The sequence below is a fragment of the Geminocystis herdmanii PCC 6308 genome, from assembly GCF_000332235.1.
In the GTDB taxonomy this organism is placed as follows: Bacteria; Cyanobacteriota; Cyanobacteriia; order Cyanobacteriales; family Cyanobacteriaceae; genus Geminocystis; species Geminocystis herdmanii.
This window is the reverse complement of the sequence record NZ_CM001775.1, coordinates 1,359,246-1,416,916: the sequence shown is the minus strand read 5'-3', so window position 1 is coordinate 1,416,916 and position 57,671 is coordinate 1,359,246. Positions and strand designations below refer to the sequence as shown.

Annotated in this window: 51 protein-coding genes and 1 tRNA gene (2 of these 52 cut by a window edge); 29 read left to right on the top strand and 23 right to left on the bottom strand. The window is 34.0% G+C overall.

Annotated elements, in window-relative coordinates:
• Positions 1-241, top strand: partial view of a proline--tRNA ligase gene (gene proS, locus SYN6308_RS07230; protein ID WP_017293769.1) — the 3' end only. The gene continues 1,562 nt to the left of window position 1, outside the view; the window shows 241 of its 1,803 coding nt (coding positions 1,563-1,803); its start codon lies beyond the left edge, outside the window; its stop codon occupies positions 239-241.
• Positions 242-355: 114 nt separating this feature from the next.
• Positions 356-889: a late competence development ComFB family protein gene (locus tag SYN6308_RS07225; protein ID WP_017293768.1), complete on the top strand. Its 534-nt coding sequence runs from the start codon at positions 356-358 to the stop codon at positions 887-889.
• Between the two features lie 34 nt (positions 890-923).
• Here SYN6308_RS07225 and pyk read toward each other — a convergent pair whose 3' ends face one another.
• The 3 genes from pyk to SYN6308_RS07210 all read right to left on the bottom strand — a co-directional run bounded on the left by pyk (position 924) and on the right by SYN6308_RS07210 (position 3,798).
• Positions 924-2,708 carry a pyruvate kinase gene (gene pyk / locus SYN6308_RS07220; RefSeq protein ID WP_026101969.1) on the bottom strand — a complete coding sequence of 595 codons (1,785 nt, stop codon included), beginning with the start codon at positions 2,706-2,708 and terminating at the stop codon, positions 924-926.
• A 112-nt stretch (positions 2,709-2,820) separates the two neighbouring features.
• Positions 2,821-3,012, bottom strand: a complete 192-nt coding sequence (locus tag SYN6308_RS07215) for a DUF6887 family protein (protein ID WP_026101968.1) — start codon at positions 3,010-3,012, stop codon at positions 2,821-2,823.
• Positions 3,013-3,126: 114 nt separating this feature from the next.
• Complete coding sequence (locus SYN6308_RS07210; RefSeq protein ID WP_017293765.1) at positions 3,127-3,798, bottom strand: hypothetical protein; 672 nt, start codon at positions 3,796-3,798, stop codon at positions 3,127-3,129.
• Between the two features lie 260 nt (positions 3,799-4,058).
• Here SYN6308_RS07210 and SYN6308_RS07205 point away from each other — a divergent pair, with 260 nt between their 5' ends.
• From SYN6308_RS07205 to SYN6308_RS07195, 3 genes are all read left to right on the top strand, one after another.
• Positions 4,059-4,943: an ATP adenylyltransferase family protein gene (locus SYN6308_RS07205; protein WP_017293764.1), complete on the top strand. Its 885-nt coding sequence runs from the start codon at positions 4,059-4,061 to the stop codon at positions 4,941-4,943.
• 295 nt (positions 4,944-5,238) lie between these two features.
• Positions 5,239-6,252 (top strand): diguanylate cyclase domain-containing protein, encoded by a 1,014-nt coding sequence (locus SYN6308_RS07200; protein ID WP_017293763.1) that lies wholly within the window; start codon positions 5,239-5,241, stop codon positions 6,250-6,252.
• Positions 6,253-6,355: 103 nt separating this feature from the next.
• Positions 6,356-7,438: an MraY family glycosyltransferase gene (locus SYN6308_RS07195; RefSeq protein ID WP_017293762.1), complete on the top strand. Its 1,083-nt coding sequence runs from the start codon at positions 6,356-6,358 to the stop codon at positions 7,436-7,438.
• 140 nt (positions 7,439-7,578) lie between these two features.
• Here the strand turns inward: SYN6308_RS07195 and SYN6308_RS07185 are convergent, their stop codons facing one another.
• Complete coding sequence (locus SYN6308_RS07185; RefSeq protein WP_017293760.1) at positions 7,579-9,027, bottom strand: efflux RND transporter periplasmic adaptor subunit; 1,449 nt, start codon at positions 9,025-9,027, stop codon at positions 7,579-7,581.
• 201 nt (positions 9,028-9,228) lie between these two features.
• On the opposite strand from SYN6308_RS07185, the gene sppA reads away from it, so the two are divergent.
• Positions 9,229-11,019, top strand: a complete 1,791-nt coding sequence (gene sppA / locus SYN6308_RS07180) for a signal peptide peptidase SppA (protein ID WP_017293759.1) — start codon at positions 9,229-9,231, stop codon at positions 11,017-11,019.
• A 176-nt stretch (positions 11,020-11,195) separates the two neighbouring features.
• Here sppA and SYN6308_RS23315 read toward each other — a convergent pair whose 3' ends face one another.
• Together SYN6308_RS23315 and SYN6308_RS22015 are read right to left on the bottom strand one after the other, a co-directional pair.
• Complete coding sequence (locus SYN6308_RS23315) at positions 11,196-14,831, bottom strand: PAS domain S-box protein (RefSeq protein ID WP_017293757.1); 3,636 nt, start codon at positions 14,829-14,831, stop codon at positions 11,196-11,198.
• Between the two features lie 41 nt (positions 14,832-14,872).
• The gene (locus tag SYN6308_RS22015) at positions 14,873-15,463 is read right to left on the bottom strand and encodes a hypothetical protein (protein WP_017293756.1); all 591 of its coding nucleotides are present in this window, start codon (positions 15,461-15,463) and stop codon (positions 14,873-14,875) included.
• 261 nt (positions 15,464-15,724) lie between these two features.
• Here SYN6308_RS22015 and SYN6308_RS07160 point away from each other — a divergent pair.
• Positions 15,725-15,796 (top strand) — tRNA-Arg (locus tag SYN6308_RS07160).
• 18 nt (positions 15,797-15,814) lie between these two features.
• On the opposite strand, the gene SYN6308_RS07155 is transcribed toward SYN6308_RS07160, so the two are convergent.
• From SYN6308_RS07155 to SYN6308_RS07135, 5 genes are all read right to left on the bottom strand, one after another.
• A complete protein-coding gene (locus SYN6308_RS07155) occupies positions 15,815-16,195 on the bottom strand; it encodes a hypothetical protein (protein ID WP_017293755.1) in 381 nt (126 codons plus the stop codon).
• 126 nt (positions 16,196-16,321) lie between these two features.
• Positions 16,322-17,839 carry a TonB family protein gene (locus SYN6308_RS07150; RefSeq protein WP_017293754.1) on the bottom strand — a complete coding sequence of 506 codons (1,518 nt, stop codon included), beginning with the start codon at positions 17,837-17,839 and terminating at the stop codon, positions 16,322-16,324.
• 155 nt (positions 17,840-17,994) lie between these two features.
• Positions 17,995-18,609, bottom strand: a complete 615-nt coding sequence (locus SYN6308_RS07145) for a GAF domain-containing protein (RefSeq protein ID WP_017293753.1) — start codon at positions 18,607-18,609, stop codon at positions 17,995-17,997.
• Between the two features lie 362 nt (positions 18,610-18,971).
• Positions 18,972-19,991, bottom strand: coding sequence for a 23S rRNA (adenine(2503)-C(2))-methyltransferase RlmN (rlmN, locus tag SYN6308_RS07140; protein ID WP_017293752.1), 1,020 nt, complete (start codon positions 19,989-19,991; stop codon positions 18,972-18,974).
• A 57-nt stretch (positions 19,992-20,048) separates the two neighbouring features.
• The gene (locus SYN6308_RS07135; protein WP_017293751.1) at positions 20,049-21,509 is read right to left on the bottom strand and encodes an RNA-guided endonuclease InsQ/TnpB family protein; all 1,461 of its coding nucleotides are present in this window, start codon (positions 21,507-21,509) and stop codon (positions 20,049-20,051) included.
• A gap of 322 nt (positions 21,510-21,831) precedes the next feature.
• On the opposite strand from SYN6308_RS07135, the gene cbiQ reads away from it, so the two are divergent.
• On the top strand, positions 21,832-22,614 hold the full coding sequence (cbiQ, locus tag SYN6308_RS07130) for a cobalt ECF transporter T component CbiQ (protein WP_017293750.1): 783 nt from the start codon (positions 21,832-21,834) through the stop codon (positions 22,612-22,614).
• A gap of 50 nt (positions 22,615-22,664) precedes the next feature.
• The gene (locus SYN6308_RS07125; RefSeq protein ID WP_017293749.1) at positions 22,665-23,825 is read left to right on the top strand and encodes an NAD(P)/FAD-dependent oxidoreductase; all 1,161 of its coding nucleotides are present in this window, start codon (positions 22,665-22,667) and stop codon (positions 23,823-23,825) included.
• Positions 23,826-23,835: 10 nt separating this feature from the next.
• Here the strand turns inward: SYN6308_RS07125 and SYN6308_RS07120 are convergent, their stop codons facing one another.
• Positions 23,836-25,203 (bottom strand): MFS transporter, encoded by a 1,368-nt coding sequence (locus SYN6308_RS07120; RefSeq protein ID WP_017293748.1) that lies wholly within the window; start codon positions 25,201-25,203, stop codon positions 23,836-23,838.
• Positions 25,204-25,371: 168 nt separating this feature from the next.
• Here SYN6308_RS07120 and SYN6308_RS07115 point away from each other — a divergent pair, with 168 nt between their 5' ends.
• Positions 25,372-25,704, top strand: a complete 333-nt coding sequence (locus SYN6308_RS07115) for an ArsR/SmtB family transcription factor (RefSeq protein WP_017293747.1) — start codon at positions 25,372-25,374, stop codon at positions 25,702-25,704.
• A gap of 53 nt (positions 25,705-25,757) precedes the next feature.
• Here the strand turns inward: SYN6308_RS07115 and SYN6308_RS07110 are convergent, their stop codons facing one another.
• The 5 genes from SYN6308_RS07110 to SYN6308_RS07085 all read right to left on the bottom strand — a co-directional run bounded on the left by SYN6308_RS07110 (position 25,758) and on the right by SYN6308_RS07085 (position 31,096).
• Positions 25,758-26,096, bottom strand: a complete 339-nt coding sequence (locus tag SYN6308_RS07110; protein ID WP_017293746.1) for a rhodanese-like domain-containing protein — start codon at positions 26,094-26,096, stop codon at positions 25,758-25,760.
• Between the two features lie 60 nt (positions 26,097-26,156).
• The gene (locus SYN6308_RS07105) at positions 26,157-27,497 is read right to left on the bottom strand and encodes a cytochrome c biogenesis protein (protein ID WP_017293745.1); all 1,341 of its coding nucleotides are present in this window, start codon (positions 27,495-27,497) and stop codon (positions 26,157-26,159) included.
• Between the two features lie 113 nt (positions 27,498-27,610).
• Entirely contained in the window at positions 27,611-27,910 is a 300-nt protein-coding gene (locus tag SYN6308_RS07100) for a 2Fe-2S iron-sulfur cluster-binding protein (protein ID WP_017293744.1), read from the bottom strand.
• A 181-nt stretch (positions 27,911-28,091) separates the two neighbouring features.
• Complete coding sequence (locus tag SYN6308_RS07095) at positions 28,092-29,150, bottom strand: chemotaxis protein CheW (RefSeq protein WP_017293743.1); 1,059 nt, start codon at positions 29,148-29,150, stop codon at positions 28,092-28,094.
• Between the two features lie 482 nt (positions 29,151-29,632).
• Positions 29,633-31,096: a HAMP domain-containing methyl-accepting chemotaxis protein gene (locus SYN6308_RS07085; RefSeq protein ID WP_017293741.1), complete on the bottom strand. Its 1,464-nt coding sequence runs from the start codon at positions 31,094-31,096 to the stop codon at positions 29,633-29,635.
• 429 nt (positions 31,097-31,525) lie between these two features.
• On the opposite strand from SYN6308_RS07085, the gene sixA reads away from it, so the two are divergent.
• Entirely contained in the window at positions 31,526-32,020 is a 495-nt protein-coding gene (gene sixA, locus SYN6308_RS07080; RefSeq protein ID WP_017293740.1) for a phosphohistidine phosphatase SixA, read from the top strand.
• Positions 32,021-32,141: 121 nt separating this feature from the next.
• Here the strand turns inward: sixA and SYN6308_RS07075 are convergent, their stop codons facing one another.
• Positions 32,142-33,281, bottom strand: a complete 1,140-nt coding sequence (locus SYN6308_RS07075; RefSeq protein ID WP_026101966.1) for an LptF/LptG family permease — start codon at positions 33,279-33,281, stop codon at positions 32,142-32,144.
• 446 nt (positions 33,282-33,727) lie between these two features.
• Here SYN6308_RS07075 and SYN6308_RS07070 point away from each other — a divergent pair, with 446 nt between their 5' ends.
• From SYN6308_RS07070 to obgE, 3 genes are all read left to right on the top strand, one after another.
• On the top strand, positions 33,728-35,335 hold the full coding sequence (locus SYN6308_RS07070) for an ArnT family glycosyltransferase (RefSeq protein WP_017293738.1): 1,608 nt from the start codon (positions 33,728-33,730) through the stop codon (positions 35,333-35,335).
• A 134-nt stretch (positions 35,336-35,469) separates the two neighbouring features.
• Positions 35,470-36,633, top strand: a complete 1,164-nt coding sequence (locus SYN6308_RS07065) for a histidine kinase (protein WP_017293737.1) — start codon at positions 35,470-35,472, stop codon at positions 36,631-36,633.
• A gap of 84 nt (positions 36,634-36,717) precedes the next feature.
• On the top strand, positions 36,718-37,758 hold the full coding sequence (gene obgE, locus SYN6308_RS07060; RefSeq protein ID WP_017293736.1) for a GTPase ObgE: 1,041 nt from the start codon (positions 36,718-36,720) through the stop codon (positions 37,756-37,758).
• Between the two features lie 4 nt (positions 37,759-37,762).
• Here obgE and SYN6308_RS07055 read toward each other — a convergent pair whose 3' ends face one another.
• Positions 37,763-38,164, bottom strand: coding sequence for a response regulator (locus SYN6308_RS07055; protein ID WP_017293735.1), 402 nt, complete (start codon positions 38,162-38,164; stop codon positions 37,763-37,765).
• A 242-nt stretch (positions 38,165-38,406) separates the two neighbouring features.
• Here SYN6308_RS07055 and SYN6308_RS07050 point away from each other — a divergent pair, with 242 nt between their 5' ends.
• A complete protein-coding gene (locus tag SYN6308_RS07050; protein ID WP_017293734.1) occupies positions 38,407-39,357 on the top strand; it encodes an ABC transporter ATP-binding protein in 951 nt (316 codons plus the stop codon).
• Positions 39,358-39,448: 91 nt separating this feature from the next.
• Here the strand turns inward: SYN6308_RS07050 and SYN6308_RS07045 are convergent, their stop codons facing one another.
• The 4 genes from SYN6308_RS07045 to SYN6308_RS07030 form a co-directional block, all read right to left on the bottom strand.
• A complete protein-coding gene (locus tag SYN6308_RS07045; RefSeq protein ID WP_017293733.1) occupies positions 39,449-40,789 on the bottom strand; it encodes an AMP-binding protein in 1,341 nt (446 codons plus the stop codon).
• A gap of 4 nt (positions 40,790-40,793) precedes the next feature.
• On the bottom strand, positions 40,794-41,546 hold the full coding sequence (locus SYN6308_RS07040) for a salt stress protein, Slr1339 family (RefSeq protein WP_017293732.1): 753 nt from the start codon (positions 41,544-41,546) through the stop codon (positions 40,794-40,796).
• Between the two features lie 90 nt (positions 41,547-41,636).
• On the bottom strand, positions 41,637-42,116 hold the full coding sequence (gene ndhN / locus SYN6308_RS07035; RefSeq protein WP_017293731.1) for an NAD(P)H-quinone oxidoreductase subunit N: 480 nt from the start codon (positions 42,114-42,116) through the stop codon (positions 41,637-41,639).
• 221 nt (positions 42,117-42,337) lie between these two features.
• Positions 42,338-43,348: a helix-turn-helix transcriptional regulator gene (locus SYN6308_RS07030; RefSeq protein WP_017293730.1), complete on the bottom strand. Its 1,011-nt coding sequence runs from the start codon at positions 43,346-43,348 to the stop codon at positions 42,338-42,340.
• A gap of 298 nt (positions 43,349-43,646) precedes the next feature.
• Here SYN6308_RS07030 and SYN6308_RS07025 point away from each other — a divergent pair, with 298 nt between their 5' ends.
• From SYN6308_RS07025 to SYN6308_RS06955, 14 genes are all read left to right on the top strand, one after another.
• Positions 43,647-44,528, top strand: coding sequence for a formylglycine-generating enzyme family protein (locus SYN6308_RS07025; protein ID WP_144051407.1), 882 nt, complete (start codon positions 43,647-43,649; stop codon positions 44,526-44,528).
• 36 nt (positions 44,529-44,564) lie between these two features.
• On the top strand, positions 44,565-45,137 hold the full coding sequence (locus SYN6308_RS07020; protein WP_017293728.1) for a hypothetical protein: 573 nt from the start codon (positions 44,565-44,567) through the stop codon (positions 45,135-45,137).
• 40 nt (positions 45,138-45,177) lie between these two features.
• Positions 45,178-45,678 carry a hypothetical protein gene (locus SYN6308_RS07015; protein WP_017293727.1) on the top strand — a complete coding sequence of 167 codons (501 nt, stop codon included), beginning with the start codon at positions 45,178-45,180 and terminating at the stop codon, positions 45,676-45,678.
• Positions 45,679-45,707: 29 nt separating this feature from the next.
• Positions 45,708-46,247 (top strand): DUF2808 domain-containing protein, encoded by a 540-nt coding sequence (locus SYN6308_RS07010; RefSeq protein WP_017293726.1) that lies wholly within the window; start codon positions 45,708-45,710, stop codon positions 46,245-46,247.
• A 16-nt stretch (positions 46,248-46,263) separates the two neighbouring features.
• Positions 46,264-46,758: a hypothetical protein gene (locus SYN6308_RS22010; RefSeq protein WP_158412749.1), complete on the top strand. Its 495-nt coding sequence runs from the start codon at positions 46,264-46,266 to the stop codon at positions 46,756-46,758.
• A gap of 16 nt (positions 46,759-46,774) precedes the next feature.
• On the top strand, positions 46,775-49,333 hold the full coding sequence (locus SYN6308_RS07000) for an arylsulfatase (protein ID WP_017293724.1): 2,559 nt from the start codon (positions 46,775-46,777) through the stop codon (positions 49,331-49,333).
• A gap of 143 nt (positions 49,334-49,476) precedes the next feature.
• On the top strand, positions 49,477-50,109 hold the full coding sequence (locus SYN6308_RS23310; protein WP_017293723.1) for a hypothetical protein: 633 nt from the start codon (positions 49,477-49,479) through the stop codon (positions 50,107-50,109).
• Positions 50,110-50,296: 187 nt separating this feature from the next.
• Complete coding sequence (locus tag SYN6308_RS06985; protein ID WP_017293722.1) at positions 50,297-50,827, top strand: type IV pilin-like G/H family protein; 531 nt, start codon at positions 50,297-50,299, stop codon at positions 50,825-50,827.
• Positions 50,828-50,858: 31 nt separating this feature from the next.
• Positions 50,859-52,205: a DUF1254 domain-containing protein gene (locus SYN6308_RS06980; protein ID WP_017293721.1), complete on the top strand. Its 1,347-nt coding sequence runs from the start codon at positions 50,859-50,861 to the stop codon at positions 52,203-52,205.
• A gap of 24 nt (positions 52,206-52,229) precedes the next feature.
• On the top strand, positions 52,230-52,721 hold the full coding sequence (locus tag SYN6308_RS06975; RefSeq protein WP_017293720.1) for a hypothetical protein: 492 nt from the start codon (positions 52,230-52,232) through the stop codon (positions 52,719-52,721).
• 130 nt (positions 52,722-52,851) lie between these two features.
• Complete coding sequence (locus SYN6308_RS22000; protein ID WP_017293719.1) at positions 52,852-54,552, top strand: hypothetical protein; 1,701 nt, start codon at positions 52,852-52,854, stop codon at positions 54,550-54,552.
• A gap of 141 nt (positions 54,553-54,693) precedes the next feature.
• Positions 54,694-55,851 (top strand): sugar ABC transporter substrate-binding protein, encoded by a 1,158-nt coding sequence (locus tag SYN6308_RS06965; RefSeq protein WP_237741264.1) that lies wholly within the window; start codon positions 54,694-54,696, stop codon positions 55,849-55,851.
• 15 nt (positions 55,852-55,866) lie between these two features.
• Complete coding sequence (locus tag SYN6308_RS06960) at positions 55,867-57,186, top strand: mechanosensitive ion channel family protein (protein WP_017293717.1); 1,320 nt, start codon at positions 55,867-55,869, stop codon at positions 57,184-57,186.
• 226 nt (positions 57,187-57,412) lie between these two features.
• Positions 57,413-57,671, top strand: partial view of an alpha/beta hydrolase gene (locus SYN6308_RS06955; RefSeq protein ID WP_017293716.1) — the 5' end (the start) only. The gene runs 1,382 nt beyond the window's last position; 259 of the gene's 1,641 nt are visible here — the first part of the coding sequence; it begins with the start codon at positions 57,413-57,415; the stop codon falls past the right edge of the window.

Here is a 57,671-nt window from a genome sequence, read left to right as displayed (position 1 = left end):
AAAAATGTATCAAGCATTGAATCAAGCAGGAATTGAAACCATTTTAGACGATCGAGACGAACGCGCTGGGGTAAAATTTAAAGACGCTGATTTAATCGGTATTCCCTATCGTATTGTGACGGGAAGATCATTAAAACAAGGTAAAGTAGAATTAGTCACTCGATCGAGCAAACAATCTGAAGAAGTTTCGATCGAAGAAATAGTGACAACTTTAGTAGAATTAACGAAGATAAGTAATTGAGTAAAAGCTAATAAGTAATGGGGAGTTGAGTTTTAATTCTCAATTCTCAATTCTCAATTCTCAATTCTTAATTCTCAATTCTCAATTGTTGTTTATTGCCAAAATAAAATTGCTATGTCAACAGAAAAAAATACCTATAAAAATGTCATGGAATTACTCGTAGATGAAGAAATCGAGTATCAACTCATTAATAATAAAGCCTTAAATAATATGGCTGGTTCGGTGAATTTAGTGGAAATAGCAACTTTCGCCCTTAATCGTCTGCCTAGTTTATATGCTTCATCCAAAGAAGGTATTGATAAACAAAAAGCCAGAGGTGTGGTACAATTAAGACAACAAATTAGACAAGCAGTAGTACAAGGTATCGCCGCAATTACAAGAGACCCTTTAAGAAAGTCCACACCTTTACCACAAAAGAGTAATACGATCGCCGATGCTAAAAGAACTTTAACTAATCTTAACGACTCTTTACCAAAGGAGGAATTAAGTACGATCGTCAATTTTATGGAGTCTTTCTTAGAAAAAGTTAAAAATCGAGAAATTACTGAACATGAAGTAGTTAAGTTACATTATCTCCTTGATTTTTATTGGGAAGAAGATGGAGAAGGGTTAACTGCTTCTAATCAAGAAATTTCTTGGTATGGGTAAAGCAAATATACCATTAATTTTACTCACTCACTTCTTAACTGTCCACATCTCCTTGAGGGCTATCTGTGCCTAAATAGACTAAACCTTGCTCAATTTTGAGGGTGACAAAACTAGCATCTCGAATCAAACGAGTGGCTTCTTTTACCCCTACGATGACGGGAATCCCTAAACGCATACCGATTTGGGCGGCGTGCGATCGAACTCCCGTTTCTTCGGTAACGATGGCACTGGCTAAACGCATGGCATCTACATATTGATTATCAGTGGCTTGAGTAACTAAGATATCCCCTTGACTAAAATTACTTAGTTGACTGACATCTTGAACTACTTTAGCTCTACTTGTAATTACACCTTGCCCGATACCAACCCCTTCACTCAGCAAACCTTTAACTATTTCGACTTTAATTAAATCCGTTGAACCAGCAACCCCTTGCAATGTACCTGCTGTCATCACAACTAAATTACCATCTTGGAGTAAGCCTTTTTCCCTTGCCACATTAATAGCCGCTTGGAATACTTGACGCAATCCGGGTAAATCTAATAATAGTAAAGGTTTAACCCCCCAAACTAACTGTAATTGACGAGAAACGCTCACATGGGGCGTAATGGCGAAGATAGGGGTTCGAGGGCGAAATTTCGACACGTTACGAGCCGTTGCTCCAGTTTTTGTTAACGTCATGATGGCGGATGCCCCCAATTTCTTGGCAATTTGACTAACCGCTCCAGCGATGGCAGTAGAGATACTTTCGTTATCAAAATTATCGCTATAGGGTGCAACAATTTTTTCTCTTTCTTCTTCAATTCTTCGAGCGATTTTTGCCATAGTCGCCACTGCTTGAACGGGGTATTTACCCACCGCCGTTTCATTGGATAGCATTACCGCATCTGTACCGTCTAAAATGGCATTGGCAACGTCAGAAACCTCTGCACGAGTAGGACTTTGACTATTTACCATACTATCTAACATCTGGGTAGCGGTAATGATAGGAATACCAAGACGATTAGCTGTACGAATAAGACGTTTTTGTAAAATAGGCACATCTTCTGCTGGTAATTCTACCCCTAAATCTCCCCTTGCTACCATCACCCCGTCACATAAGGAGAGGATTTCTTCCATTTGTTCGATGGCTTCGTGTTTCTCAATTTTGGCGATGACAGGGGTTGATTTTCCCGCACTGCTGATTAAGTCTTTGATTTCTAATACATCTTGTGGATTACGAACAAAACTTAATGCCACCCAATCCACTCTTTGATCTAAACCGAACATTAAATCTTTTTTGTCTTTGTCTGTCAAGGCTTTGACTGATAAGTAAACGTTGGGAAAATTTACTCCTTTATTACTAGAAAGTACTCCTCCTACCACCACTTGACAGTGTAAGTCTTTTTTGTCTAAATCAATCTCTTTGACTACCATTTCTACCCTACCATCATCTAGTAAGATTCTGGCGTTAATAGGCACTTCTTCGGCTAAATTTTCGTAGCTAATACAGCCTATTTCTTGATTACATTCTACTTCCCTACTGGTGAGAATATATCGATCGCCTTCTTGGAGTTCGATCGAGCCACAGGGAAATTTTCCTAGTCTAATTTTTGGTCCTTGTAAATCTTGTAAAATACCAATGGGTTGATTTAACTCATTTTCTACCTGACGAATTAATCGAATGCTACGCTGATGAACATCATGATCACCGTGAGAAAAGTTGAGGCGAAAAGTATTAGCGCCTGCAAGAATCATTTGACGTAAGGTTTCGGGATTAGCGCAACCGGGTCCTACGGTGGCTACAATTTTTGTACGGTGGGGAAATTTATCTGACATCACCAAATATTACTGATAAAACGTAACCCCACATTATATCATAACGGTTGACCATTGACAATGGAAAATAAGCAATCTTTCTGTTCTCAATCAGTAAACTTAGATACCTCCTAGTTTATAATTTCCCTTCTATTTTTTGTTGAATTAAGTTTTTAATTTGTTGTTTACCTTCTTCTGTATTCTCAAATTGATATTTAATACCACTACGGCGACTCATCAAAACTCTTAATGCTTCTTCATCGTCTTTATGACTTAATACATAGGTTCTCAATTCAGCTTTTGTCATTGTTTCAAAATTAACTTTCATTTGGTAAAAACTCCCAATTTCCATCTGAATATATGATAATTTCAATATTTTCTCCAGCCAAAATCTAAATACGAGTTTTTTCGGATTAGGGGTTCGATCGAATAATAATCGAACTTACCATACTTGAGGCTTAAATTGCGAACTATTGGTAATAGTCATATTCTCTCCACTTTGGGCTAAAACAAATAAACCGTTACTATAAGCATAATTTGTTACCTCATCACTGACAACCATCGCCGCCACAGCACCATAAGCCTTCATATTTTGATAACGGGGCATAAATTTTTTAAATTTACTTAAACGCTCCTTATGCTCATCCACATCCCTCTGAGTTAATTTACTTTTTACTTCCACTAAAACTACTTCAGTATCATTAACCACCAATAAATCGATTTCTAAACCACCATCCACCCTCTTAACTGATACATCTGATTGTATCTCATGAATATCAATCCCCCTTTGTCTAAATAACTCTACGGCAGAAGGACGCACTTGCCACTCTACAAACTCCCCTAAACGATTACCTAATTTACCAATTTGTTGATTAACCTGCTTAATCTGTTGATCGGTTTTTCGAGATTGCTCTTTCAAAATACGTTCTGTTTCTAAAGATTGCTCTTTCAAAATACGTTCTGTTTCTAAAGATTGCTCTTTTAAAATACGCTCTGTTTCCTGAAAACGTCGATCGGTTTCCAAAGATTGTTCTTTTAAAATACGTTCTGTTTCTTTTTGAGCGTTAACTAATTCTCCTAGTAATTGCCAAACATCATCTGCTGTGGTTGTCATAATCTATCTTTTTATTCTCTATTTTACTAATCAATTATAGTTCACTTCGGGATAAAATTATGGGTGAAGAGAGGCTAAAGGGTTGCTTTTTGGTGTTTGTGTGAATGTGTTATTATGTCGATAAGTTCTCATTGGTTTATTTATCATTAATGTTAACAGAATACATCTCGATCGCAATGAAACAAGCAATCGATGAATTATTAGCTGTATCTATCCTTTCATTTTATTTATAAAAAAATATTTTAATAACATTATTTTCTATGGATAAAAAAAGTCTTTGTCTAGTCGAAAAACTAAAATTAGTGACAGAAAAAGCTCTTGAGAAAAAAGCCTTACACCCGATATTGACAACATATCAAATATTAAAACAAGATCATATTCCTTTTCTGATTAGAATAGTCGAAAATTTAGAGAGAAAAGATAACGAAAAAAAGAAACAAAAAAAATCTCAAACCTCTTTTAATCCTTTTTTGCCCTACGATCGAGATTTATTCGTTGATAATATTAGCGATAGCCATGTAGCTATTTTAAATAAATTTAATGTTTTTGACCATCATTTATTAATTGTTACCCGTGAATTTGAAGAACAAGAAAGTGCTTTAAATTTAGCTGATTTTTCCGCTTTATGGACAGTTTTATCAGAAATTAATGGTTTAGGGTTTTATAATAGCGGTAAATTATCGGGAGCTTCTCAACCTCATAAACATTTACAATTAGTACCTTATCCTTTAGCTCAAGAAATTGAGACTATCCCGATTAATGATTTAGTTTTAAGTTATAGAAATACTCAAGAAATTATTACTTTAAAAGAGTTCCCATTTTTACACTCGATCGTTTTTTTTGATAGTCAACAATCATCGCAAGTATTATCACAAATCACCCTAAAATATTATCATCAATTATTAGCTCAATTAAATATTAACATTGAGGAAAATAAACCATCACAAAACTATAATTTACTAATCACAAAAGATTGGATGATGATCATACCTCGTACCCAAGAAAAATATCAATCTATCTCGATTAATTCCTTGGGATTTGCAGGAGCTTTTTTAGTTAAAAATTCAGAGCAATTAAATTTAATAAAAGAATCAAATTTGTTGAAAATATTGGCAAAAGTTGGAGTTAAAATTGTGGATAATTGATAACATTATTTTAAATTAATTAAAATTTTCTGAGAAAAAATATACTATACAATAAGCCTAAACACAAAATCGACATATCTAATAATTTCTGTAGAGGCGTAAAAGTTTACGCTTCTACGATGATTTTAGCTTCTTAAAATTTAATTTTTCCCAGAAGTCTAAAAAAGACGATTTTATTTTATGATTGATATAGAATAATTCTCCATCTATTATACAAGATGAACTAATCTTAATGTTAGTTAAAGTTTTTGAGAACTTTTAAAAAAATTACTATATAAAATGTCGATCGAACACCATGAACAAAAAAATTATTATTTTCGATGATTTAGAAGAACAAAGTCAATTTTTTTTAAGGCTACTTCATGAAGCTAATTATAAAGTAAATATTACCGATCAAGAATCTGAACTTTTAGATTTAATTAATGGTGAACATCCAGATATAATTTTGCTTAGTGCAACTTTTAAAGATAAAGATGTTTATTTAGTTTGTAAAAAAATTAAACTCTTAGAAATAGGGGAAAATATCCCCGTTATTTTTATCAATAGAGATCAACGTTATTTTGACGCTGAAACTATGTTTAATGCTGGAGGTTCAGATTATATCAATTATCCCTTTAGTTCGGCAGAAATACTCCATAAAATATCGATACAAATACAATTAAAAAGTCTGCGGAAAGAATTAACGGAGAAAACAAATCAACTTCACAAATTAATACCCCATTATCAAAAACTCAAATTAGCCCTAGAAAAAGCTAAATTAGAATTAGCAAAAATTAATCAAGAAGATCGATCGAGCATCCTACCACAAAAAGAAGAATTTGAAAAAACTTTATCACAGGAATGGCTCAGAGGTGCAAGACAACGATCGAGTTTTGGAGATTTAGCAGGAACAAATATTTCTTTAATTATGGGAGAAATTAACGATTTTATCAATTATCAAGAAAATCATGAAAAAGATTTAATCGACAACTGTTTAGAAATCATTGGTAATATGATTAAATCCACTGTCAAAAGACCGGGAGATTTTGTGGGAGTATTTAATCAGGGAAAATTTGCTATTCTATTACCAAATACAGATCAAGATGGTGCGCAAAAAGTTGCCGAAATAATCAACAAAAACATTAAAGATTTGCAAATACCCCATCATTACTCTGATTTTAGTGAATATATCAGTTTCAGTTTTGGTATTGCCACAGGTATTCCTAGTCAGGCTTTACCGCCAAATATTTTAATTGAAGTAGCTGAAAATGCTTTAAATAGGGCATTATGGGAAAAAGAGGACGATCGTATTGTCATTGATAACTTTTAAAGGTTAATTATTTAAAAAAGACATAACCAAATCAGGTTAATATAACTGGGGTAAGCTATGATTTATATGGTATTAATACTAATCCCCTTCCCTTGACTAACCTATGAATGGTGCATTATCCAAAACTAACGAAATCTATCATCTTATTGCCTTTCTTGTCTCCATGAATGTTGTCTTATGGAGTACTCCTGTAGTAAAAACGATCGGGCTTAAAAGTGGTCATGTGGACAAACCTGATCCTCGTAAAGTACATCGGAAACCGATCGTGCGTATAGGGGGAGTAGCAATATTTGCAGGTACAACGGCAGGATTATTAATTGTATGGTGGTTAGGGGGATTTGGTATATTATCCCCAGAAAAAGATGCTGAAATTTGGGGGGTTACCATTGGTGCTGTATTTTTCTTTTTTATTGGTTTAGCCGATGATTTATTTAATCTTTCCCCTTCCTCTCGTCTTCTGATGCAGTCGATCGTCGCTGGTTTTGCATGGTATAAAGGAGTCAGAATCGAATTTTTTACCCTTCCCTTTGGACATTTAATTAACCTTGATATGTGGTGGTTAAGTCTTCCTATTACCGTAATTTGGTTAGTAGGTATGGTAAACGCCATTAACTGGATTGACGGTTTAGACGGATTAGCCGCTGGAGTCTGTGGCATTGGTGCAGTGGTGATGCTTATTGTGAGTTTATTCATGAATCAACCTGCCGCCGCCTTATTAGCGGCAGCCTTAGCAGGAGGCGCATTAGGATTTTTAAGATATAACTTCAACCCTGCCGAGATATTTATGGGAGACGGGGGGGCATATTTTATGGGATTTATGTTAGCAGGAGTGGGAGTCATTGGTTTAGCGAAAACCGCCGCCGTGACGGCAGTAGTTTTACCTTACATTATTTTAGCTGTACCTATTTTAGATATGTCTTGGGTAATTTTTTCGAGGGTAGCGCAAGGTAAATCTCCCTTTTTAGCGGATAATCGTCATTTACATCATCGTCTTTTAAAAGCTGGAGTTTCTCAACGTTTGACTGTATTATTTATCTATGCTTTAACCCTGTGGGTGGGGAGTTTTGCCCTTGTATTTTCTGGTTTCCCTAGTGGGGGAGTTTATGCTTTTGCCGCAACGATGTTGTTAATTTATACGGGGTGGCAAGTATGGCGCCATCGTCGAGTTGATTCTAATGAGAAATAAATGGAGAATGGAGAATGGAGAATGGAGAATGGAGAATGGAGAATTGAGAATGGAGAATTGAGAATTGAGTTGGAGAAGTCTAATAGTCAAAAATTTAATTTCTGGAGATGTCTTCTGTAAACAGATGATTTCATCACACCCTATTGATCATTTTCGATCGAAATTTTACTGCCGTCTTGAAGATAATTTACTCCTTTTAAAGCAATAACATCTCCGACATTTAATCCCGAAACGATGATTATATCTTGATTATTAATAATTTCCCCTAGAGAAACTTGTTGCATTTTGACGGTGTTGTCTGGTTTGACTATATAAACAACCCCAGTGCTATCTCTTTGAGGTAAAACTGCTGACATGGGTACGGTTAAGCTAGATTTTGTGTTAGTAATGATGGATGTCTGTACAAACATTCCCGACTTTAAATTATTATTATCGGGTAAATCTACTTTGACTATGCCTTGGCGAGATTGCTCATCGATAATGGGGTTAATCTCTCTCACAATGCCCGTTAACTGAAGATTGGGGTTGGCAGAGGAAGAAATTAAGACTTTTTGCCCTGATGCAATCTCTTTTAGTTGATTTTCTGGCACTTTTACCTGTAATTCTAGTCGCCCTTCTTCAATAATAGTAAATAATTTTCGATCGTTAAAAGAAGAAGTGACATCTCCTACTCTCGCATTTCTTTCAGCAATTTTACCGTTAACAGGAGATTGAATAATGGTATCCTTTAACCTTGCTTCTACTAATTTTACCCTTGTTTGAGCTTCCACTAAACTAGCTTCAGCTTGGGCAATAACTTCTTCACGCTCTCCTTTTTGTAATTCTGCTAATCTTTGTTTAGCTTCTCTGAATCTAGCCTGATTTTTAGTGACATTAAATTTTTTGGTGGATTCATCATTAATCAACTCGTCTAGTCTATCCCTAGGAATTGCGCCTTCTGCTTCTAACTGTTTATTTCTGGCTAGTTTCGTTCGTGCTAATTGCAAATCTGATTCTGCTTGTAATAAGTCAGCTTGAGCAAAGTTAACATTTTCATTCGCTCTTTGTAACTCCTCTTTTCTTGTACCTGCTTTGACTTCTGCTAGTCTAGCCTGAGCTTGTACTACTCCGGCTTGAGCTTGTTTCAACTCTGCTTGTAGGATAGTATCATCGAGACGAATCAAAATTTGTCCTTGAGTCACCATGTCTCCTTCATCAACTAATATTTCCTTAATCTGTAGATTACTACTTTGAGACATGACAGGAATTAATTCGTAGGGGGAAACTGTGCCTGTAACTTCTATTTTTCTGTCAATTTGCTTAATTTGTGCTGTTGTAGTCGAGATAGTTTGATTAGTGTTTATGGTTTCTGTTACTAGGGGGGAAGATACTGGAGTGGTTTCTGGGGTAGGATTTCCGTTAACAATTTTTAGCCCTATCATTGTACCGATAATGCCGATAAGGATACCTAAGATTAAACCGTTACCTTTTTTATTTTCTTCGGGAATATCGTCTTCAAAGGAGAGGTTAGGGGAGTCTAAGTTAGCGACAATATTGGATTTACCATTATTATCATGGTTTTCGGCTCGATCGATCGATTGTTGACTCATCTTCTTTTCCTCTGTTTGACGATATGTAAAGTTTTGTTAACTAGATTTCTTATTTTATCAAATAATCAGGGGAATTGAAAAAGGTTGTTAGCTAAATTAATTCAAAATTGAGGTTGAGAGATTGCTTCATGCCTCGCAATGACACAAAAAAATGTAGAATTAAGAATCTAATAATTTATTATTCATTATTTATTATCGATTATGAAAAATTTTTTACAACAAACCTTCGCTAGTTTTGTGGGTAGTTTAGCAGGATTATTTTTCTTTTTTGCTTTAAGCGGAGGGGGATTATTAATCTTTTTTTTAGCCTTATTATTATCTAATAATACCCCAAAAATTGAGAATCAATCAGCTTTAGTTTTTAACCTTAATACTCAAATTAGTGATGCTCAATCTGAAAGTAGTTTATCTTCTTTGCTTAGTAGTGATACTGTGCCAACTTTAACTTTAAGGGAGATAACTTCTGCTATTAATAAAGCCTCTGAGGACGATCGAATTACTGCCTTATATTTAGATGGTAGTAGGGGAAATCTTACCACAGGATACGCTAGTTTAGCAGAGATTAGAACCGCCCTTGAAAATTTTAAAGCTAGGGGTAAAAAAATCATTGCTTATAACGTTTCTCAGGGTGAAAAAGATTACTTTTTAACATCTATTGCTGATGAAATTAATCTGAATCCCATTGGTGCAATGGAAATGAATGGTTTTGCAAGTTCGCAGTTATTTTTTGCCTCTGGTTTAGAAAAATATGGTATTGGTTTACAAGTAACTAGAGTGGGTAAATTTAAGTCTGCGGTTGAACCTTTTACTCGAAATGATTTTAGTCCAGAAAGTGAGATTCAAACCTCAGAATTGTTAGATGATTTATGGGATTCATACTTAGAAAATATTATTAAAAATCGTCCTTTAAAAACAGGAGAAATTAATAATATTGCCGATAATAAAGGTATTTTACAAGCCCAAGAAGCGAAAGATTTAAAGTTAGTTGATCAGTTAATTTATCAGGATGAAATTATCGATCGACTCAAAACTATTACTAATAGTACAAATGAAGATTCTTTTCGTCAAATTAGTATCCGAGATTATTTAAGTGCCAATGATTCCTCTAATACTGCTCAAACTAATAAGATTGCCATTCTTTATGTGGAAGGTTCGATCGTCGATGGACAGGGTAGAATATCAGAAGTTGGTAGCACTCGTTTTGTCGATGAAATTAGGAAAATACGAGCAAATAAAGAAGTTAAGGCAGTGGTAGTCAGAATCAATAGCCCGGGGGGAAGTGCCGTTGCATCGGAATTGATTTTAAGAGAATTACAGTTAACCGCCAAAGAGAAACCCCTTGTAATTTCTATGGGAGATGTTGCCGCTTCTGGGGGATATTGGATAGCCACGGCAGGAGAAAGAATTTTTGCTAGTAATCAAACTATTACAGGTTCGATCGGGGTGTTCGGTTTATTATTTAATGTAGAAGATATTACTAAGAATAATGGTGTTAGTAATGATGTGGTAAAAACTAATAATTTTGCTGATTTAAGCAACACATTTAGACCAAAAACTGAAGCAGAATTAGCTATTATTCAACAAAGCGTGGATAATATTTATGAGTTATTTTTAGAAAGGGTATCTGAGGCAAGAAATATGCCCATTCCTAAAGTTGCAGAAATAGCACAAGGACGAGTTTGGTCTGGAAAATCCGCTTTAAAAATCGGTTTAATTGACGAGATTGGAGGATTAGATTCCTCCCTTGAATATCTTAACGAAAAACTGCAATTAAATAATAATTATGAGGTGGTATCCTATCCTGAAAGTAGAACATGGGAAGTAGAATTATTAAACAGATTAAGTGATAGCAAAATAGGGAAAAATTTAACAGATAAAGAAACTTTAGTGCATCTTATTTGGGAACTAAATACAGAATTAAGTCTCAAAGAAATTTTAGAAAATCCTCATCAAATCTATAGTATTTTACCCTATAAACTTAATATAAAATAATCATCATAACGATTAATTTCTAAGAAGCTGTTTGACAAGTCGTAATTTTGATAATCGATCCCCCCTTGCCCCCCTTAAAAAAGGGGGAAATATGACAGAAAGTCCCCCTTATTAAGGGGGATTTAGGGGGATCAAAAACCATGATTTTTGGAGATGTCTAATGTGTTGTTTAATCCCTAATTCTCAAAGTATTGACTGATGATACGAGAAAATTCTTCAGAATTGATAGGTTTATGTAAGTAATCAGTCATTCCTAATTCTAAACATTTTTCTTTTTCACCTTTTACTGTACAAGCCGTTAAGGCGATAATGGGGATATTTTTATTGATTTCCCTAATTTTTTCGGTGGCTTCATAACCACTCATAACGGGCATTTGTATATCCATTAAAATAATGTCTGGATTAAATTGTTGATATTTTTCGATGGCTTCCTGACCATTTTTTGCTTGAATAATGGTAATTTGAGGTAACAGTTTATTAATCATTACCGTTGCTAAAGTGATGTTAACTCGATTATCTTCTACTATCAAAATTTTATAGGCAGAATAATCATTAATAATTTTGTTTTCGGAAGGAGGAGAAATCACATTCTCTATAGATTGGGGAGGCTCGATCGAACCTTTTGTAGTCATAGGTAATTCTAAAACAAAGAAAAAATAACTACCTTTTCCTTGAATACTCTCTAACTGCAACTGACTACCCATCAAATTTACCAATTTATTCGAGATAGTTAAACCTAAACCAGTGCCACCATATTTACGAGTTGTCGATTCATCTTCCTGAGAGAAAGCCGAAAAAATAGTTTTTTGTTTTTCGGGAGAAATGCCAATACCTGTATCCCTCACAGAAAATTCGAGGGTATAAATAGTATCTTTTTGATGAAGAATTTTAATTGATAACTCAATTTTTCCTGTGTTAGTAAATTTACCAGAGTTACTTAAAAGATTAATTAATACTTGCTTTAACCTTAAATCATCTAGCCATGCAAAACGGGGTAAATTCGGAGGAATATTGAGAAGTAATTTAATAGATTTATCTTGAATTTTAAAACGAATAACATCGATGACTTGATTACAAATTTCCCATAAATCATGTTTTTCGATGACTAACTCTAGTTTTCCTGCTTCAATTTTAGAAAAATCTAGTATATCGTTGATTAAATCCTGAAGAATATTACCTGATTGATGAACTAATTTTAAATATTGTCTCTGGGTATCATCTACATTTGTTTGTAATAAAAGATCGGAAAAACCAATAACACCATTGAGAGGGGTGCGAATTTCATGACTCATATTCGCTAAAAATTCTGATTTGGCTCGATTTGCTGATTCGGCTTGACGTTTTGCGAGGAGGAGATTTTCTTCAAGGTTTTTTCTTTCCATGGCGCTAGAAATACTATCAGCAAAACTAGATAATAAACCTATTTCTCCTTCTGTCCAAATTCTTTCTTGATGACAGTCATCAAAACCTATTTCTCCTTGAACTAAATTATTACAAAAAATGGGGATATAAATAAATGATTTGATATTTTCTTCTAATAATACTTGTTTAAACGGTACATCATCGGCAATGTTTTTTGTCAGACGTTGAAAAGGTTTACCTTCCATCATGATTTTTGCGGCTTCGGGAAAAACTGACACGGGAATATTTTGTAATTTAGGATTCTTTATTTGTGGTTTTCTGCCGTCTCGATACCATTCATATTCATTACTAAAGAGAATTTCTGGTTTTTCATATTTAATACTTAAATAGTAGGCTTGATCTATTTCTATGGCTTCCCCGATGGTGGCTAAAGCATAGGCAATGGCTCGATCGACATCTTTGTTAGATAATAATTCTTTAGTAGCTTGAGAAATAGCGCGTAACATTTTCTCTTTTCTGACTAATTCTTCGTTAATTTTTTGTAATTGTGTCTCAGTATTTTTTTGGTTGGTGATGTCAAATATTAACCCTTCTATATATTTTAAATTACCCTCTCGATCGAAAATCCCCTTACCTTTTTCATATACCCAAATTGTTTCATGATTAACGGTAATCATGGGATATTGAATTTCAAAATTTCTTTTTTCCTGTAAACATTCATTCACATTCTCTCGAATAGTCTCTTGATAATCTTTTCGTATAATTCGTTGTAAACTAATATTATTATCGATGAAATCTTGAGTTTTATATCCCGTTAACCTTTCAATTTCATCACTAATAAATATAGTGGTATATTCCTCATCATTAAGACACTGATAAGCCACCCCGGGTAAATTCTCAATCATATTTTTGAGTTGAGCTTCACTTTGGGCTAAGGCAATTTTTGTTAGTTGATTTTCAGTAATATCCGTGGCGATACCATCAATTCTAATCCTTTCACCTTCTTGATTAAATACATATCTAGCTTTACTAGAAATCCATTTGACTTTACCTTGAGGAGTAATAATGCGGTATTCTGTTTCAGAAAAGCCTTTTTCCTCCATACTTTTCCAGATAACACTTATAATATCTTGATCTTCAGGGTGAATAACTCGATACCAATTAGAGTAATCTTTCATCCATTCTTCATGGGAAATACCGTAAATTTTCTCAACACTAGGACTAATATAGATAACTTTAAACTCTGGTACACTAATTGACCAAAGTACTTCTGTTAAAGATGCGATTACATTTTGTAATTGATTTTTGGTTTCTTTTAGTTCAATCTCTCTTTGTTTTCTTTCTGTGATGTCTTTGATGGTAGCGAAAAAAATGATTATATTTCCTTGTTCATCTTCAATCCTTGAACTACTAACAATTACAGGAAATCGATCGCCATTTTTTCTCTGAAAAATTAATTCAAAATCATTATGTTGTAATTCACTAGATAATGCTTGTTGAAAAGCAAGATTGATATTATCGTATTCTTCTGGAGGCCAATAAATATAAGGTGGAAATTGGTTTAACAATTCTTGTTTAGTAAACCCTGTCATTTCACAGAAGGCTTGATTAACTTCTATTTGTCTGCCATCGACATTCACGATCGAAAAACCATCTCCCAGATTTTGGATAATCCCACTGGAAAAATTTTGTTCTTTTTTAATAACTTCTTCTCTTTCTTTGTGTATCGTAATATCCTGAAACATACCAATTATTCGCACTAACTCCCCATTTTCCATGAGAGGATAACCAGACACTCTCACCCAACGAAGATTATTTTTAGCGGTAATAAAGCGACAGGTGACATCAAAAGATTTTTTTTCTTTTTGGGTACTATTTAAAGCATTAATAATCAGATGTTGATCTTCGGGATGATAAAATTCAATGCCGTTAATTTTATTATGGTCAAAATCTTTATCAACTTCATGAATACTATAAACTTCGTCACTCCAAAAAGTTTTCCCTGTGGCTAAGTCTAATTCCCATCCGCCCATATTGGCTATTTTTTGGGCATTGTTAAGTAAGGAAGTTATTTTTAATAATTCTGCGTCGATTTTTTTTCTTTCCGTAATATCCCTTGCCACTGCATAAATTAGGTTATTGTAATAGTTCGATCGCCATTCAATATAACGATAAGTACCATCACGACAAAGATAACGATTTTCAAAATATAGTATTTTCTGATGATTGGCTAATTGAGCCATAACTTGTAACGTTTTCTCTACATCGTCAGGATGAACTAAATCAAGAAAATAATGACCTTCTAGTTCTGTTACAGAATAACCTAAAATAGTTTCCCATGCTTTACTAACTTTCAGAAAATGTCCTTTCAAATCAGCAATACAAAGTAAATCCAACGCCAAGTTAAAGAAACTTTCCAAATCAGTGTCATTTTGATTGTTGTTGTCCATGAAATCGTTATTGATTTATCATTATTGATTTTATAATAATTCTAGTTAACCCAAGGAATATCATCTAACCCCTCCTGTAATAATTCTTCATAATTATGTACAGTAGTTTTAGAAGAGGTAATGATTTCAGTATCGGATAAAATAATATTTCGATCGATCTCTTGTTGTTGTTGCTTCTTAGTTTCTCTTTTAGAATTAATAGTAGTTTTATCTAAATATTGAAAATCCGTAGTTTTCCCATTATCAGGCACAAAGTTATCTAAGAAAAAAGTGAGAGTATCCTGTTTAATACAACCTTTTAATACTGCTAAAGCGCCAAATTTCACCCCTAATTTTTTCTGTTCTTCAATAATTGCCTTTATCTGATTTTCGCCCAATAAACCAGCCTCAGATAAATAATATCCTAACTTTCTTTTTTTAGTTTCTTGAATTATTATCTTTATTTTTTCTCCAAAAAAGTCCGCAGTTTGTTGTTGAATCCAATTATGAAGAACTAAAATTTCTCCTAATTTCAGATCAGTATAAATAGTTTGCTCCATTAAAGCTACCTGAATTTGTCCGGGTAGTATTAAACCTGCTTCCTCTAAAATTTCCCCGAATAACTTATCTTTTAAGGATTTTTTTGGTATCATCGCATTTATTTTCAACCTCTTTGACTTAAATTGAGATATTGCTTTAAAGTCAAAATCCTTGATAAACAAAGTTCATAAAATGAAGTATATTTTTTTTATATATTAATTATTTTTTGTTGTAACCCTTCATCATTATATTTTATTGTTAATACGAGTTCTGACTTTAATATATTATTACCCAAAAAAATGAAAAACAATCAGAAAAATAAGATAAGCTAAAGTTAGTAACAAAACTTAATAAGTTTATTGACTAAATGAGTTGGGGCTGTAGTTCAATGGATAGAACAAACACCTCCTAAGTGTTAAATAACGGTTCGACTCCGTTCAGTCCTGTATTTTTACCCGTGGAAGTTAAGATTCTGACTTTGATTCTAGGTCAAATTGGTATCTTTCTTTGGCTTTTCGATCGCAATATGCCACTAAATTTTCTAAGGCTTCGGAAGAATCAGCCTCAATAATTTTACCTCCAATTTGATCAAATTCTTCGCTGGTGGACGATCGCCAAATTTGTTGTATTTTAACTTTAAGATCATTCCCCATCACTTCATTTTCCCTTGCCTGACTCAAAATAATTTCAAATTTTGGTTGTGGAGGAAAATCTTTATTGATAATCATTTGAATCCCCTTAGGAGTCAAATCAAGGGTAAAACCTAAAAATTTACTATCAGAATCTAAAATGCGACAAACAGCGAGAATACGGCGATAATTTCTTTGTTCATTAATTTCATCCATGATTAAATTATCCTTTATATACTGTAGTTTTAGACAAATTCAGGAAATGACAAAAAGCAACTTTTTCTAATGCTTCATTTTCATGGTAACTCGATCGAGTCTTATTGAACTGAATTTGATTTATTCTTACTCTTGGGTAACTGGAGAAGGAGATGTTTCTATTTCCAAAGTTTTCTGAGATGATGGTGCTTTATTTTCAATTAAAGGTTTCAACTCAGGTAATGTTGGTTGAGGCACAACAGGAGTTATTTCGGGAGGTTTTTCCGGAGTTACTACTGCACTGGGTGCTGGTTTTTCTTGTACTGGTTTAACGTCAATATTTGTTTCGGGTTTAGGAGGATTAGATTCTGTTTTGGGAATAGAGAATGTAGCCGGAGGTTTAGAAGTATTCGGTTGATTAGGTTCGATCGAATTTCGAGGAATGACAGTATTGGATTCTGTTTTGGGGGGGGTGAAGGTAGCAGGAGGATTCGGTTCGATCGAATTTTGAGGAGTATTACCTACATTAGAAATAGACAAAGACGGACAGATTTGAGCATTATAATTATAGTTAACATAGACATGATAGGGTTTATTTGTACCAGTGTCGTTAGCAAAACCATGACTTCTAATTTGTCTCAAGGCTTGATCATTAAATAAAGGATACCCCGAACTTTTGATTAATTGAGTATTAACAACACTTCCAGCCGAATCCACCGTAACACCATAGGCGGCAGTGCCTTCTAATTTGCCTACACAAGCATCTTTAGGATAGATACCGCTTAAAGTTAATTGTTGAGGAGTGACGTTTTGTACTTGTGTTGCCCAAGCAACATAGTTTTTTCGAGCATCTTCATCGCTAGTATTTTGAGTTTCCTTCTGAAGTTTAGCCACTAAACTAGCATTAGGTTGAAAAGCTAAAGGTGGATCATTTTCTCCCCGTATTTGAGGAGTATAATTAACTTTGCCATTAATCACATCCCTAGGATTAGCCGTTATTTCAATTTCTGAGTTAGCAAATATTTGTTGCCTAATGATAGATTCTTCAGGAGTAATGGCTCTTTCATTGGTAGGATCAGCCGTAATATCAATGATATTACCATCTTTTGGAGTATCAAAATTAATAGCAGGAGGTAGTGTCGCTATGGCATTCTGATTCAGAGGAGGGGGAGGAGGTAATTCTGTGGGAGAAGGAATAGAAGGAGTCGGGAGATAAAAATTATCAGAATAGCTAACTGGAGGAAGACTCACCGCTGGTGGTAAAGAAGGAGGGGCGGGTAAATCCATAAAGACACTATTATCAAAACTAGGCATGGGAAAATTTGCCATCGGGGGAGGAGTAGGTATATCTAAAGCCGATAACGGTATAGAAGGTAAAGACGTATCCCCTTGAGGAAGTGTGTTTAAACTATCCCAATTAAAAGAAGTCTGCGGTGTTAAGTTAGGTAAACGAGTTTGTTCAATGGCATTTAATTGCACAATGGGAGTGTTATCTAACCCATTATTAGCCTTAGAACTATTATAATCTTGCCATTGAGGAAATACTACGGTAAAAAATACCCCATGAAATGCGATCGAGGTTAATAAGGGCCAATTAATTTCTTTGACTACTTTACTAGCGTTAGCTTGTAAGGAGAATGTTTGAGAACTCGTAGTTGTCACCATAATCAATCTAAATTCTTTTTCTACCGTATTCTATCAATTTTAAATCTTAACTTGCATTGCACCCAAAATGATCATAGGGGGAATTGGGGATTTGGGGGGTTGGGGAGTTGGGAGTTGGGGAGTTGGGGAATTGGGGAGTTGCTAATTGCTAATTGCTAATTGCTAATTGCGAGATACATTCGGGCATAATCTAGCACGATCGAGATAGCGGGAGAATACATGGTCATAAAATCTGCCATATCCTGAGTAAAATGATTTGGTTTAGGATGAGTTAAAGTCAAAATCCCTAAAATACGACTGCCTCTCAAAAAAGGAATACACAAAGCCGAACCCACTTTATAGGGTTGAGGATAAAAATGCAACCAGCGATTATCTTCTTCAGTATTTTTAACTAAAGCCATACGACGATATTTCGCTACCCATCCTGCCAACCCTTTATCTAAAATTTCTCCGATTAAGTAATCTTTTTCCTCTTTTACAGTAGGACCTCTTGCTAAAATACTTTCTGTAATCACTCCCTTTTCATCGAGAATAAATAAACTAGCGTCTTTTGCTCTGAGTAATTCCCTACTTACTTCGGTAATCTCAAGAATAACGGAGCGTAACATTAATTTACCAGTAGCCACATTACCCATCATCAAAATCGATCGAAATAATTTTTCTTGGGCTTCCATCGCCACTTTATATTTAGTTAAGTCAGCAATATGACTTCTTAAAGAAGAAACCTCAACTTTTAACGCTTCTGGGGATTGTTCAGAGGGAAAACTCATATTATTATTCAACTCTACAGGGTTTATCCGTTATTTTATCAATTTTTCCATAGGTAGAATTAAATTTTTGAACGTATCTAATAGACATCACCTGAGTTCGATATAAAAATAGGTGAGGGCTGACTTGGAAGACTCCGAAGACAGGAAGACAGGAAGATTGTATTTCTGATGAATGAATAAAATTCTCTCAAAAGTACATCAAATATTGAGAATTTTTCTCCCTGTCCACTTGTCCACTTGTCCACCTGTCTAGTTTTCATCATTTTCTTTATGTCGAACTGAGGTATATTTTAGGTAGAGACATAAAATTTTACGTCTCTACAATAGTTTGAGCCATTAAAAATTTAATTTTTCCCAGAAGTCTAATTAATGGTTGCTCGTAATTGCCCACAGGCGGCATCAGCTTCTAAACCACGAGAATAACGCACACTGACGGCGATATTTTCTTGTTTTAATTGATTGAAAAAGTCGTTAATTCTTTCTTTAGAAGGGCGTTGATAGTCCACTTCAGAGATAGGATTATAGGGGATAAGATTCACATGAGTTTGAAATCCTCGTAAATGTTGGGCTAATTCTTTGGCATGGTGAGGTAAATCGTTAACTTCTGCTAATAAAATATATTCAAAGGTTACTCTTCTTCCTGTGATTTTGACATATTCTCGACATTCTTTTAATAGTTGTGAGAGGGGGTAATGATTGGCGCTAGGGATGAGTTTTTCTCTTACTTCTTGATTTGAGGCGTGAATACTGACTGCAAAGGTTATTTGTAGCTGATGTTGGGCTAATTCGAGAATTTTTTGCGGTAATCCTACGGTGGATATTGTAATCGATCGTTGCCCAATACCTATATCTTCATTGATGGATTTTACCGCTTTTATGACTTCGGGGAGGTTTAATAAAGGTTCACCCATACCCATAAATACCACATTAGACACCCTTTCATCAAAATCTTTTTGTACTGTCAAAATTTGATCAATAATTTCATGGGCTTTAAGGTTACGAGTAAATCCGCCTTTGCCTGTGGCACAAAAATCACAACCCATGATGCAACCCACTTGAGAAGATACACACACCGTTAATCTTTTACTGCTGGGGATGCCTACGGTTTCGATAATTAAACCATCGGCTAACTTTAACAGATATTTACGAGTTTCATCGGGTGCTGTACTATAATGATGGATGCTCGATCGACCTATAACATTATTTTCTTGAGTTTCTCGCCATTTTTTGGGAAAAACTGTCATTTCCTCCCAAGAATTAGCTCCTTTTTCGTATAACCACTGATAAAGCTGTTTTCCTCGATAAGCTGGTTGTCCTTGTTGTGTAATCCAGTCGGTTAACTCTGGTAAAGATTTTCCTAATAAAACTTCTTGGGTTGACATAATTAATAACGAACGTTACGCAAAATAAACTGATTTAGTATGTTGAAGAACCTCACCTTACTTCGTAAAAGATGGGGATTCTAACAGCCAATTACTTGGACCGCACATCCACTCAAACAACGAAAGTTGTAGAGGGTTGGTAGGCTCAGAAACTAACGCCCCTGATATATCCCGATTTCTCGCATCTGTTGATTCAGATGTACCCGTAACTTCCTGAGTGACCCCCAGTAGAGCATTTAAACTAATGCCAAGTTTTTCTATACCCCTTTTAGCTAACGTAATACTAGCATTAGTATCGGCATCGGCGAGAGTACCACAATTTAGACATAAGAAACTTTCCTTATGTCTATTTTTTTTGTCCTTAAAACCACAATGGGAACAGGTTTGAGAGCTATACTGAGGATTAACTTCTAGGAAAATTCGTCCAAACTTTTCAGCTACCTGACGAATTTTATTCTTAAGTTCACCCCAAGAGCAATCTCTAATTAAGCGGTTTAGAGCTTTTTTGGCTGATTGACCATTTTTCAGGAAATGTCCGTTTTCATCCTGTTTCGGCTTACATTTACGGATCATCCCTTGAATGTTTAAGTCTTCCATTACTATTACGTCTGCGATACAATTTAACTTGTGAGCAACTTTCCACTGGTAATCCTCCCGTTGATTTACTATTTTTTGATCTAATCGTGCTAATGATCTAAAGGCTTGACGTTGATTATTTGAACCACGTCTTTTGCGACTAGCTCTACGTTGTCTAAGGGTTTTTCTTTTCGCTAATCGTTTTTCAAATTCAGGATTAGGGATATTTTCTCCATTAGACAACGCCAATAATTTATGAGGTCTTGCCCCACAATCAACCCCTACAACCGCTTTAACCTGAGTCAATTCAATAGGTTGTGTTTGAGGTATAGTCTTATCTTCTAACTGAATCGCCACATAGAAACCATCGGCTTTTTGTCTGATAGTAACACTTCTCATTTCAAACCCTTCTTTCAACGGACGTGATAGGTGCATCCTCATCCAACCGATAGAAGGCAGATAGATTTTGTCTCCTTCTACTTTCACCTGATTTGGCGGATAGCTGAAACTCTTAAACTGATGGCGTTTTTTGAACTTAGGATAACCTTTACCACCATCAAAGAAATTTTGAAACGCCTTATCTAATCGTCTAAGATTTTGTTGTAATACCGTAGAGTGAATAGTTTTGTACCAAGGATGAGACTTCTTTAGACTAGGTAATTCTGAAGATTGCTGTTCATAAGCATTTCGCTTTTTCCCATTATTTTTAAAGGGTTCACCTAAGTTAGAGTTTTTGAACACAGAGCAAGTCAATGGAGTGCACGAAGCTCTCGATTTCAAGTCACAGTATTCGCCTAGTCGTAGAACTTTGACCTCCTCATAGGCTTCTATCCTATGCCTCAAGCAATAGTTATAATTGCTTCTAAGCATCGAAATCCAGTTAAGCATTATTTTCTCTTGGGATTCCGATGGCTTAAGTTTGTACTTATGAGTTACGATCATTATTATCTTTTTTCTGATTAATTCAGAATTTTATATTATTTTTCATTATAGTGGCAACTTTTGTGAATCGCCACTATTTTTTTTTTAAGGATGCCCTATCGGGCGTTTCTTTTCGTTGGTCGCAATTCATCCCTACCTTAAAGAAGGATAGGGTATTCTTGCTCCCATTCTGATAAAAGGTTTGAAGGGTGCTAGGCTAAATAAAAATTGTTAAATTCAAAGAATTTTATGTTGATAATTCCATTTATTAGGGGTATAATGAATTACACGGTAGATTATATATTAATACCCTTTTTATTGTCTAACACTTAATACATCATGAATGCACCATCAAATTGATTCTTTAGCCTATGGGAATAAATTACGATCGATCCCCCCAGAACATAAACTAATATTTGCCCTATCATTATTTATTTTAGGGTATTTGTCTCCTATATCTATTCAAATTTTGATAAGTGTTTGGTTAATATTATGGATAGTGGTTTATGGGGGGATTCCTTTTGTTGTCTATAGTCAACTATTGGCGATTCCCTTCGGTTTTTGGTTTATCAGTTTACCCGCATTAATTCTCGGTGTTAGGGCTTCTTTGCCTAATTTTACCGAAGATATGATTTGGGGAGTGCCTTTAGGTAACTTTTTTATTTATCTAAGTTGGCAGGGTATTACACAAGGATTAACAATTTTAGCTCGATCGTGGTGTTTAACCTCATGTATGTATTTCATTCTGTTAACTATACCCTTTGGAGAAGTTATCGCTGTTTTACAACGGTGTAAATGTCCTTCCTTGTTAACGGATTTATTATTGTTGATGTATCGTTTTATTTTTGTATTAACTGTTACTGCTTCCGAATTAATCACCGCTCAAAAATCCCGTTTTGGTTATCTTAATTGGCGTAGGGGAATTTATAGTTTGAGTTTGGCGATCGCACAATTACTAACGAAAACATTAGAGAATTATCGACAAATATCATTAGGGTTAAAATCGAGGGGATTTAATGGAGAATTACGCACATGGCATTCTCGACGTTATCAGAAAAATTGGCGATATATCATGGAAGCTGTTGGCGGTTATAGTTTTTTATTATTACTATTAATTTTTGGGTAATTCTGATATAGTGATAATTGATCATAATTTCATGGACAGTATAGGTTAATATGAGTCAAATTAAATTAGTATCTGACATTATTATTCTGGGCGGTGGCTTAACTGGTTCAGCTTTAGCCTATGAATTAGTGAAGCAAAATTTTAAGGTTTTGTTATTAGAAAAAGATGCTATTTTTAATAATGCAACGGTTTATAGTTATGGTGGAATTGCCTATTGGTGTGGCACGGATAATTTAACAAATCAATTATGTGATGAAGGTATTAATATTCATCGTCAATTGAGTGAAGAATTAGACGCAGATACTGAGTTTAGGGAAATTGATTTATTATTTACGATCGATAAAAATCAAAATCCTAGAGAAACTTTTAATAATTATCAAAGTTTTAATATTAAACCAAAATTTTTAGATTCCGCTGAAACTGTCGCCTTAGAACCCTTAATTAATCAAAGCTCGATCGAAGGTTCATTACTATTTCCTCAAGGTCATGTTAACCCAGAAAAACTAATTTTAGCCTATAAAAAAGCCTTCTTAAAACTAGGAGGAAAAATCGAAAATGAGTTAGTAATATCTATTGATAAAAAAGCTGATAAAATTCAAGGAGTAACTACTAAAAATAATTGTTATTTAGCTGATCAAGTAATTGTTTGTGCTGGAGGATTTTCCCGTCAAATTTTACAGAATTTAGGGATAAATTTCCCGATTTATTTCAGTCATGCTCAGTTAATTAAAACTCCTCCTTCGGAGATTAAATTGAGAACTTTAGTAATGCCTTGCACCACAAAACGCCTTGACACAGAAAAACAACTGGATATTGACAATTGGGAGCATCCGAATAATACACTACAAGGAGATGTGCTAGAAGCAGGGGCAATACAATTTTTAGACGGTAGTTTTTGTTTAGGTCAAATCAGTCAAATTATTACAAATATTGATGTTAAAATCGATGCTAGAGCTAGTGAGGCAAGAATTCGTAGCTCGATCGAGCAAGTTTTACCTGTACTGTCACAACTACAAGGTACATGGCATAATTGTCAGGTAGCATTCACTCAAGGAAAAGCTTTTCAGGTGCGAAAACTGGAGCAAATCGAAGGATTATCGATATTTTCGGGGTTTACCAGTCCATTTGTGTTTGTACCGCCTTTAGCGAGACATTTTGCTTATTATTTGGCTCATAATGAGGATAATGTTGTTAAGTTAATTGAAGTCTAATCTCCATTTCTTATTTAATCGCATATAAATCTCGTGCGTAACCGAAAGCAAAACGCCATGAATTAGAGATATTTTTATTAGAAAAACCCATAAAAACTATTAACGCCAAAATTGCCATTATCACTGTCACACCAAACAGAAAACGATAACCAAAGTCTAGCAATAAACTGCCTAAAACAGGTCCTCCTAATGCTACTCCCACATCAAAACCACTCACACAGATAGCAAATACCTTTCCTCTTTCTGTGGGGTGACATCGATCGGATATTAATGCTAGAATAATCGGTACTAACATCCCCGCCCCCATGCCTTCGGATAAGGCGGATAATAATAACATACCGCCACTATGGGCAAAAGTTAATAAAATCATGGACAATATATAACAAAAGATGCTAATAGTTATAAAAATTCCTCTACCATATTTATCAGATGAACTACCTGAAATAAATCTGACGATAAAAGATGCGATCGCAGCGACAGTATAAAATAAACCGACATTAAATTGAATACCTGTTTCTCTTAAATAAAGAGGTAAAAATGTTACTAATGCACCGAATAAAGTGCCGATGAGTAATAAGATAATCGTGGGAACTAGAAAGGAAGCATTAAAAATAATTTCTTTAAAAGTTCGATCATTGACTCCATCAAGTTTATGATATTTTAGATTAGTAATGTCGTTTTGTTTTTTCTTCAAAGAGTCAAATTCCCGAATTTGTATCGCTGAAATTAATGCTAAAATGCCACACAATGCGGATACAGAAAACAAAACTTGATAGCTAGTTGCTTCCTGTAAGAAACCACCGACAGCAGGTCCAAAAGCCATACCCACAGGCACTGCAAGGCTCATATAACCAATCAATTCTCCCCTTTGCTTGGGGGGAGACAAATCCACCACTAAAGCGCTGTAACCCGTGGTAAAAGCGGCAATACTGACACCATGAAAGGCACGAATAACCATCAATTGCGGAATGGAATCGAAGAATAAATAACCCATGGGTGCAAGAGTTGCCACTAAAGTACCTATAATAATTACTATTTTACGACTAGGATAATCAACTAATTTACCGATAAATTGACGTAAAAATCGGCTCAAAAAATTAGTTATCTGAGAATTTATCTTGATACCTTGGATTAACTTGGTTAATCCTTCATCAGCTAATTTTCCTAACCACACCCTCGATAACAATAAGCCAATGGCAAAACATCCCATAACATAGCCTACTTGTTTCGCCGTTGCGCCAATATCTTGAATATAGGCAGGTAAAACTGGTAATAAACAGGTTATGCTTGTCCAGAAACATAAGGCACAAAAAAACAAGATGACTAAATTGATTAACTTACTTTTTTCTATACTTTGAAAGGTTTTTAGAAAATTCACGATGTGATGGAAATTTTTAATTGTTACAAAACTTTATATTCTATTGTAGATATTTTCTTCGGCTTTTAGCTTCTTATGGTGTCTCAATGTTAATGTAATTAGGATAGGTAATGATAGAAAAATGGCTAAAGCCATTAACTACGAACCTTTTTTGTTTATCGTCTATTTATGTTATGTATGGTTTTCACAGAAATTAATAGTCAAGAAAGTTTTGTTAAGGGATTTCAGGCTTTATCTGATAGTTTGAGAATGGAGGTATTGGAGTTATTAAGTAATCGTGAGTTATGTGTATGTGAACTTACCGAAATTTTAGATATTCCTCAGTCGAAGTTATCTTTTCACCTCAAAACTTTACGGGAGGCGAATTTAGTTAATACTCGTCAGCAAGGTAAATGGACTTACTATAGTTTGAATTTAGCTAATATGGTGGCATTAGAACAATATTTATCTCAGTTTAGACGATCGATCGTCACTCTGCCTCCTCGTATTTGTCAAGAGTGAAGTATTTGTAAAGACGTAAAATTTTACGTCTCTATCGAAAAGATGGTTGATGTCTAATAGCGAGGAATAGAAGAATCAACATAAATGGCATAGGCATCGATACCACCAGAAACATTTTTTACTTGACTAAATCCCTGACTGACTAACCATTGACACATATTAGCCGATCGAATACCATGATGACATAAAACAATAGTTTCTAAATCAGGGTTAAACATCGTTTTAATTTGTTTCCCCCACTGCTCATATTGACTCAAAGGCAATAACTTAAAAGAAGGTAAAAAAGCAATGTTTGCTTCTGTTTCTTCCCTCACATCAATTAATTGTATATCGTGGTTTTCTTCTGCTAAAATAACCGCTAATTCTTCTACATTAATACTGGAAATATTCATAATTTTAATAACTTAATAATGTGGATAATTAACTCTCCATTCTTCATTTTCAATTCTTACTCATATTTTTTCTAATATTTGATACATTTCTTTCTCAAAAGCTACCAACGCTCGATTAGTTTTACCGCCGATAAAATATCGATCGTTCTCTTGTAATGCCCAGACTTGAGAAAATGAGACATAACTCATCACCACACCGATCATTAAAAGGGCAAAACCAAGATATACTAATGGTACACCCGGATCAGCTTTAATTTGTAAACCAGTAGAGCCAATTAATTCTAAAATTTTCAGAGTCACGCCATTAACCTCTACAGGCATATTTGGACGTACGGCACTGATTAATTTACCATCTATATCATAGAGAAACATTGTGCCTTGTAAATCTTTAGTAATTAAAGAGATTCCCTCACTTAAATCAGGTTTTGTCGGAATCCATGTACCCCAAATACGTCCTTTTCTTTCGTTAGTTAATTCTGCCATAGGTAACTGAAAAATAGGACTATTATTGAGTTGAATTTTTACCCCTGAAATACTCCAATTTGTTTGATAAAAAGTGATGCCATTATATCTTAACGGTTGATTGACAAAAATTGTTTTTCGATCGAGTTCTTCTCCTTTTTTATCAACTACTGATAAGTCAGAATAAAATTGATCTACTGAGCCATCAGGAGTGTATTTTATCCAAAAATCATTCACTTTAACATCAAAAGATTGAGCATGATTTAAGTTAGTAAATTTACCCGCTTCTAAAAAATTTTGAATGGTAAAAGTTTGACCACTTTGGATCATTTCTTGGGCAAAAAATCCCGTAAAAGCACCCCAAATTGCTCCTAATAAGATCACAATCATGCCTACATGGACAATGATCGGACCTATTCTTCCACTAATCCCTTTTTGGGCATATAATGAGTTATCATTTTGATAAACTTTATAGCCTCTTTCTCCTAAAATACTATTAATTTTTCCTAAAGATTCGGCGGTAATTTCTGCACTTAAAACCAGTTTATTAAACTGTCTTGGTTGATCATAAAACTTCCATATTTGAGTAGCTTTTAATGCAGGTAATTGTCTTCTAAAAGTACAGGCAATTAAACTACTTCCAAAAAGAACTAAAATGCTTAAATACCACCATGTGGTATAAACATGATTAAGTCCGATCGAAAGTAGTACTTGCCATGTTAAAAAACCAAATAAAGCAGGATTTTCTGGATAGTTTTCTTGATAATAATTAATGGGTTGATTTTGTTCAATAACCGTGCCACTGATACTAAAAAGAGCAATGATTAATAATAAGATAATCGCTAAACGTAAATCGGCAATCGTACTTACTAACTTACGAAAAAATAGATTTATATAATTAATAAAAGATAAATTTTGACTAGAATTAGATACACTCATGTATTAAAAATTAAGAATTAAAAAGTATGAGTAATGTTTTAAATAACATCTTTAACTTATGTCATCATATCATTTCTCTATACCTAATTCCTAAATCCTCATTTCTGATGACATTATGCAGGTTTAGTCTTAACAGTTATATCTCCATTGACTAAAGTTTGACAAGCTAAACGATAGTTTTCGGGTTTACGACGCAATTTCTTTTCCTCAAAATTGGTTTTCGGTGATAAATTCTCTAAGCCTGAAACAATTTCAACAACACAAGTAGCGCATTGCCCATAGCCTCCACAATTCATCAGTTTTCCCCGTAGTTTATAAATATCAACTCCATTTTGTAAGGCTTTTTCCCTTAAATTTGCACCATCGGCGGCTACTGCGTCTTTATTCTCGTTGATAAAAGTGATTGTGGGCATGATTGGTTACTCCTCTAATAATGTTAAGTTATTTATCTCAATATTAAGAAATTGTAACAACTCTTATGCCCAAAATTAAATTAGTATGATTTTTTTCTGGCAAAGAGGCAGAGAAAAAAACCAATAAGTTAATCCCCATCTAAGTTTACTGATGGAGGTAGGAAATAGTTAAGACTTATAATTAAACAGTTTCATCTACGGCTAAACTACTACTGAGTAAAATTTTCGGTAGATCAAGAATGGTCATCATTTTATCATTATAAGGAGCAGTGCCTTGTAAATAATCATTATTGAGGTCGTGTAATGCAGTAGGCACAGAAGTTATATCTTGAGGGTTTAAAAACATGACATCTACCACATCTTCAACTTTAATACCTGCTACTATATCATCCACTTGAACCACGATCGCCTGAGATTTACTGCCCATATCTTTTTGAGATAAATTCAGTAAATTACGAATATCCACGAGAGTTAAAATTTCACCCCGTAAATTCATATTACCGATGATATGATGAGGACAACAAGGAATTGGTGTTAATTGAGTAATTTCCGTAAATTCCCTCACGATGCTTAAATCCATGGCGAAAAATTCGTCATCTAAAGCAACAATGGCAAGGGGTTTATAACCGTCTCTTTCTTCGGTTTCTGTGGTTTGCCGTAAACTTTCTGCCCGTTGTCGATAAATTTTTCTTTCTTCTGAGGTAGCATTAGGACAAAATACCCGTTTTTTTTCTAAGGATAAATGATCTTCGGAAGGATTATCTAAGGCAAGTTCTGTGGTATCTTCATCAATATTTTGTTTCTCGATATAGTGAATTAAATTATCAGAATCGAGGGTAACAATTATATGTTCTTCTTTGCGCGCAATCCCAGCGATAAATTTACGCCTTTGATTAATTATAGAGTCACGTCCGATCGAAATCTCTGAGCTAATAGAATCTTCTTCAATATTTTGAACGTCTTGTACCTCATTAACGATAATACCAACTCGCAAATCTCCAGATTTAAGCACAATCACACTATCAGAAATGCGATATTCGTCTCCTTGATAACCAAAACGAATGTTAATATCCATCACGGGTAAAATGTCTCCCCTAACATTAACCACTCCAATAATATCTCTAGGGGCTTCGGGAATGGGAGTTAATTCGGGTAAAAAGAAAATTTCCTCCACGGCAAAGGTATCAATTCCATAAACCGAATCATTGAGGGTAAAGGTTAGATAAGGATGCTCTTTCATAATAAGTAAAAAGTAAGGTCGAATGGAGAAGGTCGAATGGAGAAGGTCGAATGGAGAAGGTCGAATGGAGAAGGTCGAATGGAGAAGGTCGAATGGAGAATGGAGAATTAATATCAAATTCTTTGTTTACTTGTTAGATGGTTTTCAAGAAAAAATATACCAATCTTCTCAATAATTCCCCCTTTTTTTAGCAGTTTTTTTCAAAGTCGAGGTAAAATTGCATTTTAAGAGTTCAATTCATTGAACGAAAACTGTTAGCTGTGGAATTTATTACACAGCGAGTTATGAGTTGAAACCATTATCCCAACGTGTAATGAATTACACGTCTAATAGTGATCGTTAAATAAATTTAACTCAATTTTCCCCAAAATATCACTGTTTTTCATAATAATTAATTATCTAATCAGGAAAAATAGCGAGATTTCTTATTACTCATTACTTAGAAAAGGATTGCTTCGTGCCTTGCAATGACAGAAATATGATTAAACAAGCTCTTTTAATTCTTGGGTGACTTCGTTTAGTTTTTGTGTACCGATACGGGTTTGAGTAATCCCTGCGGAGGTTTCTCTTGCACCTTGGTTAATGGCATTCATGGCGGTTAAAACTTGTTCAAAAGCGGAGGATTGTTGGCGAATATTGAGGGCGATTTGTTGGTTATTCATCACTACGTTATTAACGGATTCTTTCACCCCAGCGAAAGCAAGGGCAGTATTTTGGGCGATTTGCATACCAGAGTCCACTGTTTTTGTACCTTCATCCGTTACCATAACGGTTGTGTTGATGGAGTTTTGAATTTGGGATACTAAACCGTTAATTTTTTCGGCGGATTGTTTACTTTGATCTGCTAATTTACGAATTTCGGCGGCCACTACAGCAAAGCCTTTTCCATGTTCTCCTGCTCTCACGGCTTCCACGGCAGCGTTAAGGGCTAACATATTAGTACGATTGGCAATGTCACTAACTAATTGAGAAATACTACCGATTTGGTTGGTTTGTTCGCTTAATTGCATAATTTGCTCGGCGATCGCACCCACTTTTACTTTAAGCTCACTCATTTCCGAGAGGGTTTGTTGTACTGCTTGATCTCCATTTTCCGCTAACTGTAAGGCTTCCCTAGCGGCATTAGCGGCGGATTCCGCTTGTTCGGAGGATTGACGAGAAGAAGCCCCTAATTCGTCCATAGTCGTTGTAGTTTCGTTCACAGAGGCGGCTTGTTGGCTAGTAGTACGATCTTGTTGTTCGATCGTAGCGGCAACTTCGGTGCTTGAGGTAGCAATTTGAGAGGTGGCATCGTTGAGACGACGGGTAATATTGAAGTAAATGATAAACCCAAAAAGAATAGATGCAATAATAATCATTCCACTGGTAAGTAAAACAGCATTTTGTAAAGCGGCGATACTATCTGTTTGTTGTTCTCCATAGCGCTCAAAAATAACTTTTTCTTCTTTTTCAAACTCATCTAAAGTGTCAAAAATATTCGTAACTAATTCATTGCCTCCTGCACTATTCCAATAGGCTAATCCTGCTTCTAATCCTTGGCTTTGGATAGTCTCAATAATTCTGTCATTAATCTCTGTATATTTATTATAATCAGATTGGATTGATTCGATTCTTCTTAGTTGTTCTTGTTCATTTTGAAGCAATGCTATCACTGCTTTGAGACTATCATTGGTAAGTGTTTTGATTTGTTGATAATCCCTGATATTTTCCTGCCTTCCTAATAAAACACCTCGTACTGTCCTAGAAGTTCCTTGAAGTCCTTGCACTGTTTGAGTTAACTCTTGGAATACCAAAGCAACTTGATCAACTCGCTCAATGGCTTGTTTTGTGTTGTTAAGATTATTAATCACCAAAATTGGCGCTAAAATTGAGAAGAAAACAGGCACTGCATAACCAATGCCAATCCAATATCTAATTTTTAAACCTTTACTAATGCCAGTACTCATGTATTTTTCTCCTTATAAATAATTGAGTTTTAGTTTTTCTGTACTATACTAAAATTTTGATTTAGTAAATACTGAAGTCAAGAAAATCCTTGTTAAGAATGATCTATATTTAGTTTGAAATCTTGCTTTAAGTTTTATCTTTTCTTCTACTTTAATATAATCTTACTTTTAAAATAAAGAACATTTTTTTTTACATTTTTTAGTAATTCTTTTAAGGTGTCTTTTTGTAAAGAAAATATATTTTTTGTAAATATTTTGCTGAGGATATTTGATGGTCTTGCGTAATTATTTGTACTCATGTATTTTTCAATTTTTGGGAGATGGTTTTTTTATCACCAAAGATTCTAAGATTAGAAGTATAATTAAGGATTGTAAATCAATGACTGATTGATCACACTTTTAACATTTTCAATTTATCAAATTTTTAATATGATTATTTATTTTATTCGTCATGGTATCGCCGAATCAAGATCGATCGAAAAGGATGATTCCCATAGAATTTTAACCTCAAAAGGGATTACTAAAACGCAAAAAGTTGCCCAAAAATTATCTTATTTAGATATTAAATTTGATGTGATTATTACGAGTCCTTATGTTAGGGCAAAAGAAACCGCTATTCTTCTTCAACAAGCAAAATTAGCCCCCGAAATTATCGAACATTCTGCTCTTACTCCCGAAGGAAATATTTTAGAATGGATTAATTGGTTACAAAATTCTGATTATAACGATCGTAGTTCGATCGCATTAGTGGGACATCAACCAGATTTTAGTAATTGGGTAGAATTGTTAATTTTTGGTGAAATAAAAGGTAAATTAGTTGTGAAAAAAAGTGGTATTATTGCCATAAAAATATTTGATTTATCTAATCCTATTGGTAATAGTGAATTATTTTTATTAGCAGGTCCAAAATGGATTACAAATTAGGTGATGCTTCATAGTTTTTTGATGAGGAAAAGTAAAAAGTAATAAGGAATAAGTAATAAAAAAAATATGTACAACGGGCATTTTGCCCGTATCTAATTATTTGATTTTGCGATTAGATAGTTTAAGCAAAATTAGGTTTAAATAACAAATAAAGTCCGACACCAAAACCTAGAAGATTCGGTATCCATGCCGCCATAAAAGGGGAAAGCACCCCAATTAAGCCTAAACTACCAATCATGAAACTGGTAAAATAATAACCAAATACGATCGCAACACATAGTCCAAAACCTGTAGCTTTACTCGCACCATTCGGACGACTTCCCAAGGAGCTTCCTACTAATGCGAAAATAATACATACAAAAGGAAAGGAAATTTTTTGAGCAGTACGCACTTGAAACATTAAGACAGATTTTTCATCTCCTAATAGTCTTAATAATTTGATATATTCTTGAGATTGTAGAATATTCATCTCAAAAGGATCTCTACTTTTAGAAGCTAATTCTAAAGGAGTTTTGGATAAAGCAATTTGAGTTTTTTCAAAAAAATATTCTTTCCCCATTAAGGGTTTTTCTTTGACATTATAAATTACTCCATTAAACAAATCCCACACTTGAGATTTATTATTCCATTGTCCTTTTTCTGATATTATGACTTTGTTTAAACTTTTTTTCTCAGTATCTAAAATCGTTACAGATTTCATAGTTTCCCCATCAAAGGCTTGAGCATAAAATAAAGTTTTCAGTTGTTTTGTTTCTTTACCATTATCTCCTTTAATTTGCACATATTCAGGGTAAAAAATATCTTGTCTTAATAAAAATTTTCTTTGTTCATTTAGTTGGTTAACTAAAATAGTGGTAACTTTATAGTTAGAATTAGGAACAATTAATTCATTAAAAATAAAAGTTAAACCCGTAATAAATACGCTAAATATTAAAGCGGGAAGAATCAAACGAAAAAGACTAATACCCGTACTTCTAAGGGCTATTAATTCATTATCACTACTTAAACGACTATAGGTAATTAAAGTGGTTAATAAAACTGATATGGGTAAAGCATAGGATATATATTCGGGAATTTTAAGGCAAAATATTTCGATCGCTGAAATTAATGATAAGTTTGAATTGACTATTTTATAGCTTAAATCTGATAAAGTGGCGATCGCAACCCCTAAAGCGGAAAAAAGTGCTACTCCAAAGAAAAAAGGTATCAGTAATTCTCTTACCAAATAAACATCCATGATTGAGAGTTTAAAAGTGCGCATTCAATTTAAAATGATAAATTGGATTTAAAATAATTGTTATTTATAAGATTTGTAAAATAAAACAAAAAAAAGATAATAAAAAAGTAGTTCAAAAATTTTGTAATAAAATTATTTATGATTTATTTAACAATGGTTTAGGTTTACTATAGCATTCCTAAATGATTTGTGGAAAATTCCTCCTTTAATTTCCCCTAAGTTTGGGGGGGAGGGGCGAAAATTTTATAACTGATTTAGAATTTTTCTTAAGAATTATCTTATCATATAAATTTAATGATATTCAATCTTAAATTCCTCTGATCAATTTGATCAATTATAACTTTTTACCTAATTTAATCATATATTTTTTATAATTTAAAAAAGCTATATATCAAAATTGAAGTTATTTTTTATCAATTTTTTTAGCTATATATTAACATTATTTCGAGACAATTTTATCCCTAGAATTAATGAGTAAAATCAAAAACTCCTCTATTTTATCCTATCCGATAAGTCTCATTCTGCTAATCGGTTTCATCATTCGAGTCATTATTGCAGTCTATTTACAACCCGGATATGATGAGGCTTATTATTTTCTCTATACCCAGAATTTAGATTGGAGTTATTTTGATCATCCTTTGTTAGTATCATTAACTACTGGTTTCGGAATTTGGTTAACGGGAGAAGTTAATCAATTTACTATTCGCATTGGTACATTAATTCTTACTACGGGTAGTTTATATTGTCTTTATTTAACAGGGAAAAAATTATTTAACCATGACAGTGGATTATTGACTTTAGTTATTGCGTCTATTATTCCAATTTTTACGGTAGCTTTTGGGGTGTTAACATTACCAGATGTGCCTTTAATTTTTTTCCTCACTTTAACTTTACTTATTGCTTCGGATGAGTTTTTTTCTAATGAAGATAAATTAACTTATCAACCTAGTTATCGTCTTATTTTTATCGGTTTATGTCTAGGATTTGCTTGTTTAAGTAAATATCATGGTTTTATTTTTGCCTTAGGTTTAGTCGGATTTTGTTTATTTAACCCACTTTATAGAAAGGTTTTTTATTCCCCTTGGCTAATTATAACTTTTATTATCTTTATTTTTAGTTTATTTCCCCTTTTATATTGGAATTGGCAACATAATTGGGTATCTTTTGGTTTTCAATTATCGACTCGTTTTAATTCGGCTTCCTCAACTTCTTTAACAATCAATCCTCTAAATATTATTGTGGTTGCTTTAGTTAGTATCGGTTATTTATTCCCTAGTTTTGGTTTTCCTTTGTGGTGGGTAGGAGGTGTAACTTTTTGGCAGGAAATTCGGGGAAAATCTAACCCCCGTTATCAATTAATTTTATGGGTTTCTTTGCCTTTAATTATTGGTTTCACTGTGTTAGGTGCAGTAACACAAATTTTGCCCACTTGGGCGATGCCCGGATTTTGGTTTTTAACCTTAATCTTAGGTCATTATAGCTCCCTATGGATTAAATATAATCTGAAGCTGATTCATCGTTGGTTATTTTTATCTTTTCTGGTGGTTAATACTCTTATCTTTATTTTGCTTTCTCATGTGAGTTTGGGATTATTCCAAAAACCGAATCAACATACTTTTTTTTCGGGTTTGATTTCTCCTCAACATGATCCTTCTACGGAGTTAATTGATATTGTACAATTACGATCGAACTTTCAAGCATCTCCCGAATTTTCTCAGGCTTTACAGGATGCTGACTTTATTTTTACCAATCAATACTATTTAGGCGGTTACATTGGTATGGCGATCGAACCCTTGAGTAATATTCCCATAACTTGTTTTAGTGGCGATAACAGAGGTTTTGATTATTGGTATCCCCTCGAAAAGTTAAAAGGAAAACGGGGATTATATATCACCACCCAACGATTTGCGGAGGAGGAAATCACTCAACAATATAGCCAGTATTTTCAACAATGGAGAAAAATAACTCAAATACCTTTAGTGCGATCGGGAGAGATAACGGAGGTATTCTATGTCTATGAGGGGAAAAATTTAATCACTTTGCCTTCACCAATTCATTTTGTGAAAAGTGCTAGTTAAGAGGTAATATTAGATAAATAAGTGCTTAATCTTTTTTTTATATTTTTGAATTGAATCAAAAATTCGATCGTCAAAAAGAAAAGAAAAGCTATTTCCTTCATCAGACAGTGATTGTCAGACTTTGAGGTGTTGTCATGTCTCCATTGCCCAATGAATCAGAATTACTTTTTAATACAACAAACACCGAGAAAAACAATAATCTTCAGTTATTATTATTTGTTGATAATCGCCATAGTTCACAAAAAAACATTGAACAAATTAAGAATTATTTACATAGTTTAACAGCAGATTACTATTTTCAGTTAGAAGTATTAGAAATTAGTAAACATCCCCATTTAGTTGAACATTTTAAATTAGTTGCGACTCCAGCATTAGTCAAAGTTAATCCTTTACCTCAACACACTTTAGCAGGAAGTAATTTAACGGCACAATTACAAAAATGTTGGTACAAATGGCAGGAATCTTTAGAAAATAAGAATTTTTATGAGTTTTCTAGTAATGATTCAACTTTTCAAACTTGTTTACCATCGGTAGATTTAATTCATTTACAAGATGAGCTTTTTCAACTTAAACAAGAAGTTGATAAATTGAAACAACAAATACAATTTAAAGATCAAATGTTAACGATGTTAGCCCACGATTTAAGAAGCCCTCTAACTGCTGCTTCCATTGCTTTAGAGACGATCGAATTAGCACAAAATAAAGATAATTTTATCGACAATAAATCTTTATATAGCAGACTTTTTAAACAAGCAAAAAATCAATTTTTTATCATGAATAAAATGATAGGAGATTTACTTCACACATCAAAAAACATTGATGGACAACTAAATATTATACCAAAAAAAGTAGATTTAATAAATATTTCTCAAGAAATTATTGAAAATTTATCGACTAAATTAAAAGAAAAAAATCAACGTATTGTCAAAGAGATACCTCAAGACTTACCTTTTATTTATGCTGATGAAAATTTAATTAGGCAAGTATTAATTAATTTACTAGAAAATGCCATTAAATATAGTCCCTATTCAGCCCCAATTATCCTCTCCATTATTCATAAAACTAGCCAAAAAATACAAGTTAGTATTATTGACAAAGGCTCAGGTATTCCAGATACAAAAAAAGAGCGTATTTTTGAAGATCATTTTCGTTTAAAAAGAGATGAACAACAAGACGGCTACGGCATTGGTTTAACCCTTTGTCGTCGAGTGATTAACGCCCACTACGGACAAATTTGGGTGGATGATAACGGCAATCAAGGCAGTTGTTTTCGTTTTACCCTCCCCGTTTATAATTAGTCAATCGCTCCTATCTTTCGTTCTAGGTTACAATAAAAGGATATGTTAAGAAGGTATAGTCGATCGAGAGATTGAGAATAATTTATGAAGTTTATAGATCACGTTGAAATTGAAGTGGCAGCAGGAAAAGGAGGAGATGGACTTGTAGCCTTTCGTAGAGAAAAATATGTCCCCGCCGGAGGCCCATCCGGAGGCAATGGAGGGCGAGGAGGTTCGGTATGGTTTCAACCTACAGAAAGATTACAAACTCTCTTAGATTTTAAATACGCTCGTTGTTTCAAAGCCGATGACGGCAAAAGAGGAGGACCAAATAATCGTACGGGGCATTCTGGAGAAGACCTCATTTTAGAAATCCCTTGCGGTACAATGGTTTATGATACCGACACTGATGAGTTAATTGCCGATTTAGTCACCCCTGATGATACTTTTTTGATTGCCAAAGGCGGTAAAGGTGGCTTAGGAAATCAACATTTTTTGAGTAATAGTAACCGTGCGCCCGAATATGCCTTACCCGGTTTAGAAGGAGAAATCAAGAATTTACGGTTAGAGTTGAAATTGTTAGCAGAAGTGGGAATTATTGGATTACCCAACGCCGGAAAGTCCACCCTTATATCTGCCTTGTCTTCCGCTAAACCAAAAATCGCCGATTACCCTTTTACTACTTTGATTCCCAATTTAGGAGTAGTGCGTAAACCAACAGGAGATGGTACGGTTTTTGCGGATATACCCGGATTGATTGAAGGTGCTTCCGAAGGAATTGGTTTAGGGCATGATTTCTTGAGACATATCGAGCGTACCCGTTTATTAGTACATTTGATTGATGTTAACTCGGAAAATCCTGTTCACGATTACGAGATAATTCAAGGAGAACTGTCAGCCTATGGTAAAGGTTTGCACGATCGACCTCAAATTATCGGTTTAAATAAAATAGATACCATAGACGAGGAAACTCAACAGGAAATTTTAACTCAATTTCAAGGGTTAACGGATAACCGAATTTTCCTGATTTCAGGGGTAACAGGTTTAGGGTGCGATCGACTTTTACAAGAAGTATGGAATAATTTAGATAGAATGAAAATTAGCGAAATCGAGGAAAATGCCTCATTACTCATGACAAATTCCTAATTATTTATATACCTAAAATATGGTAAATAGTTCTTTTAATTTCCTCTCCTTTTTTAGCTTTTAAATCAGGAGAAACTACTCCAGAAGGTTTATTAATTACTCCATTAGCACCTAACATTTTTGCTTGATTAATTTTAGGAGAATTAAGCTCCGCACCGGTTACAACTATTACTTTAGCATTGCTTTTAGCCTTGAGATTTTGTAAAAAAGTAACCCCATCCATGTTAGGCATTTCTAAGTCTAAAATGATTAAATCTGGCTTAATATTCGTTAATTTAGATAAAGCCTCTTGACCATCAGAAGCATATTCTGCGATCGTCAAATTAGCATCTTCACTGATAATATTACCCAGAATAACCCTCATAATGGGAGAGTCATCCACAATCATAATTTGTTTTTTAGCCATAATAACTAGATTTCTTTTTTGATGATCTTACTATAATTCTATAGGATTTGTCAGAAAATAAAACACTAATTTTTTTTAAAAAGGGAAATTAGAGAGCATAAAATGATCAAAAACAATTAATGAATATCGAATAGCTAAAACTCTGTTTAAATCTACTTAATATCTAAAACTTTTATCTGATATTTGTACAGTGTAAAAAATCATAGTTATAATCAAACTTGACGAGGTTAAAGTTAGAAAACATGATCAATTTAGAGTCAGCAATTGTCACGGTAGGATTAACAAAACAATTTGAAAGACATATCGCCGTCAATGATGTGGATTTACAAATCAAAAAAGGTGATGTTTATGGTTTAATAGGTCCTAATGGAGCAGGAAAAACTACATTAATTAAAATGATAGCCGCCGCTGAAAATCCCACCAAAGGCGAAATCTATCTGAATGGCGATCAATTACTTCTTGATGAAAATAGCAGACATATTAAACAAAACATTGGCTATTTACCCGATGATTTTCCCTTATATGACGACTTAACCGTTATCGATTACTTAGAATATTTTGCTCGACTATACAACCTCAAGCAACCCCAACGCCGTCAAAGAATCCAAGAAGTATTAGACTTAGTTAACCTTGAATCTAAACGTAACTCCCTAATTGCCAACCTTTCAAGGGGCATGAAACAACGATTAAGTTTAGCAAGAACAGTAATTCATCTACCAAATATTTTAGTATTAGATGAACCAGTATCAGGATTAGATCCGATCGCACGGTTAGAATTTAGAGAAAGTATCAAAACCTTACAAAAAATAGGCATGACAATTCTCATCTCATCCCATGTTTTATCAGACTTAGCCGAATTATGTAACTCTGTAGGAATCATGGAATTAGGATGCTTAGTTGAAAGTACAACCCTACAAGATTTATATAATCGTCTGAGTCATCCTCAAATTATGATTGGCATACTAGAAGGATACAACAAGCTAGAAACAGAATTGAAAAATTGGGATACCGTGAAAGCATGGGAAAAACTACCCCACGGAGAAATAAGAGTAGAATTTGCGGGAGACACTCAAGACAGCGCCAACTTATTAAAAAGTCTCATTGATGCAGGTATTGTAATCCATGACTTTCATTGTCAACAAGCCGACTTAGAAACAATTTTTCTTAGTTTAGGACACAAACAAGTATCCTAGTATAGAATTGAGAATTGAGAATTAAGAATTAAGAATTGAAAATTGAAAATTAATTTTTTATTTGTTCGTAGTAAGGGTTTTAACCCTTATTTTACGTCTCTACAATAGTTTGAGTTATGGAAAATTTAATTTTTCCTTGAGAATTACGAGGAATAATATCTAATTTATGCCAAATTTTAGGGATTTTATAATTAGCAATTAAACAGGCTAATTTGAGTTTTATATCTTCTTCACAAATATTATTATTTAAAGGTACATAAAAAGCCGTAATAACTTCTCCCCAATAGTTATCTTTTGTCGCTGTGATATGAATATCTTTCACTAATCCAGTGCTTAAAATTGCCGTTTCAATTTCTAACGGAAAAACATTTTCTCCTCCCGTAATAATTTTTTGGCTATTACGCCCTAAAATATAGAGAAAATTATCTTCATCTAAATACCCGACATCATCAGTAATAAAAATATCTACATTATTAAAATGGGGATAATATCCCTTAAAAAGACAGGGCGATTTTATTTTAATTAAATCTTTAGTTTCTTTCTCCATAACTATTTCTGCATGGGGTAATATTTGCCCATTACTGTTATTTTTAACTACTAACTTATCGGGGGTTAAAATACTTATACCCGAAGCAGTTTCTGTCATGCCGTAGGTTAAAGCAAGAGGTAATTTATATTTATTTGCTAAATCAATTTGTTGAGGATAAATAGATGCACCGCCTACTAAAATTATTTTAAATAGTTTTAAATATTCTGGCTTATTGTCTAAAAAAAATTGTAATTGAGTAGGCACTAAAGAGATAAAATAATCATGATAATTTTCGATAATATCTAGGGAATTTTTGAGGGAAGAAAAACTATTAATAATTAAATTTCCTTTACTAATAAAAGAACGTATTATTTGCATTAAACCACTAACATGATAAAGGGGAAGACAGCAGTAAGAATTAATCGGTAAGGAATCAAAATATTGATAAAAACCTATAGCAGAAGCGGTTAGGGTTTTCCATGTATGAATAGCAAATTTTATCTTCCCAGATGTGCCTCCGGTGGGAATCATTATGCCCTCGAATTTGGGTAGAATTTCGGGTTTTGTGGTGAAAGGATAATTAATCTCTCCAAAAATAATATCAGGAGTAACTATTTTTTCTACTTGTTGCCATTCTTGTTGTTGCCAATGGGGGTTAATTAAGAAGATGCAACTTTGACTAATAATTCCTGCAAAAAAGGCACTAATAAAATTAATTTCCTTGGTTTCTGCGATAAAAATTATGAGGTTTTTTTCTGTATTTTGACAATTTTGACAGGAGTTTATTATCTTTAAATAATGATTAATTTTAGCTTCATTAATTAGCGATATTTTTTGAGGATAATATATCCATAGTTGACTTAATAATTTAAGATGTGATAATATATCTAAAGAATCAATCATTGATTTATTGTAATGCTCTTAAATAGTCGATCGCTGCGTCTAATTTAGAAGGATAAGATAGGGCAAATTGTTCAAACCAAAACCCTTCATCGGAATAAGGATCTAAATTTTTTAACCATTGTTCAGCTTTACGAATTAGTTGTTTTTCTTGCCGTTGTTTTTCTAATTCTTGTCGTCTAATTTCTTCTAAATTATCGGTTTTATTATGTTGTTTAATTTCTGCTTGTTTTTTAGCAAAATTTTCCGCTATACTATCTAAACCTTGTTCAGCTAAATTTGATTTTGATGGAGGTTTTGATGATGACTTTTTCTGCTGAAATTGACTTTCAATGTCAGTTAATATATTAGAAGAAGTGGCTTTTTTTTGATTAACAGTTACTTTTTGTTGCTGAAATTTTGACTCAATTTCTATGATTAAATCTTCTGAATTACTTTTTTTTGAGGTTGATTGATTTTTCGATGTTTGAAATTTTGCCTCAATTTCTGTTAATAAATCCTGTGAATTAGACTCTTTTTTCCCCGAACTCTGCTTTGCTGATTGAAATTTTGATTCGATTTCTGTCAATAAGTCGGGTGATTTTTGTTGATTTTTTTGAGATAATTTTTCACCTTGTAAATCAGACAAAAAAGAATCTATATTATTATTATTCGCTGAATTATTCACTTGATTATCAGGATGATTTACTCTCTTTATTTTAGGGTTTAAATTTTGATATTTTTTTTCAATATCAGTAATTAATTTATCAAGATTATCCATAGGCTTATGAGGCAATGAACAATTAAAAATTAGTTTAAATTAGATAGTAGAGGGATAGAATTTTACGCCTCTACGAGAAATATATTAAGATTAGGCAACGGCAGTTAAAACAGATTCTAAAGATTGCCAACGAAAATAGCGCTCTCCTCCTAACTCTAAAACTATTTTAATTTTAGGCTCTTGTTTTGTTAAACTAATTAAATACTCTTTTTCTTGATTAGAAAGAACAAATCCTTCAATAATCCACAAAACTAAACCTTTAGAAGAAGAAGGCAAATTTTCTAGTTGAGAAAGGGCGATGGGAGGCACAAAATAAGTTAACCCGACAGCGCCTTCTTGCCCGATATTTTTCTTGCCTAAATGGGCAGGGCGCACTCCATGAATCCCCATTAAATAAGCACTTAAATCTCCTAATCCCCTAGCGGAAAGATTAAAAGTATGATACCCTGATGTTCTTAATCTTCTTTGATAGCGCCCCTCAAAACCACCCTCAAGAGGTGCATATACAGCTAAAATATTAGATTTTTCTAAATCTTTGATAAAACCTTTCCCTGTGGTTAATAATGCCATGAATTTTATTGATGATTACTAATAATATTTATGCTAATTTGTTTGATTATAATAGGATTTGTGCTAATTCGATCGAATTCGATCGAGCTTAATCATAGTAAAGGAGTTGGAGATTAATCCATAACGTCTGTACAACAAAATGTGTGACTAACTAGAGTACATTTAATGAATTGAACTTAAAATTGTTGAAATCGTTGGATGCACAACTTGATAAAGTTAATTTATTTGTCAAGTTTATGACAACGAAAATTATGAGGACTTATGCCTGTCCAACGTTTGAACGCACGAGTAAAATGAGCTGGATCAGCATAACCTAATTCGTAGGCGATGTCAATAATTTTTAAAGAAGAATTTTCTAAGAAATAAACAGCTTTTTCATAACGAATACGATTCACTAATTGAGAATAAGTTAAACCATCTTTTGCTAATTTTCTTTGTAAACTACGAATGGGCATTTTAGCAATTTCTGAGGCTAAATTAATAGATGGATAACCTTCTTTTAATTGAGATGCGATCGCCTGTGTCAAAGAGTGAGAAAATTGAGAAGAAGGAGCAGATTGATGTAGTTTTTCATATTCTTGATGTTTTTGATCTTCACATAAATTAAACTCCTTCGGAAAAGGTAACGCTAAAAACGATCGAGGAAATGCGATCGAAGTTATATTAATATTTTTATTGATAAAAACTTTTTGTAAATAATGATTTTTAAAATTAAGGCATTGAGTTTGTAGAGTAATTTGCTGTGGATACCATGTTTTTCCTGCCACTTTACGAATTAAATCCATCATTAACATTAAAGAGAAATGACTGGAATGATGAGACTCCAAAGGTTCTAAGTAATTATGTTCTTGACAAAAATAAGCGGTTTCTTTATCTTCTAATAACCAGAAATGTTCTCCTGAATTAAACAAATTTCCCAAATAAATAGCTTTAAAAATGGCATCGTATAAAGTTAGAGATTGACAAGTTAATTTACCTAAAATACCTAAAGATTCTACAGGAGTTTTTTCCCCTACTAAAAGCCCTAAATTTTCGATTCCTTCTTGAGATGCAGCTTTCTTCAAAAAATCAAAAACTTGATGGCGAGGGATTAATAAATTTGGTTCATCCAAAGCAAAAATAGGTAATTTACATTGCCTCAATAGTTTTTCCGTGGGAGTGCCTAATTTGTACAAAAAATTCACAAAAGGAATTAAAGCAGAAACTCGTAAAAGAGGTACATAATTCGTCATAAATAATTAACAAAAATTAACAATGGTGAGCAGGTTAAAGCAGAAAACAATCTCAGAGTATTTACGGATATTTTAATTATAGATTGGCACGAAATGGCAAGAAAAGATTTTCCACAAATATTTATACTTTGCTGATACTTAAGTAAATTAATTTCTTTTAAATAAAATCATCGATCGTGAAACGGCGCTGCGCGATCGAGCTTATCTTCTGAAGATGAAAAATGTTTTTCTAATCTTAGCAATAGTTTCTGTTCTTTTTTTCGTCTTTATTCCCTCAGTTTTCGCTTGTTCAACTGGTATGACAAAAATTCATGGAGGTACTTTTACCATCGGTGCAAATAATGAATTTCCCGAAGAAAAACCAACTCAATCCGTTACCGTCAAAGACTTTTGTATAGATAATTACGAAGTGACTAACCAACAATTTGCCAAGTTTGTGGAGGCTACGGGTTATATTACCATCGCCGAACGTCCTTTATCGGTGACACAATTTCCTGATTTAACAGAGGAAGATCGATCGCCCGGTTCAGTGGTGTTTCAACCCATTCCTGAAGGGCAACCTTTTCAAGAGTTAAGTTGGTGGCATTGGGTACAAGGAGCAAATTGGCGACATCCTCAAGGAAAAAATAGCAGTATTGAAGGAAAAGAAAATCATCCCGTTGTCCATGTTGCCTATGATGATGCGATCGCCTATGGAAAATGGGCAGGAAAATCTTTACCAACAGAAGCAGAATGGGAATTTGCCGCAAGGGGAGGCTTAAAAGACAAAATTTTTGCGTGGGGTAATACTTATAATCCCCAAAAAGCCAACACATGGCAGGGAGAATTTCCCGTGAAAAATACCCAAGAAGACGGTTATTTTGGTACTGCTCCAGTCGGCTCTTTTTCCCCCAACGGTTACGGCTTATATGACATGACAGGGAATGTGTGGGAATGGACTCAAGACTATTATCATTATGGTCATGACAGTAAATCTCATCAAGTTAATCCTATTGTCAGTAACGAAAAAGAAAGTTTTGATCCCCGTGATCCGAGTGTAGTAAAGCACGTTATCAAAGGTGGTTCTTATTTATGTGCCAAAAATTATTGTAGTCGTTTTCGTCCATCGGCAAGGGAGGCAGAATCTGCTGATACAGGTACATCTCATATCGGGTTTCGTTTAGTCACATCTGCACCATAAATTAAAAACTTTATTAACAAATTTAGGAGTAATTCCATGATCAAAATACGCCAATTTTTCGCTATTTCAGCTTTAGCAGTATCTGTTATTTCCGTGACGGCTACTTTCTCCTCCGTCAAAGCCCAACAACAAAAAACGGAAGAACAAAAAGTACAATTAATGTTTGTTCACACCGCCGATGACATAAAAACTGATAACAAAACTATTCGCCTAGTTAACGTTAATCCCCAAACTCTGTATTTTGCCGATCGCCCTGTCCGTTTAGCAGGTCATGTTACTACCCCTGAATATATGAAAGAATGGACTGCTAGTGCAGGTTCAGACAATTTCACAAATGATCCTCCCAATGCTACTCTTTCCGTTTATGAAAAAGGACAACCTCAAAATAGTCTTGTAGTAATCGAAATTAGTAACCCTGTTATTGATGGTAAAGACATCGTTTATAACTATAAAGTAATCGAAGGTACAATGCCCAAAACAGGAGGTCAAAGTGCCTTATTTATTGACTGGATTGGTGCTGGAGGAGGAGTTGGCCCCGGTTTTCATGGGGTAGGAGTTGGTACTCGTGGAGTCGGTGTTTACGGAGGTTATGGTGGCCCCTTAAGATAAGAATAAATAAATTTACAAATAAAAAGAACTATTGCTAATAATGGAAAAACTTAAAGAAGAATTCAAAAAAATTGGCTCTTTGTCCCTTTTTTTTATGATAGGATTTGGCTTTATTTTAGTCATGATGAAACTTTTATTAGAGCAATATGAGATTAATACTTATGTTTTTTCTAAAGTAATTATTAGTGCATTAGTAGCGGCTAAAGCAGTGGCAATTATGGACATGACTCCGATCTTAAATCGTTATGCTCATTCCCCCCGTTATATAAATGTCTTGTATAAAACTTTTCTTTATAATTTTGCCGTTTTAGTTATTTCTTTGATTGAAAATCTTTTCCATGCCTATAAGGAAACTAAAGCCATTGGAGGGGCGATCGAACTATTTTTAGAAACCCGTCATTTCTCTCATTTTTTAGCAGTAACTTTATGTGTCTCAATGATTTTTTTAATTCATAATATTTTCCAAGAAATTGATAATTATTTAGGTAAAGGAAACTTGACTAAATTATTTTTCGCTAAAAAAAATTCTGAACTAACATAAGGTCATTGATGATTAAAAAGATCAAATCTATGAAAATAGTTAAACTGATTTCACCTTTTTTATTAAGTACAAGTGGTATTTTTTTTAGTCCATCTACTTATGCCCAACAGATTGATAATCCTAATTTTTTCACTGGGCAACCTCCCGTTTTTGTTGGAGCACAAACTCCTGACTCTACCATCAACTGGCCCAATGCTCATTATTATTTCACCTTTCACCTACCTAATAATTCGATCGAATCTTTAGGAAAAGTAACTATTCAACAACAACAAAACGTTAATGTTATTCCCATAGATATATCAAGTACTTATGCTTTTATCGGTACTCAAGGAAATATAGGTAAACCTCTTACCATTAAAACGACTCAAGATCCCCAAACTCAGGCGGTAACGGTGGTTTTTGATCCTCCAGTACCCCCCGGAACAACTTTTAGCATTCGTCTTGAAGCCTTCCGAAATCCTCCCGATGATGACACTTATCTCTATAGCGTAACCGCTTTTCCTGCGGGAAATAATGCCACTGGTTTACCTATGGGAGTAGGAAGATTTAGCTTTTATAGATTGTTTTAGTTGGAAAAATATTTGGATGATGAATTTAAAAGTATTTACGATCGCGCAGCGCCTTTTCACGATCGATAGCCGTCATTTAGGAATTGCTATGTTATTAAGCGTTGTATGGGGTAATTTAATCTTAAATCCCCTTAAAGCTCAAACACCCTCGCAGATTCCTACCATAATTCCAGCAGATGTGGATGATTTACCAAATAATACAGATCAAATGAAAACTTGGTCTTGTAGTCAAGGAAATCAAGGGATTTTAGTGGAAGTCAAAATGGTTACAAATTGGCAAGAAATCATGGAGATGGAAACTAATCAATGGCAATGTCAAGAACAATTAGTAAATATTCCTGACAATGCCGTCCAGTTTTCCTGTGAATCCGATGAAAATACCATTAACCTGATTACTGTCACTTGGATAAAAGGTAATGAAGGTAAATCATCCATGAAAAATTGGATTAATACCTTAGAAAATCAAAGTATGACTTGTACGATCGATCGAACTAACCCATTTTGGAATTAAACAACTTATCAAAATCATGTTTACACGTTTTAAAAATTTTCTCAATGGCTTATTACCGAGTAATTTTAAGGTACTATCCGCAGGAATCCTCGTTTTCCTCATGGTAATAGGTTCAGGAGTCTTCTTTGCTCCTGCCATCGCCCAACAAATTCGAGGTACAGCAGGTTCTCCTAGTGCTGTAATGACTATTAAAGGGGATCAACTTCCTGCACCTCCTGAAGCATTTGGAGGGGTGATTAAAACTAATGTTTCAGATTCTAAACCTTATTGGACTCCCAGAATTCAACCTCCTAAAGATGCCCCTAACGTCTTGTTAATTATTACCGATGATGTAGGCTTTGGTGCTCCTTCTACTTTTGGCGGTGTAATTCCTACTCCTGCGCTCGATCGAGTGGCAAATAATGGCTTAAGATACACTAACTTTCATTCTACTTCCCTTTGTTCTCCCACGAGAGCCGCTTTAATTACAGGACGTAATCATCATTCTGTGGGATTTGGGGTAATTTCGGAAATGGCTACGGGTTATCCGGGTTATGACAGCATTATCACCAAAGATAAAGCAACTGTAGGTAAAATCCTTAAAGATAACGGCTATGTAACCTCATGGTTTGGAAAAGATCATAATACTCCAGCCTTTCAATCTAGTCAGAATGGCCCTTTTGATCAATGGCCTACTGGTATGGGTTTTGATTACTTTTATGGTTTTATCGGTGGTGATGCTAGTCAATGGCAACCTAATTTATTCCGCAATACTAATCCCATTCAGCCTTATGTAGGTAAAAAAGATTGGAATTTAACCACTGCCATGGCAGATGATGCGATCGAATATGTTAATCGTGTCAATAGTTTAGATCCCAATCAACCCTTTTTCATCAAATATGCGCCAGGAGCCACCCACGCCCCTCATCATCCCACCAAAGAATGGGTGGATAAAATCCATAATATGCACCTGTTTGATAAAGGTTGGAATGCGTTAAGAGAAGAAATTTTTGCCAATCAAAAGAAATTAGGGGTAATTCCAGCTGACGCAAAATTAACCCCTTGGCCCGATGATTTACTCAAAAAATGGGAAGATCTCACCCCGGATGAGCAAAAACTGTTTATTCGTCAAGTGGAAGTTTACGCCGCCTTTTTAGCTTATACTGACCATGAAATTGGGCGAGTTATTCAAGCAGTAGAAGACATCGGCAAACTAGATAACACCCTCGTTATTTATATTAGTGGTGATAACGGAAGTAGTGCCGAAGGTACGATGATTGGTACTCCCAACGAAGTAGCAATATTTAACGATGTTGATGTACCCGTAGAAGTACAATTAGAAAAATTTTATGATGTGTGGGGAACGGATCAAACCTATAACCACATGGCAATACCTTGGACATGGGCATTTGATGCTCCATTTTCGTGGACAAAACAAGTTGCCTCTCACTTAGGCGGTGTGCGTCAAGGCATGGCGATTTCTTATCCCAAAGTTATTAAAGATAAAGGAGCTATCCGTAATCAATTTCATCACGTTATCGATATTGTACCCACCATTTTAGAAGTGACGGGTATTCCTGCACCGAAAATCGTTGATGGTATTGAGCAAAAACCCATGGAAGGGGTAAGTTTAGCTTATACCTTTGACTCTAAAAATGCGAATGCACCATCTACCCACAAAACCCAGTATTTTGAGATGTTCGGAGATCAGGCTCTTTATCATGAAGGATGGATCGCCAGTACTAAAGTGGTGCGTTCCCCTTGGGTGACAGGGGGTGTCGGAAACCTTGATCCTGCCTCATCACCCTGGGAATTATACGATTTAACTAAAGATTGGACACAATCCAATGATATTGCCGATCGCAATCCTCAAAAATTGAAGGAATTACAGGATTTATTCTGGAAAGAAGCCCAAAAGTATCAAGTTTTACCCCTTGATGGTTCTATTACACCTCGTTTAATTACTCCTCGCCCTAGTCTTACCGCAGGACGTAATGTATTTACCTATAAAGGACAGTTAACAGACATACCTAACGGTGTTGCTCCTAGTCTTTTAAATTCTTCCTATAACTTCAAAGCCGAAGTCGAAGTTCCTCAAGGAGGAGGAGACGGTATTATTGTCACTGAAGGAGGACGTTTTGGCGGTTATGGCTTTTATCTGCTCAAAGGAAAACCAGTGTTTCTCTGGAATTTAGTGGATTTAAAAAGAATCCGTTGGGAAGGAGAACAACCTCTATCTGCAGGTAAACATACCGTAGAATTTGACTTTAAATATAATGGTTTGGGCATGGGTACTCTTGCTTTTAATAATTTAAGCGGACTCGCTCAAGGTGGTACTGGTGTTCTTAAAGTTGATGGTAATGTAGTAGCCACTCAAAAAATGGAACGCACTTTACCTTTTATTTTGCAATGGGATGAAAATTTTGATATTGGTGCTGATACGGGTACACCTGTTGATGATGCTGATTATCAAGTACCCTTTCAGTTTAACGGTAAGCTCGATAAGTTAACTTTAACGATCGATCGACCAGAATTAAGCCCTCAAGATATTGAGAAACTAAAACAAGCCCAGAGAAACAATAAAGTTTCTGAATAGCTTACTTTTTTTACTGCCTCCTTAATCCCCCAAGTTTGGGGGAAGGAACGATTGAACTCCCCCAGATTTGGGGGTTGGGGGGCTTAAACTTAAAGGATCAAGTAACCATAGTTACAACATATTTAATTAAAAATTGAAAAATCATGAACAAAAAATCTTTCTGTGCTTTATTTACCGTTAGTATGCTTACCTTGACTGTTTCTGTGGGTAATCTGATTACTGATAAATCTGTGGAAGCAAAACCAGCCCCTGAAACCAAAGAAGTTTCTGATCCCGTACAACTGCTTTTCGTGCAAAATTCTGTCACAGGTAGTTATGACGGAAAAAGATTAAATCTTAATGGAGTCGGTTCAACTATCTTTTTTAGCGATCGACCCGAACGTATTTCAGGTCATGTACAAAATACTGAATTTATCAGTCATTGGGATAAAGGATCAGATAATTTTGCCTCTAATCCGCCTAATGCTACATTATCGATTTTTGGTGAAAAAGGTGTTAATAGTATCGTTATTGAATTAACAAATCCTAAGTTAGAAAATAATAATCTTTCCTATCAAGTGAAGGTTTTACAAGGAGAATTACCTGCTAACTTCCAAGAATCATCTTTATTTATTGATATTTTAGGACGTTGGGCGATGTATGGGGCAGGTGTGGCGGCAGGTGCCGCGGCGAGTAATTATTATTATCACCCTCCTGTAGTTGTTACTCCTGTAGCTCCCGTTTATCCAATTTATGCGCCTCCAGTTTATGTTGCACCCACTCCAATTCTTTACTAAGTACTTATGCAAAATTAATTGTATAGAGGCAATGGGTTTAAACCCATTGTTGTCATCGCTTTTAGAAAAATAAAATGTACGATTAATTTTACTTACTCACTTAAAAGCGATCGCCTAGGAAAAGCACAAAAAGAAATCTTTAGAACATTTATTCTGAACAATAATTTTTACACAGGAAAACTAAATCATGACTAAATTTTCAAACTCAAAACACCTTTGGAAAAATCGAGCCATCGCTCTTATTTTCGGTAGTGTATTATTAGGGTTCGGTTTAACTACCCAAGCTCAAAATAGTCCTAATCAAGATCAAAATACTGCATTACAAGCGGTAGCTAAGATGACGGAAGGACAACGGACTTATTATCAAACAAATGGTAAGTTTCGAGCCGTAATAGATAACATTCAAAAAGATTTTGGTATTACCCTACCTTCTACTTTTGATTATGCAGTTCGCACCACCTCAGAAGCCGCTTATAGTTATGTAATTCCTGATAATTCTAATCCCGTGACAGTAAAGTTGAAAGCCTACGTTGGTGCGGCTTTTCTCACCCCGAATCAAAATCCGAAAATTACCACTATTATCTGTGAGAATACAGAACCCGGACAGACTCGTCCTGCTGATCCTCAATTAGTTAGAGATCCTCTCAATCCGCAAAAACTTTCTTTACAGTGTGGTCAATTTTCGGTACAAGTTCCCGAATCAATGGTTAACGAGTAATTTTACGAAATCTTTTTCACTTAATATAATTATGAAACTATCACTCGATAATATTACAGAACAACAAGCCTACGAAATTGGTATTGAGGCTTATCATTACTTTTATTCGTTGATTACCATGGACTTCACAAGAAGGGTATGTACTAATTACAAATCAGGAGAAAAACCCGGATTCGGTCCTGTAAATACATTTCATCATCTGCGACAATTTCCTCCAGCTAATTTTCGAGCGGTAGTGCGTCCTAATTTTGATACTCTTTATACCGTTGCGTGGGTTGATATAACTAAAGAGCCGATGATTGTCTTAACTCCTGATACTAACGGACGTTACTATTTATTACCCATGTTGGATATGTGGTCAAATGTTTTTGCTGTACCCGGTAAACGTACCACAGGCACAGAAGCTCAACAATATGCGATCGTACCTCAAGGATGGACAGGAGAATTATCAGAAGAAATCGAAAAAATCGAATCTCCTACCCCTTATGTTTGGATTATCGGACGAATTCAAACTAACGGAGTTGAAGATTATCCTGCGGTAAATGAAATTCAAGACGGTTTTAAAATTGTTCCTCTTTCTCAGTGGGGCAGAACCGTTGAAGCTATGGAAACTGTTATTGATACTACCATTGATATGAAAACAGATCCTCTAAAACAGATCAATAGTATGTCCGCAAGTCAATATTTCAGCTATGGTGCAGAATTACTCAAAATTAATCCCCCTCAAGTTACCGATTGGTCAATTATTGCTCGTCTGCAACGTATAGGTATTGAGCAGGGTAAGAGTTTTGACTTGAATAATGCACCTTCTACCGTACAAGCAGGTTTACAAAAAGCGGTAATGGATGGACTGAAAATTATGATGGAGAAGTTACCAACTTTGGCACGAATCGAAAACGGTTGGCAAATGAACACTGATACTATGGGAGTTTATGGCAATTATTACCTAAAACGGGCGATCGTGGCAATGGTGGGATTAGGGGCAAATCAACCCGAAGATGCCATTTATCCTATGAATGTCTTTGATGCGAATGGTAAGCCCATGGAAGGTAAAAACAACTATATATTACACTTTGATAAAGATGAGCTTCCCCCCGTAGAGGCTTTTTGGTCGATCACCATGTATGATGCGGAGGGTTTTCAAGTAGCGAATAAGCTCGATCGATTTGCCATCGGCGATCGAGATACTTTAACATATAACTCCGATGGTTCACTTGATATATATATTCAACACGAATCTCCTGAAGATGACAAAGTCTCTAACTGGTTGCCTTCTCCTGCGGAGGGTGTATTAGGAGTAACAATGCGTTTATATGCCCCAAAAGCATCGGCTCTTAACGGCATTTGGAATCCTCCTGTGGTAACACAAATACTTTAATTAATCAATTATACAACAAAAAAAATGAAACTTTCTCTTTTTTCTCGTTTTACTATTTTAGGTATCTTTTTCTCCATCTTGAGACTTAATTTACCCCTTCAAGCAGAAACCTGTACTCCTATACCTCTTGTGGGCGGAAGTGGTAATAGTGTCACTAAAACTGTTTCTCCTCCAACTATTCCGGCTGGTCCGTTGGGAATGTTAGGAGTTGATGTCACTCGTAATAATTGGAATACGGATTGGGCTGTACCCGGAGATGTTAAGTATCGTAAGTTTATCGTTACCGTTAATTCTAATGATAGTGGGCCTTTTGATGTCAGAATGTATCTCAAATATAGTGACCAAACCGCAGGAGAATTTTTTAATAATCAAGGGGTACAATTTCAAGCAAATAAGCCTTTAAAAATAGTAGCCGAGCCACGCCCTAAGGATGAACCCTATCAAGTGAATTTATTTGTTAATGGTATCGAGTCGATCGGCAAAACTTACACGGCCTCAGTGGTGGGTTGTCAATAATACACATCTCCAAAAAAGATTTTTAATTAGTTCGTAGTAAGGGCTTCAGCCCTCTTTATTCCAAATATAGTCGCTTTCTAATGTGTTTTTTGATGTTTAAAATTTAAAATCATATTATATTTACAAAATTATGTTATTTTTTAAAAAATCTTTCATTTTTATATTAGCAATCGGTAGTAGTTGTTTTCCTCTAAAGTCGATCGCAAACCCTATATCTGCTCAAGAAAAAGACGATCTATTTATCTCTAACGGCTGTGATTGTGCACCAGATTTAAGCGGAAATTATTTTCAAGAATCTGAACTAATAAAGCAAACTCCTGACATTTTTCAAGTTGGTAAATTTAATGAAAATACTAATAGTTTATTCCCTCAAATTCAAGCCCAAAATTCCGAAGTTAATATCACAAATGATCCGAATAAATGGCGTTTTCAATTTCAACCCTATGTAACCGTACCAATAACTACTTACGGCACAGCTACCGCTAGAGGTAGAACTGTTGATTATGATATGGATTTAGGACAAGTATTAGATTCTTTGAACTTTACAGCCAGTGCTAGGGTAGAAGCATGGAAAGGTAGATTTGGACTTATTTTTGATGGTTATTACGTTAATTTGGGTGATACTATTAATTTAAGTAAACAAGCTACTAGAACCCCCTCAGCTTTAAATTCTCTCAATTATTTAATGAGTAAAGGTACAAATACAAGGGTGACAGAATTAGTTAATAATCTTGAACAAAAAATTGAAATAGCGAAAGAAAACGAACAGTTAAAAAAAGATGAAATTACTCAAAAAATAGATACAAAAATTGAAGACTTAAAATTTACTATTAATGAAGATTTAGAAAAATTAAAAACTGTCGAGATAAAAGTAGAAGAAATTAGAAATAATTTAAGTAATTTTGTTGATTCTCGCATCGGTGATTTGAATTTTCAAGATTTAGAGAATCTCAAATTAATTCCCGAAGATTTTAAGGAATTATTGGCACTAAATATCAAAGATTTTCCCCAAACTCAAGACTTAGAAGAGTTAAATAAGAGAATTGAAGATACTGGCGTTAAAGAAGTTTTATCTTCTCTTCCTGAAATTAAACAAAAATTGACAGAAACTCGTGACACTGTACAACAAGGCATTGAAACCGTTATCGAACAACGTAAGATTGAAGATACAGAAAAATTACAAGCATTACAAAAAGAATTAGAAGAAGCTAGAATTTTAATCGATCAAGAATTGGCTAAAATTGAACAAACTAAGGATTTTATCGAAAATCGATCGCCCCAAAATTTAGATATAAGTAGTAATACAAATTTAAGTTTTCAACAGGGAATTTATGACTTTGCTGTAAGTTATCACTTTGGCGATATTCCCAATTCTCGATTACCAGAAAAACCATCAGGGCGCAACTATCCTATTTTCTGGTTTCAACCCATAGCAGGAATGAGATTAAATAACATCAGTATCAATATCGAAGAAACTATTAATGTTGTCGCTACCAGTACCTTAGTTAATTTTAATGGTAGTTTTCAAAATAACTACGGACAGACTAGAACTTGGCTTGAACCGATGATAGGTGGTAAATTGGGAATGCAATTAAACGATCGAATTGGACTATGGTTAAGGGGAGATGCGTCAGGATTTGGATTAGCTGGAGAAACTGACATGAGTTGGAATGTCTTATTTGGTACAGATGTATGGATCGGTTATAACACTGCATTACAATTAGGCTATCGTTTCTATGAAATAGATTACTCTTGGGGTAGTGGTAATAATGCTTTTGGTTTCAAAGAAAGTTTTAATGGACCATTTTTGTCAGCAACTTTTCATTTTTAATCATAATCAATAACCGATTCAATTAGTTAAATAGGTATATTTTTTTTGCAAATGTCAAAGTTGTTTAAACATAAAAAGATATTTAGTTTTTTGTATTACTTTATCATTAGTATTAGCTTGATTTTACTCATTAAAATTGCTTTGAGTAATCAAGTAAATATATCAACAAAACTACAAGGAAATCTATTAATTTGGCATTCTACAGAGGGAAAAGTTGCCAATATGTTCATAACTGCTGTCGAACAATTTAAACAATTAAATCCAGAAGTTAATATTCTCCTTCAATCAATTCCTCAGCAAAAAAATCCCTCTCTTTTTATTGAAAAATCAGAAACTGGTTTTGGTTCAAGTGCTTTAATTATTGAAGCAAAAAATCTGATAGAATTACTCAAAAAAAGATTAATTAATCCTATTGATTCCGAATTAATTGACACTTCTATTTATTCCCCTCTTACATTAACTCAAGTACGTTATCAAGGAAAAATTTATGGTATTCCATTAGGTTCAAATACAAGGGTTCTTTGTTATAATAAAGCAAAATTAAATGCTACCAATGATCCAATTTTAAGCACTCCGCCAACAGATTTAGATGGATTAATTCAAAGGGCAATAAAAGGTTATACTGTGGGTTTAGTTTCTTCTTTTGAAGATACTTTTTGGGGCATGGGTAGTTTTGGTGGTAGATTATTTAATGAATTAGATTTACTTGCGCCTAATCTTGATGGATGGGTAAAATGGCTTGATTGGCTCAAAAATGCTTCTTTACAACCTAATGTCATTTTTAGTCACGATCGTACTATTCTTCACAATGCTTTTAATAATGGTAAATTGGCTTATTATGTTTGTGAATCAACGGAAATTCTCGATTTTACCGAGACTTTAGGGGATAATTTCCGAATTGCTTTATTACCTCAAGGAGAAGGAGGAAAAGCGACTCCTTTGATTTATACCAAAGTTATAGTATTAAATCATAGTAATACAGATAATGAAAATCGTTTAGCTTTAGCCTTTGCTAAATTTATCACGAATCCAGAGCAACAATTAGCAGGAATTATCAAAACTCAGAGTTTTATTCCCACCAATCGTAATGTAAATCCTAACGTTATTTTACTGCCTATTGAATCCGTGTTATTAAAACAAGTTGAATCAGCAGTAGCAATTCCCCTTAATAACTTACAACAAATTCTGAAAGTTTTTGAAATAGGAGAAATTCTTTATCAAAAAGCTCTTGTAGGAGAAATTTCTACCGAAAAAGCTGCCGAAGAATTAATGTTGTCGATAGATAGTTTTAGTAGTTAATAAATTTCTATTTTTATGGAAAATAAAGTTATAACTTTTTCCGATATTCTTATTAAACAATCCATTTTTTTAGCAAGATTTGACATTTTAATTCAGTCATTAATTATCTTTATTTCTTTAATAATAGGTTGGTTATTATCTAAAGTTATTTGGAATTGGTTACACAAAAAAATTCCTCAATTTACTACTTTTATTTGGCGAGATGAAAAACTCGAACCCAATGAGTATATTGCTTTATTTGTACAAACGATCGATTTTCCTTTAATTACTTTAATTTTACTTAATTTAATGGAAGTTTTTTTAAAAAGTCAAAATTGGACAAAAGGATTAATAAATTTATCAGTGCAAATAGTAATAATTTATTTAATTTTAAGATGTTTTTTAGCATTTTTATATAGTACTTTTCCCTTAAATATTATTCGAGAATATCAATGGAAAATATTTTATCCATTATTCATTTTATTTGTGTTGAGAAAAATATTAGAACTTTCGGGAAATTTTGAAGAATTTTCTCAGATAGTTTTAATCAAATTATTTAATAATCCTGTCACTTTTCAATCTATATTTGCTCTGTTTATAGGATTATATTTTTGGGTAGTAATTGTTATCTTATTAGAAAAATTATTAATCACATTTATTAAACCTAAAACTCCTTCAGATAAAGGAGAAATTCAAGCAAGTATATTATTATTACGTTATTTTTTAATCACTTTAGGAATTGTGTTAATTTTAGGTTATGTGGGAGTGGACGGTAGGGCTGTAACTGCTATTAGTGGTGGTTTATCTGTGGGTATCGGCTTTGCTTTAAAAGAAGTTATTAGTAATTTTGTTAGCGGTATTATCTTATTATTTGAAAAAGTATTAAAACCGGGTGATATTATTAGTATTGAAGGACAAACCTGTGAGGTAAAAGAATTAGGAATTAGGGCAACTACGGTAAAAATGTTAGTAGATAATTCAGAAAAAATCATTCCTAATCAAACTTTTTTTACAGAAGATTTAACCACTTATACTGGTAGTAATAACTTAGTTTATTGTTCTGTTTTAATCGGTGTAGGCTATGATTCTCAACCAGAACAAATTATTAATTTATTACTCGAAATTGCTTACAATAATAAAAGGGTATTAAAAAGTCCTTCTCCTATAGCTTTTTTCCTAAAGTTTGGAGATTCTAGCTTAAATTTTGAACTCAAATTTTGGTTAGATGATGTTAATACCAGAAAGGGCGTTATTAGCGAAATAAACTGTAATATTTTAAAAGAATTTGCTAATAATAATATACAAATTCCCTATCCTCAAAGAGATATTTATATTAAAAAGATTAAGAAAAGTTAAAATTTTATTATTGCTTAAATAAGTTTGATTATAATAAACAAAACAAGTCAAAAAAAGAGAGTATAATGTTCATAAATTATATTGATCAAGCTATGAAAATAGTAATGTAAAAAAAAAAACATAAATCTTATTAATCCTAGGGTAACAAAAAATAGAGTTTTCAATTAAACTATAAATAGTTGATTTTCAATTTAACAACAAATTTATTAAATAATCATCAAAAAAAATGTTGATCAAAAAAACGTCAAAACTTGCTTTATTTTTATTAGGAATTGTTACAACTTCTTTAACTTCATTACCTGTTAAAGCGGCAGAAAAACTTTTTTTAAGTTATGGTCCTCTTAAATTTTCTGTAGAAGTAGAATCCTTAGAAATCTTTGCTAAAGATGGCACTGTTAACGAGGATTTAGGGCAATATTTAGACTTAATTCCTCCTGAAAAAAGGGATAAATTTAGAGAATCTTTAACCAAAAAAGTTCCCCTTG

Excerpts from the sequence above, each read along its gene's own strand:
- SYN6308_RS07195 (WP_017293762.1), top strand. The coding sequence starts at position 6,356 with ATGAATGGTGCATTATCCAAAACTAACGAAATCTATCATCTTATTGCC.
- SYN6308_RS07095 (WP_017293743.1), bottom strand. The coding sequence starts at position 29,150 with ATGAAAGAGCATCCTTATCTAACCTTTACCCTCAATGATTCGGTTTAT.
- ndhN (WP_017293731.1), bottom strand. The coding sequence starts at position 42,116 with ATGGCATTATTAACCACAGGGAAAGGTTTTATCAAAGATTTAGAAAAA.
- SYN6308_RS07225 (WP_017293768.1), top strand. The coding sequence starts at position 356 with ATGTCAACAGAAAAAAATACCTATAAAAATGTCATGGAATTACTCGTA.
- obgE (WP_017293736.1), top strand. The coding sequence starts at position 36,718 with ATGAAGTTTATAGATCACGTTGAAATTGAAGTGGCAGCAGGAAAAGGA.
- SYN6308_RS22015 (WP_017293756.1), bottom strand. The coding sequence starts at position 15,463 with ATGATACCAAAAAAATCCTTAAAAGATAAGTTATTCGGGGAAATTTTA.
- SYN6308_RS07135 (WP_017293751.1), bottom strand. The coding sequence starts at position 21,509 with ATGATCGTAACTCATAAGTACAAACTTAAGCCATCGGAATCCCAAGAG.
- SYN6308_RS07025 (WP_144051407.1), top strand. The coding sequence starts at position 43,647 with ATGACAAAAATTCATGGAGGTACTTTTACCATCGGTGCAAATAATGAA.
- SYN6308_RS07145 (WP_017293753.1), bottom strand. The coding sequence starts at position 18,609 with ATGAGTTTTCCCTCTGAACAATCCCCAGAAGCGTTAAAAGTTGAGGTT.
- SYN6308_RS06985 (WP_017293722.1), top strand. The coding sequence starts at position 50,297 with ATGACTAAATTTTCAAACTCAAAACACCTTTGGAAAAATCGAGCCATC.
- SYN6308_RS07030 (WP_017293730.1), bottom strand. The coding sequence starts at position 43,348 with ATGACGAATTATGTACCTCTTTTACGAGTTTCTGCTTTAATTCCTTTT.
- SYN6308_RS07200 (WP_017293763.1), top strand. The coding sequence starts at position 5,239 with ATGAACAAAAAAATTATTATTTTCGATGATTTAGAAGAACAAAGTCAA.
- SYN6308_RS23315 (WP_017293757.1), bottom strand. The coding sequence starts at position 14,831 with ATGGACAACAACAATCAAAATGACACTGATTTGGAAAGTTTCTTTAAC.
- SYN6308_RS07065 (WP_017293737.1), top strand. The coding sequence starts at position 35,470 with ATGTCTCCATTGCCCAATGAATCAGAATTACTTTTTAATACAACAAAC.
- SYN6308_RS23310 (WP_017293723.1), top strand. The coding sequence starts at position 49,477 with ATGAACAAAAAATCTTTCTGTGCTTTATTTACCGTTAGTATGCTTACC.
- SYN6308_RS07100 (WP_017293744.1), bottom strand. The coding sequence starts at position 27,910 with ATGCCCACAATCACTTTTATCAACGAGAATAAAGACGCAGTAGCCGCC.
- sixA (WP_017293740.1), top strand. The coding sequence starts at position 31,526 with ATGATTATTTATTTTATTCGTCATGGTATCGCCGAATCAAGATCGATC.
- SYN6308_RS07110 (WP_017293746.1), bottom strand. The coding sequence starts at position 26,096 with ATGAATATTTCCAGTATTAATGTAGAAGAATTAGCGGTTATTTTAGCA.
- SYN6308_RS22010 (WP_158412749.1), top strand. The coding sequence starts at position 46,264 with ATGATGAATTTAAAAGTATTTACGATCGCGCAGCGCCTTTTCACGATC.
- SYN6308_RS06975 (WP_017293720.1), top strand. The coding sequence starts at position 52,230 with ATGAAACTTTCTCTTTTTTCTCGTTTTACTATTTTAGGTATCTTTTTC.
- SYN6308_RS22000 (WP_017293719.1), top strand. The coding sequence starts at position 52,852 with ATGTTATTTTTTAAAAAATCTTTCATTTTTATATTAGCAATCGGTAGT.
- SYN6308_RS07000 (WP_017293724.1), top strand. The coding sequence starts at position 46,775 with ATGTTTACACGTTTTAAAAATTTTCTCAATGGCTTATTACCGAGTAAT.
- SYN6308_RS07150 (WP_017293754.1), bottom strand. The coding sequence starts at position 17,839 with ATGGTGACAACTACGAGTTCTCAAACATTCTCCTTACAAGCTAACGCT.
- SYN6308_RS07155 (WP_017293755.1), bottom strand. The coding sequence starts at position 16,195 with ATGGATGAAATTAATGAACAAAGAAATTATCGCCGTATTCTCGCTGTT.
- SYN6308_RS06960 (WP_017293717.1), top strand. The coding sequence starts at position 55,867 with ATGGAAAATAAAGTTATAACTTTTTCCGATATTCTTATTAAACAATCC.
- SYN6308_RS07115 (WP_017293747.1), top strand. The coding sequence starts at position 25,372 with ATGTTATGTATGGTTTTCACAGAAATTAATAGTCAAGAAAGTTTTGTT.
- SYN6308_RS07010 (WP_017293726.1), top strand. The coding sequence starts at position 45,708 with ATGAAAATAGTTAAACTGATTTCACCTTTTTTATTAAGTACAAGTGGT.
- rlmN (WP_017293752.1), bottom strand. The coding sequence starts at position 19,991 with ATGTCAACCCAAGAAGTTTTATTAGGAAAATCTTTACCAGAGTTAACC.
- SYN6308_RS07085 (WP_017293741.1), bottom strand. The coding sequence starts at position 31,096 with ATGAGTACTGGCATTAGTAAAGGTTTAAAAATTAGATATTGGATTGGC.
- SYN6308_RS07075 (WP_026101966.1), bottom strand. The coding sequence starts at position 33,281 with ATGCGCACTTTTAAACTCTCAATCATGGATGTTTATTTGGTAAGAGAA.
- SYN6308_RS07055 (WP_017293735.1), bottom strand. The coding sequence starts at position 38,164 with ATGGCTAAAAAACAAATTATGATTGTGGATGACTCTCCCATTATGAGG.
- SYN6308_RS07205 (WP_017293764.1), top strand. The coding sequence starts at position 4,059 with ATGGATAAAAAAAGTCTTTGTCTAGTCGAAAAACTAAAATTAGTGACA.
- SYN6308_RS07125 (WP_017293749.1), top strand. The coding sequence starts at position 22,665 with ATGAGTCAAATTAAATTAGTATCTGACATTATTATTCTGGGCGGTGGC.
- SYN6308_RS06980 (WP_017293721.1), top strand. The coding sequence starts at position 50,859 with ATGAAACTATCACTCGATAATATTACAGAACAACAAGCCTACGAAATT.
- cbiQ (WP_017293750.1), top strand. The coding sequence starts at position 21,832 with ATGCACCATCAAATTGATTCTTTAGCCTATGGGAATAAATTACGATCG.
- SYN6308_RS07050 (WP_017293734.1), top strand. The coding sequence starts at position 38,407 with ATGATCAATTTAGAGTCAGCAATTGTCACGGTAGGATTAACAAAACAA.
- sppA (WP_017293759.1), top strand. The coding sequence starts at position 9,229 with ATGAAAAATTTTTTACAACAAACCTTCGCTAGTTTTGTGGGTAGTTTA.
- SYN6308_RS07040 (WP_017293732.1), bottom strand. The coding sequence starts at position 41,546 with ATGGATAATCTTGATAAATTAATTACTGATATTGAAAAAAAATATCAA.
- SYN6308_RS07045 (WP_017293733.1), bottom strand. The coding sequence starts at position 40,789 with ATGATTGATTCTTTAGATATATTATCACATCTTAAATTATTAAGTCAA.
- SYN6308_RS07070 (WP_017293738.1), top strand. The coding sequence starts at position 33,728 with ATGAGTAAAATCAAAAACTCCTCTATTTTATCCTATCCGATAAGTCTC.
- SYN6308_RS07105 (WP_017293745.1), bottom strand. The coding sequence starts at position 27,497 with ATGAGTGTATCTAATTCTAGTCAAAATTTATCTTTTATTAATTATATA.
- SYN6308_RS07215 (WP_026101968.1), bottom strand. The coding sequence starts at position 3,012 with ATGAAAGTTAATTTTGAAACAATGACAAAAGCTGAATTGAGAACCTAT.
- SYN6308_RS07210 (WP_017293765.1), bottom strand. The coding sequence starts at position 3,798 with ATGACAACCACAGCAGATGATGTTTGGCAATTACTAGGAGAATTAGTT.
- SYN6308_RS07020 (WP_017293728.1), top strand. The coding sequence starts at position 44,565 with ATGATCAAAATACGCCAATTTTTCGCTATTTCAGCTTTAGCAGTATCT.
- SYN6308_RS07015 (WP_017293727.1), top strand. The coding sequence starts at position 45,178 with ATGGAAAAACTTAAAGAAGAATTCAAAAAAATTGGCTCTTTGTCCCTT.
- SYN6308_RS07185 (WP_017293760.1), bottom strand. The coding sequence starts at position 9,027 with ATGAGTCAACAATCGATCGATCGAGCCGAAAACCATGATAATAATGGT.